Source organism: Streptomyces sp. NPDC101110 (genome assembly GCF_044759525.1).
Taxonomy (GTDB): domain Bacteria; phylum Actinomycetota; class Actinomycetes; order Streptomycetales; family Streptomycetaceae; genus Streptomyces.
The window spans coordinates 399535-456323 of record NZ_JBIVZM010000006.1 but is presented as its reverse complement, the minus strand read 5'-3'; the positions used below and the strand labels follow the sequence as shown (position 1 = coordinate 456323).

The following is a 56789-nucleotide window of genomic DNA, read 5'->3' as shown; positions in this document are numbered from 1 at the left end:
TCATGGGTGTGCTGACGGATCAGCATGGGCACGAGCATCCGCTCGCCGGCGGGCGCGAGCCATACGGTGATCAGCTCGAAGGGGCCTTCGACGCCGGGTGGGGCAGTGAGTTTGGGCAGGTGACCGGCCTGGCGGAGGGCGTCCCGGAGGGCGGAAGCGGCGCGCTCGATGTCGGTGGTCGCGAAGTCGGTGCTGGGGAAACGCTTGGCGAGGGCTGCTTTGCTGGGATTGGGGTTGGCCGGCGGGATGGGGCGCAGGCCCTGGACGTTGCGGCGCAGGCTCGGGAGGACCTTCTTGAAGAGGGTCTTGGGGTCGCGCTGGTGTGTGCGGGAGAAGTAGGCCGCGCCTTCCATCTCCACGATGCAGGCGATGGGGTGGGCAAGGCGGGGGAATGCACGGGTGATTCGCGTGGTGCGTTCGGCCTCGCTGGCTTCGTAGGCAGCCCGGCGGGCTGCCGGGTCCGACTCGGTGGAGCGTGGCAGGCCGGCGGTCAGGTCTTGCGGGTCGTGGCGGTGCAGGGTGAGGTTGATCGGTCCGGTGAAGCTGGCGCACGCCATTGTTGAGGTGGCGGGAGTCAGTCCGAGTTTGTCGGCGGCGGCTGTCTGTAGACCTTGCCAGGTGCGGTCGGAGGAGGCCCAGACTTCGAGTTCGTACGTGGGGGAGTCGGGCAGCTGCATCGGCAGGCGTGTCTTCGACCGGGTCCGTGCCTTGGGGCTGGGCGTCAGGGGGACCAGCCCCTTGTCCTCCAGCTGTCGGGCGACCTGAGCGAGGGCCTCCATGTGGTCGCGGGGCTGGTAGCCGTGGCCGACGGGGTGGTCGTGGGTAGCACGAGCCGGCGGGGCGCCGTCCTGGTTTGGATGGCGGTAGGTCATTCCGGTGCTGTGGACGAGGTGCGCGGCGAAGGGCTGACCCGCCGCGGTTCCAGGGGCGGCGCGCAGTTCGTCGAGGCTGGGTGGCTCGTGGTGGGTGAGGCGGGCGAGGATGCTGGTGACGCCCGGCTGCCAGGCCCAGGAGCTGTCCTGTCCGCGTCGGCGGATGGTGACGGAGCTCTGCAGGAGCATGGGACGTTCGCGGCGGTGGATGAATCCCTCTTTAGCGGAGAGCAGGACGCTGGCGGTGGGGTCGCCGTTTCCGCGGCGGGGGATGTAGTCGAGCGCGTTCGTCGCGAAGCGGGTCATACCCAGGTCGATGTGGAGGTGGACTTCGGGGACGCCCGGGACGGTTTCCAGGTGGAAGGTGAGGACGTCCACGCTGGCTCCCGCCGCGCCCTCTTCATCGATGAGGGGCTCCGGTTGGCCGAGATGCAGGGTGCGGCGGCCCTCGGCTTGGGTAGGGCCGAGCCGGAGGTCACGGCGGTGGCCCAGGAGCTGCAGGTCGGTGGTGGTGAGATGTTCGGCGGCGAGGCTGGGCAGGAGGTCGAAGACGTGCGCTGGAGGGTTGGCGGTGCCGTTGGCGTGGAGGCCGTGCTGGGCAAGGTCGAGGTCTTCGGGGATCCATTCGAACTGGCCAGCGCCTTCGAGACGGCCGTACCAGTCGGTGTCCGGCACCTGGGGCGCCACGTGCGTGGAGGCCCATGCCGACAGCGCGATCAGCAGTAGGTCCGGGTCGATCTCGGTACGCGCGCGCAGCCACGCCGGATGACGCGGGTTCCATTGCACGGAGGTGATCTCCGGGTCGATGAGGGTGATCAAGTCCCTCAGCGACTTGGTGGGCAGGTTGTCGGGCCCGTTGCGCCTTCGGCGGCTGGGGCGGGCCTCCCAGGCGGCCTGCAGAAGGCTGAGCATCCCGGGTGGGCAGGTCGCGCGGTAGCCGGTGACGGGCCAGCTGGCGCCGGTAGCGAAGGTGAGCGCGGTGGCTTGGGTGGCGCGGTAGGCGGGCATCAGCGGTGACCCCAGTCGATGTTGTCGAGGAGATGGGAGGCCAGGCCCCAGCAGGCGTGGGCGAGTTCATGGTCGAGGCGCTGTGCCGCGGTGGCGGTTGGGCCTGGATCGGTGAGCCAGCCGTGCAGGAGTTGCTGGGCGGCGACGATCACGCTCGTGCGGGGGGTGTCGGCAGCGGTTTCGTCGAGCGTGGCGGTGCGGGGCGCGAAGGCGGCGTCGCAGAGGTACACCAGCACCGGTTCGTTGCCGCGGATGCCGCGGCCGATTGTCTGGTGGAGCGGGACGAGGAAGTTGCCGACGAACGCCGCGTGTTCGACCGGGTCGGTCAGGCGGGAGAAGAGCACCGACTCTCCGACCCGCTGCTGCCAGCGGCGGCGTTCGCCGTGGCGGAGTTTACGAGCGAGGTCGACGGGATCGACCAAGGGGTCGGCCAGCTCGATCGGGTCGCGGAGGCGGCGCATTGCCTCGCGGCTGAGCAGGGACAGCGGGAAGGTGGCATCGTCGGCGGGTGGGTGGATGCGGGCCAGGTAGAACACCGCGCCGAGGGCTGCGACGCGGCGTGTGTTGAGGATGTTGTGGCCGCGTTGGACCGCGCCTTCGGCAGCAACCAGGATGTCGGCGCCGGATGTGGCAAAGGTGGGCAGGCGGCGTCTCGGGATGCTGTGCCGGGTGGGCGGGTCGTCGTCGCGGATGACGTGCAGGGCCGTGTAGGGGGTCTTGTGGTTGATGTAGTCGGCGACCGTCTGGGCATCGCGGGTGCTCTGCACGGTGAACAGGACCTGCTGACGGTCGTCGGCCAGCCGCAGACCGGCCTGCTGGAGCAGGGACTCGCGCGCCCCGGGGGCGGGGTTGCAGATCCAGTCGGCGGCCGTGCACAGCGCGTGGGCATGTCGAGTGGGGTCGCCGCCGGTGCCCGACGTGAAGACGGGGCGGCCGTCGGGGTAGCGCGGCGGCCGGAAGGACATCTTGCTTTCCTTCAGTGCCGCCCTGGCCTTTGCCGGCTCCCGTAGTACCAGGTTCGGGGCGATGTCCAGGTGGAAACGGGGCGAGGCGGGCATCCAGCTGGTGGCGGAGGCCAGGACGACATGCGGTCCCTCGATGCCCTCGGCTGTCAGGAGATCATGGAGGTGGTAGAGCAGCCAGCGGCCGACCCCGCGCAGCCACAGGATGCTGAACGATCCGCTGTCACCACCGGGGTTGGGCTGCCACTGAAGCGCCATCAGATTCCCGGCAGCCTGTTCGGGCACGAACGGCATCAGGTCACGTGGCGGCTGCCGGCTCCAGAAGTCCTCCCCGTCGCCGATCGGGGAGGAGCTGATGGCGTGCAGCCGTTGGGCAACTTCGAAGAAGGAGGTCGTGATTCGCGCGGCCCACACCCCGGCCTGCAGCAGTTGTGCGTACTCCGCCAGCGTGCCTCGGACCTTCGCCTCGTCGATGGCGGGCTGGTGCGTCGTGATCCATGCATCTGCGGCCTCCTGGGCCGACACATGAGTGTCGTGGGCTGCTGTCATCGCCTCGATCAGCTCGGCCCAGTTCGCCGCAGGAGCCTGGAACGGGGCGGAGAGCAGCGAGGCGAAGTGCTCTTCGAAGTAGTGGTCGGCGGCTTCTTCCTGTTCTGCCTTGTTCGTGAAGTCGGTCCGTTCACCGAGGCCGTGAAGGCTGCGGGCCAAGCGTCGCAGGAGGCTGTAGCCGGTGAACGGTCCCTCGACGATGACGTCGCGCAGTGCGTCCGCACCAGAGGCGATGACCAGTCGGTACAGCTCGGTCAGTGCCTGATCGTGCCGACGGAAATGTTTGTCGCCAGCCGTCACCTCCGGGTCGAGCAGATCGAGGAACCAGGAGTGCTCCAGCCGCTGCCCGATGCGGTCGCCTACCCGGTGACTCCAGCCCCTGCCGGGCTGGGAAAGGATTTCGTGCAGCAGGAACCGGTCGTCGAATTGCTGCTGCACGGTGTCGGCTTCGTCGACAAGCAGGACGGACAGGTGGTGCTGCGCCGCTTCGGCGACGCGGACCTCGATATGGGACTGAGGCATCCTCGTCGAGGCCAGGCCCGCCGAGGTCGTTACCCATACCTGTGCTTCGGCAACCTTGCGTGCCGCCGCATGCGAAGGGCACTGGGACAGAAGCGGGCAGTCTCGACGCCCGCTCGCGCCGGCGATGGTGAGCCGGCCTGTACAGGGCCGCTCCTCGCGGGGTAGCGGGGCTCGGTCGGTCCTGCTGGTCAGCCGCAGCTCCTCCAGGTAGCACTGGTCGTCAGCGAACGCCGCGGCAGGGTCCAGACCCTTGGGGAAGGTCGTCTCGCCGTCGTGGAGGAGCGAGCGCCAGTAACGGTCCTTGTGGATGCCTTCCCGGGTGCGTCCGAAGATGGGCACGGCATCGATGCCCAGGGCCTGCAGGAAGCTGACTTTGGCGAACACGTCGCTGCCGGAGGCGAGGACGAACCCGACCTTGCCGCCGCGGCGGGCGACGATGAAGGCGATCAGGTCCAGCAGGGTGGACTTGCCGCTGTTCATCAGGCCGACCACGTGCCACAGGCGGTCAATGGTCATCCGCCACTGCTGATCGAGGAGATGACCCTCGGCGTGGTCGGCCAGCAGGGCTTCCATCTGCTCGAACCGTTTGACGAAGTTCCGGTTTTCGATCTCCGGATGGGCTTCCAGGAGTTTGTCGATCTGTTCGGCAGCCCACTGGAAGTCATCCCGCGTAAGCGGAATGGGCTCCTGCACTCGGGAGGTTGCTGCGGACAGCACCGCGGGTGCAGGCACCGGGATGAGAGTCTCGGGGACGCGGATCTGTTCCCGCCTGCCGTCGGCCCGCTCGAAGGAACACACCGAACCCGGCGGCACCGGCCGGTACGGGGACGCTGTCTGGTAGGGGGCGATTTTCTGCAGCGTCTGACGGTAGAGGTCATGACGGGCCGCGGCGTACGGGGTGGACCGGCGGGTGAACACGGTCGACAACTCCGGCTTGTGGCCGCGCATGTCGCAGGGTTCGAAGCCTCGCACCTGTACCGGCAGTTTCACGTACTGATCGAGCTTCTCCCGCATGGTCCCGGTCTTGGCAAGCGGGCCCATCACCTCCCGCAGGGTCCGCAGCTGCGGACCCAGGTCCTCTTCCAGACGCATGTATCCAGACAGGACCGGCCACAGCGCGCCAACGCCCTGGCCGGGCAGATGGTCGTCCAGGAACGACAAGCCCACCTCCAACGCGCAGATCTCCCAGGGCCTGAGGGGGCCGAGCAGGGGGCGCACGCTGTCGTCCGCCAGTTCTTTCACCAGTTGCTTGCTCCAGGCGCGGGTGTCCCTCATCGCGTTCCTCCTGCCTGGCGCGCACGGACGGTGGCCTGTCGCAGGAACGTCTCCTCGTCGAGGACTTCGACGCCGGAAACGCGGCCCTGCAGTTCGCGCTCAAGGTCGGTGCGGTAGCCGGGAGTTCTGAGGCGGTGCATGGGGATGACGATGATGCGTCGCCGCGCCAGCACGCGTGGATCGCAGCGAAAGCCCCGGGCGAGTAGGGCCGGGCTTGAGCAGTCCTTGGCATCGACGACCCAGCGCTCCGCCTCTGCACCCGGTTCCTGGGCCTTGAACGTCAACGCCATATCCCACGCGTCCAGGCATGGCCAGTCCTCGACGTGCAGGGTGCCGTCGGCGAGTTCGCCCAGGGCGTCCAGCAGCCGTCCCTCCAGCAGTCCCGGGTCGTGGAAGAACTGGCGGGTTGCCCGGTGCTGGACCCAATACGCGCCCAGACACGTCACCTCGTACCGCTCTGGCAACCCTGTACAGCCGGGAGCCCCACAGCCAACGGCCCCGTCGTCAACCGGATTCCGGCAGTCGGCACAACGCCGCAGGCGAACTTTCCCCGGCGCCTGGACCGGGTGGTGGACGTAGGCGACGCGGACGAACTACGCGAGGAACGAGTCATGGTCGGAGTCAGCTGCCGGGAGTTCCCGCGCCAGCGCCTGGACCTCGCGGTCGGGGAGCACCGGATGGTCGATCAGCAGGCGCCGCAACCGGCAGTAGACCCGCTGGACAGCGTCGTCGTCCTTACCGTTCATCCGGGCACACAGCATCAGGGCGGCAAAAACCTGATTCTGAACGAGCTCCGCCTCGACGTCAGCGTGCTGGATCAGGTCTGCCGCCTGCTCGGCGAACTCAGACAGGGCATCACCCTCCAGCAGCACCACTTCGAGATCGCCCTCGGTGAGCGACAGCGGTACAGGCCACGATCCCAGCGGGCGACGGCACCAGTCGAACAGCTCCAGGTCGTTGCTGGGGCCTTCCAAACCCAGTGACTGCGCCTTCCACCACAACCGGCCGCGTGCATCACGCCAGGCACGCGGCAATGGCCCCGACCCGTCCGTGCCGCGGGCTTGAACGCCGGCCCGCTGCCGTTCGAGGCGGATTTTCACCAACGCGGCACACAGCAGCTCCACCAGCAGGTAGTCGTCCTGAGCGGTCCGTGAGTCTCTCTCTCCGCCGAGGCGGGCGTCCCGCGATGCAGGGACCGCAGCAGCGGGGCGGTGGTCATCTGGAAAGTCGCCGTCAACCGAGGGTGCCTGCGTACCCCCGGAGGCCGACGCAGCCGCTTCCTGAGCAACATTCATAGCCGACCGGTATACCCGACCGCACTGACAACGCCTCTCAGAATTCGAATGTCTATGCGATTGACTTGCTCATGATTTCGATCATCGTCGGCTGGCGCTGCCGGACAGCACTGTGGACGGCGGTGCTACGGCCTGCGGGATTCTTCGATGGGGATCTCTGAAAACCGCTCTGTCTTCGGCTCCGGGAAGGCGCGCGGCCCGCGCTGTCAGTGGTGGGTGGTGGGATATGCCGTAGCACCGTTGCCGATGTCTCCGGAGTCGCCCGCATGAGCTTAGATATGACGGCCCCTGCCTCTCGCGAGCCGAAAAATGGCATCGGAGCGAGCCCGGTACCTCGCTTGGGTTGCACCGATCGGACACGAGCAGTGAGCCATCGAGCTGCATCCTGGGAGGTCTGGTGCGGGCTACTCTCGAGCGATGGGGTCCGGCGGGCGAACCTCGCAGTGGCGACAGGGGGTGTGCAGGGCGCCGTCGGCTACCCGCGCGCATATGCCCGAGGGCACCGCAAGGTGCGTCCCGATGGATATCGTCTGTGAGTCTCCCGCGCAGGGAGCGCGACGCTTCGCGTGTGCTCACCCGGCAGGCCAAGCCTGGTGTGTACATGCAGAGCCCGCCCTAAATAGGGTGACCAGCAGGATTTCACGGCCTTCGGGTCGCCACCTTTTGACGAGCAAGGACACCCCCGACTGATGGCAGTGACCCAGCAGGAGATCGAGAACCGGTTGTGGGACGCCGCCGACGAGCTGCGCGTGGCGATGCCCGAGGCGCAGTACTCCTCGGTCGTCTTCCCTCTGATGTTCTGGAAGTATCTGTCGGATACCTGGGAGCACACCCACCAGACCTTCCTCAAGGAGAACGAGGACCTCGACCTCTCAGCCGAGGAAGCCGACGAGGTCGAGTACAGCAACTACCAGACGTTCAAGATCCCCTTCATCTTCCCTGGTACGGTCGCCGAGAGCCGCGCCTCTTGGTCATCCATCCTCGCCACCGTCGCCCAGCACGGCCTCGGCCAGCGGGTTCGCGCTTCCCTCCAGGCCATCGAGTCGGCCAACCCTGACAAGTTCTCCCGTATTTTCGGGTCCATGACCTGGACCTCCGAAGCGGTGCTTCCAGGGGAGGTGCTGGCGTCGGTCATGCGGACGATGAACCGCGTCCCCAAGATGCACGAGGGCAACATGTCCCACGACGTGCTCGGTGGAGCGTACGAATACCTGCTCAAGCGGTTCTCGGACGGGTCCGGTACCCGCGCTGGCCAGTTCTTCACGCCGCGCGAGGTCGTCGAGCTGATCATCGAACTGCTGGGCCCCAAGAACCACGAGTCGGTGTACGACCCGACCTGCGGGTCGGGTGGCATGCTCATTGCTGCCGCGAGTCTCCTGAAGTCCCACGGCGGGCGGGGGTACACACTCAGCCTGAACGGGCAAGAGGCGGTAACGGATACCGCAGGTGTGGCCCGCATGAACCTCTTCATGCACAACCTGACCGAGTTCAAGGTCGAGGTCGGCGACACTCTGAGGGACCCGCGCTTCAAGAAGCCGGACGGGTCCGTCAAACAATTCGACGTGATTGTCGCCAATCCGCCCTACAGCCTGAAGTGGCGGCCCTGGACCAACGACCCCCGAGCCATCGGCGGGGTCGCCCCACAGTCGTCGGCCGACTGGGCATTCGTGCAGCACATGATCGCCAGCATGGATCCAAAGAAGGGGCGGGCCGGCGTCGTCCTGCCGCACGGCGTCCTCTTCCGGGGCGGCCAGGAGGCAGCCATCCGCCAACGCGTCCTGGACACCGACCTCCTGGAAGCCGTGATCGGGCTACCCGCGAACCTCTTTTACAGCACGACGATTCCGACCTGCATTCTCGTATTTCGTGCCCCCGGCACTAAGACCCCGGAGCGGCAGGGCGGCGTGCTGTTCATCGACGCCTCCACACGGTTCACCAAAGCCAAGAACCGCAACGTCCTCACTGACGCAAACATCACCGACATCGTGACCGCCTACCACTCGGGCTCCGACAGCGACGGAGCGGCTGGCTTCTCGGCGCGGTTTGTCCCCTCCGCAGAGATCGTGGCGAATGGGTACGACCTCAATATCGGCCGCTACATCAAGCAGACCGCTGCAGAGCAAGAGGACCTCGGTACCCTGATCGACGCCTATAACATCGCCCGCGCCGAGCGCCAAAAGACCGAGCAGCGCATGCTCGCGGTCCTCTCTGCCGCCGGGATCGAGGGCTTCGATGAGTGACTGGCAGCAGATCGGCCTCGGAGACCTGGAGACTCCCGTGAGCCGCAAGGCAGCCGTTCCTCCGCAGGTATCGAGGGATTCAATGCGTGACGGCTATCCGCTCCGTCCGCTCGGGGAAGTGATGCGCCTCGATATCCAGCGCACACCGATGAATCCTGCAACTACCTACCGCCTAGCCGGGGTTCTGAATGCAGGAAAAGGGGTTGTCGCTAAAGGCGAACTCGATGGCGGAGATACAGGGTACGCAGCAATGAACGTGCTGCGCGCTGACCAGGTCGTGATGCGAAAACTGACCGCATGGGAAGGGCCAATCACCGTAGTACCTGCAGAGTTCGACGGATTCATCGTCAGCAACGAGTTCCCGACGTTCACACTTAGCCCAGAACTGATGCCCGACTGGATGAGGCACGTCTGTGGCTCACCGCGGCTGTGGGCAGAGATGAAGAACCGGGTGAGCGGGACAGTTCAACGACGCAAGCGTCTCAACCCAGAACAACTCTTGCAGATTCAACTGCCGATCCCGCCCCGTGAGGTGCAAGCTCGGATCGTAGAGATGCTCGACGCGGTCGACGACCAGATCGCAGCACTCGATCGTGAAGCAAGTGCTGCCAACACAGCCGCTGGCGCAATTGCCGAGTCGATGCTGGCCGATCATGCTCCCGTCCGGATCGGGAACTACCTTGATCGCATCGAGGGCGGTCGTAGCCCGCAGGCGGTTGACACACCGCCTAAAGAAGACGAGAAAGGTGTCCTCAAGGTCAGTGCGGTCGCAGCTTTCCACTTCATCGCGGACGAGGCCAAGACGCTCGCCTCGGAAACAGAGATGCCAAAGTCAGCGGAAGTGCGGGCAGGAGATGTGCTAGTCACACGTGCGAATGGCGCCATCAACCGCGTCGGCGCGGTCTGCCGTGTTCCCTCTGACGTTAGAGGCGGTCTATATCTGAGCGACAAGACGCTTCGCATGGTCACCGCTAGTGGCCTTGACCCGGATTTCCTGGTTGTCGCTATGTCTCTTTCAGCGGTGCGGAGGCAGATCGTTATGGCCGCCTCTGGTTCGGCTTCTATGAAGAACATCAGCCAGACGAAAATTACTGCGCTCGAAGTGCCAGTGCCAGAACTGGCTGAGCAGCGCAAGGTTGCTTCGACGGTCCTTTCGGTGCGTTCACTCGGAAGGGCGTCTCACGCAGAGGCGGACAGGCTCCGCAAAGTCCGCGCCGCTCTGCTGGCGGGCCTGCTGGACGGGACCATCAGCATCGGCGCTGCTGACCTGGAGGTCGCCTAATGGCAAAAGGCATAAGGGAGCGCGAGTTCCAGAACTCCATGATTCAGTGGTCCCTTCCGATGGGATGGGGCTTCAAAGCTGGCAGGTCGCTGCCGCGCGAGACGACACAGACGGTGCTCGTCGGCGAGCTGCGTGATGCCATCGTTCGGCTCAACCCTGAGGTGATCGACGGGTTCGATGTGGACGCCGTGGTCGAGGAGATCATCGCCACGGTCAACGCCGTCGAAGGCGGGCTGGTGCGAGCCAACGAGCAGGTGCTGGAACTGCTGCGCGGGCACAGGGAGTTCCGGGGCTCCGATGGCGTGTGGCACGCCTTAAAGGTCATCGATTTCGAGCACCCGACCACCAACACCCTGGTCGTGTCTGACGAGGTGACCATTACCATCCCCGGCAAGACCCCCCGCCGGTTCGATCTCGTGTACTGGGCCAATGGCCTGCCCCTCGTTGTCGTAGAGGTGAAGTCACCGACCGCTAAGTCAGGGTGGGCCGACGCCGCACGTGAGATCAACGACGTGTACGCCACCGAATATCCGTGGTTCTTCACCCCCAATGTCTTCGCTGTTGCCTCCGATGGGCTGAAGCTGCGGTTCGGTGCCGCTGGTGCGCCCCTGAACCTGTGGCAGCCGTTCCGGTCCACTGACGACGACGAGAACCTGTCCGGGCAGGCCGATGTGCAGCGCTCTGTAGAGCTGCTGCTCAACCCGGCCACGGTCCTGGACATGCTCGCCAACTTCACCCTGTTCGATACCTCTGGAGGCGGGGCGGACAAGAAGTACCTGCCCCGCTACCCGCAGATGGAGGCCGCCCATCTGATCCACAGGCGGGTCCTGGCCGACGGCAAGAAAGGTCTGGTCTGGCACCACCAAGGCAGCGGGAAGACGCTGCTGATGGTGTTCGCAGCTTCGCTGCTGCTGGCTGACACCCGAACCGAGTCGCCCACGATCATCTTGCTCTCGGACCGAACCCAGCTCGTGCGGCAAACCTCTGGGGTATTCACCTCCGCGATGGGAGACGCCTACTTCCACCAGCCCTCCACCAGCAAGGAGTTGCGTTCCCTGCTGGCTGACGAAGTGCGCGGCGTCATCTCCACGACTGTCCACAAATTCGCCGACGCCGGCAAGAACCTGTCGACCCGCCGCAACATCATCGTGCTGGTCGATGAGGCACACCGCACCCAGTCATCCGAGGAAGAGTCCCTGGCCGGGCAGATGCGTGCAGCGTTGCCGCACGCGAAGTTCTTCGGCATGACCGGCACACCCATCAGGAACCTCGCCACCAACACCTTCGCCCTCTTCGGCGAGGAGACCGACCCGAACAGGGTGCTGCACCGGTATTCGGTGTCCCGGTCTCTCCAGGACGAGGCAACCGTTCCAGTCATGCTGGACCCGCACCCGGTCACCTTCGAGATGAACGACCAGGCGCTCCAGGCGGAGTTCGACCAGTTCGCCGACGAATTCGACCTCGACAACCCCGACCGTGAAACCTTGTCCCGCAAGTTCGGGCGCCTCACCTCGGTGTTCGCCAACCCCGAACGCATCCACACGGTCTGCCAGGACATCGTGGACCACTACCTGGCCGGCACCTATCGCAACGGCCTCAAGGCGCAGGTCGTGGCCTACAACCGTGAGCTGGCCGTGGCATACACGGACAAGATCAACGAGCTGCTGGCCGGCTACGAAGCGGCGCAGGTACTCGCCGAGGTCGGCAAGCACGATCGGATCACCGCAGAGGTGAATATCCACGTCTCGGACGCCAAGACCGAGGAAGCGGCCATGCGGCCGTACCGGCTCTCCGAGGTCGACGAGGAGGACCAGAAGCGGCGATTCCTCACTCCCGACGACCCACTGTGCTTCCTGGTCGTGACGGCCAAGCTGATGACCGGGTTCGACGCCCCCAACGAGGGCGTCCTCTACCTGGACAAGCCGCTGAAGGCTCACAACCTGTTCCAGACAATCACCCGCCCGAACCGCACATGGGTCTCCCCGGCCGGATTCGTGAAGACCACCGGCGTGGTCGTGGACTACATCAGCCTGGCCGAAGAGGTTCAGCGTGCCGTTGTCGACCCCACCTCGGAGGGGTCCGCCGGCAAGGGCGGCGGGTTCGTCACCGACCTGACCGACCTGGTCGCCGAGTTCCGCACCACCTTCGCCCGCATCGAAGACCTCCTCGCAGACGTGGACGGCCTCGACCTCACAGCCCACGGATACGAGTCCGTACGCGTCATCAACGGCTTCCTGGACGCCAACCCTGACGCCGCCGAGGTCTTCAGCAAGAACTACCGGCTTCTGGCCCGCCTATACCCACTCATCAACACGGACAAGCGGGTCGTCAAGTACCAGGACGGGTTCGGGCTCTTCGGGTCTGCGTACACGACCCTGTTCAAGAAGTCTTCCGACGAGGAAAGGAAGGAGCGACTGGGCGAGCTGGGGCCGATGGTCCTGGAGATAATCAACGCCCACGTCCACTCCTTCTCGGTGGCCGCCTCCCAGGAAGAAGCCCTCGTCCTGGATGCCCAGGGCATCACGATCCTCAAGGAGCTGCTGGCCCTCGTCCGTCCCAAGCCCGACAAGGACGACAGCGAGGACAAGAGGCCGCCGTCTGCGGCGGAGATCCTGGACCACATCAAGGCGGCCCTCGAGAAGGGCGTCGAACCTGGGTCCGCGAAGTACACCGCCCTGGCAGAGCGGATCAGGCAGCTACGGGACCGCATCATCCAGAACGCCCAGGACGCCCTGGAGTTCCTGGCCGAAGCACTCCGGGTCGCCCGTGCCATCGTGAACGCCGAGAAGCACCCCGACGAAGCCGTCGTGCTGGACGACGACCACGTGGGTGTCCTGTCGCGGATCATCCACGACCACGCGCCGCCCGGCCTCACCGTCACGGAGCAAAATCTGGCCGAGGAGATCGACCAGGTGGTCAAGCGCACCCTCGCCCAGTCATGGGACAACGCTGAGGCCCGCAACCGCGGCGTCCGCCGCGCCACGGCCGCTGTATTCCGCCGGTACATGTTGAAGCCGGTGGGCGAACCGTACGGCTCCACGGTCGCCTACGTTGAAGCCCACTACCTCGTTGACTGACGAGTGCGTGGAGGCCCGGCAACCTGTGACGGTTGCCGGGCCTCGTCGCGCTGCTCGGGCCCCGATCTGTCCCCTGAGCGACGCCAATTTTCGTCGTCGTTCCGGCTGGCGGGGATGCTACAACGGGGCCAGGGCTGCGATGTCGCGCACGGTGATGTGGAGGGCGTGAAGCGGCTGAGTCCGTGTGGGGCGCACGACCTCCAGACTTTGTGCGCCCTCACGAAGCCGGAAGACGAGCTGGTCGAAGTGGTACCAGCCGAGGTTGATCCACAGGGCGTCGGCGCCGTACTGGTCGCGGCGGTGGTCGAGTGGCTGTCCCTGCACCCATACGGACGGCGGGGACATGCCGGAGTCCTCCGTATAGCGCACGGCGGCAGCGGCTGCGCGATGCAGTGGGCTGTCCGTCTTCCATCGGCGCCCCAGGGCGGCTACGGCGGCCGGGTCGGTGGGGTCGGCGGACGTGAGGGCGATGCGGCTGATCTCGATCGCGCCGGTGTCGAGCAGTTCCACTGAGGCTTGTCCCGTAACTGATCTTCGGGTGGGTTGAAGGAGGTCAATCGTTGTCCTGCTTGCTCGTCTATCCGGTGAGAGCGAGGTTGTGGAGGCGGGCGATGCCGCTCATGGCGTCCTGGACACCGTCGCCCTTGAGGCGGCAGTCGCGCAGGATCTTCCAGGTCTTCATGCGGGCGAAGACATGCTCAACCCGAGCGCGGACCTGCTTGTGGGACTTGTTGTGCGTCTGCTTCCAGTCGGGGAGTTCTTCGCCTTTGCGGCGCCGATGGGGCATCACGAGGCCGGTGCCCGGGTAGCCGCCGTCGGCGATCGTCATGGTGTTGCCGACGGCGGCCTTGGCCCCGGATTCCACCCATGCCTTGCAGTCGTTGCGGTTGCCGGGCACCGGTCGGCCGACCACGACGACCAGGCGGCTGTCGGCGTCGATGACGACCTGGTGGTTGGTGGAGTACCGGTAGTTTTTCGACTGCTCGGCGACCGTGTGGTCACGGGTGGGAACCAGGGTGCCGTCCACGATCAGCACGGTCTCCTTGCGGAATCGCTTGCGCTGCCGCAGGGCCAGTAACGGCCCGAGCTGATCGACGATCCGGTCGGCAGCCGACTTGGATACTCCAAACAGCGGAGCGAGTTGCCGCAGCGTCAGGTTCGTTCGCCAGTAAGCGGTGACCAGCAGGACTCGGTCCCTGCAGCGGCAGGCTCCACGGCCGACCCTTGCGAACCGGGTCCGCACCTTCGCGCCGCAGCGCGGTGACCAGCTTGCCGAACTGCCGCGGGCTCAGCCCGGTGAACGGGGCTATCCAGGACGGCTCGGACGCCGTGATCACACCAGACACAGCAAGATCGTCTCAACTGCCGGCCGTTCGCGGTGGCCTCTCGCGGCTGGCTCCGTTCGATTGCTTGAGCAGCGGTGGCCCGTGAGCCAGGAGTGTGGGCAGAGGAAACGGCTTTGCGCCCTGTGTGATCGGCATGGATGCTGGCTCGCCGGAGGTAGTGAAGATGATCAACGTTGTGTTGAAGCTGTCAGCCCGTGATTTGGTGCATGCGGACCTGGCGTCGTGCGGGTGGGCAGGGTCTGACCACCACCTGGCCAGCGTCGCCAAGCAGTTGGAGCGTGTCCGGACCGGCGAGGTCGACTACCTTGCGGTCTGCCCTGCAACGGACATCCCTGTGGCGAAAGGCGGCGTCGACTACCAGGTCAAGAAGGGGGTCGGCACTTTGTGGCAGCTGGCAGTCCACCCCGCATTGCAGTCGTGCGGGATCGGCACGTTCCTTGTTGAAGCCGCAGAACTGCGGATCAGGAACCGCGGTCTGCGGCAGGCCGAGCTCGGTGTGGAGGAAAGCAATCCCAGGGCACGTGCGCTATACGAAAGGCTGGGTTATGTCGCGTACGACCGTCAGCCAGATTCGTGGGACGAGCAAGCCCCTGATGGATCGTTGCGCCGCTACGAGACGATGTGCACGTTGATGCGGAAGGAACTCACGTAGGCTCAGTCACCTTCGCGGAGTCTCTCAGTGGACGCGGCATCCCAGGTCATGTACGGGCGCCGTCCTCTCCATCAGATCCGGGCGCTGTCCCCCAGGGAGCGCAACCAGACTCTGCGGGACGGCTTGCCCGACGGCGAGAGCGTGCGGACGTGGCGACGTAGCCCGAGCGGTCACGAGATAGCCCACCACCGGCCCCTGGCGATCTTTACGGGACAAGCTTTAGCCGGACGCGTATGAGGGAGGGGGATCCACCGGTCGAGTCCGTCGAACTGCTCGATCACGGCGTCGCGGGGCGCTCGGCCGGCGTCCAGGTCCGCCTTCATCGCCTGCAGCCGTTCTTCTGCGGTGGCGCGGGGGTCGCCGCGTTTCCACAGCAGCCTCGGTTCGGAGCCTTCGGGGAGGCGGTCGTTTTGGTTGAACTGGAATTGGAAGCCGCGCTTGCTGCCTTTGAGCGCGCGCTTCATGCCCGCCATGGGATCCCGCCCGTACATGAGGGCGCCGACGACGTGTTCGGTGAATTCGGTGTCGGTCCGGTGGACCACCGCCACGTCGAGGTCGCCTGGCTGCAGCGCGCCTCGGGCGTAGGAACCGAATGCATAGACCTCGTCTACGAGATCGAGGGGGCGACTGCCTGCGTCCAGATTGTCGAGCATCTCGTGGAGCATCTCCGTTGCCCGTTCACGTTTCACTTGGACTCCCTTGCCGCCCACGACCACTGCTTGGACCTTAGGGCCCACAAGCTAAGGAGAGAGTGCTCTGCAGAGAGTGAATCCACGAGCGTCCCGCGCTGGGTTGGCGAGGGCGGCGGCCTCATCGGCATTCAGCGAGAGTAAGCCCCCGTGAAGCGGATAGACGCGGTACGGTGCGGGTGTGGCCCTGCGGCATCCCCCGTCCGCAGGGCCACACTGCTGTTCGCGTGCGTGAGTGTGCTGGTCAGCGACTTCGGCTCGCCTGAGGTCTGGCGACGGTCGTCGCGATGGCCGGTTCGGTGGCGGTGGGACGCGGAGGCTGCCGCTGGACGCTGGGGCTGAACTGCCGCGTGCCGGTGCCGTGCGCGAGTTCCCCGGCCAGGTCGGCGATCATGGGGGCGGGCGCGTAGGGGGAGGCGTGGATCGTCCAGGTGGGCTGGTCGATGGTGGGGCCGGCCCAGATGGTCCAGGTGGCGAGAGGGCTGTTCGGTTGCTGGGCGGCGAAGGCGTCGAACTGGACCCCGGCATCCTGGGAGGCGTTCGTCCAGCGGAGCCAGCGTCCGTCCACGGTGTGTTTCCATCCGGCGTCAGCGAGGGGTTTCGTGGCGGCGGTGACGGTCTTCTCGTCCACGGGGCTCCCCAGGGCGGCGGTGTCCCATCCGCCACCGTCGGCGAGGTGGTTCAGCAGTGCCTGGAGCATGGGAGCGGGAGCAGTGCCCGTGGCCGTCAGGTGCCACATGCGGTCGGACACCGGCGTCTCGTAGGCAGCCACGGTCCAGGCGGTCTCGCGGGGGTGGGCTTCGTGGACCCGCTCGATGCGCAGAGTCTGCGATTCGTGGATCGCGTGGGTGGTCTCGTCTGACCAGGTCCGCCACTTCTCCCATTCGCCGTGTGCGTCGAGGAAGGTGTCGAGGAGGGCATCGTGGTCGCCGGCATCGGCCAGGTAGGCCGCAACGGTCTCCGGCTCCGGGCGGGCCGGTTCGGGCTTGGCTGCGGTGTGGGCGAGCGGGGTGCGGGCTTCGGCGGCGGCGCGTTCGGTGTCGGTCAGGGGTGCTGGGCCGGGGCGCATTTCTGCAGCGTGAACCTTCTCGAAGGCGAGCAGGGCTCCAGCGGGTGAGTCGAAGGTGTCGGCGACTTGCCGCAGGTGGTCCTCGCCGTGGAGGTAGACGGACTTGCCGTTGCGGCCGAGGTAGGTGCCGACCGCGACAGTGGTGTGGCCGTCGTGGGCGTGCGCGTGGATGAGGAGCTGGCCGTGGCGGATGTCGTCATGGATCTTCTGCGCCTCGTTGGAGACCTCTCGGATTTCGCTGCGGGTGCACCAGGGCATCGGGTAGTTCGCCCAGGTCCATTCCTCGTCCATGGCCTCTTGGAGCCGAGAGGTGATCTCGACGGTGATGCCCTCGGCGGTCAGGTGCTTGGCTGCGTCCTGGGCCCAGTAGGGCTCCTCGTGGTCGATGCGGACCAAGACCAGGACATTGTCGGCGACGACGGTCCAGTCGGCTGCCTCCAGGCCCAGGTGGGCAATGTGGGCCTGGGCGCCGGTCAGGACGGCGGTCACGGCGCTGGGATGGGTGGGGTGGGTGTCGAGGTGGACCTGGGCGTCGATGGAGAGTGTGGTTGTCACGCTGAGGTGGTCGTCTCTTCGGCCGGTGGCCGGGTCTTCGGGTCCGGCCACCAGCGTATGCGGGGTGCTATCGGGTTGCTCGCGCGGCGCGGGCGATGTGGGCGGCCGTGGTGCTCGGCGGTCCGGCGCGAGTGGTGGGCGCCGGCCGCGGTCGTGGTGTCGGGACCGTTCCGGTGGCGTGCTGCCAGCGGGTGTGGACGGCGCCGATGTCGGCGAGGGATCGGCGGGCGCCGGCGACGAGCTGGAACGGGGTGTTCGCCGGGTCACCGGCGTACGCCTCGATGCGCCGACCGGTGCGATCGGCGGTGGCCAGAAGGGAGCGCTGCAGGGCGCGCTCGCCCCAGTGCTCCACGGAACCGGCCGGTTCGGCCAGCAGGCGGAGCACCTCGCCCGGTTCGCTTCCGTCGTCCAGCAGGCCGCGCTGTTGGGCCTCCCACAGGACGGTGACGGGGTCGACGGGCTCGCGGCGGCGGGCCAGGGCGGTCAGGCACTGCCACACGCCGGCATGCAAGGGCAGGGTGAGGTCGTCGGGGAGCAGCCACCGGACGGACTCGATATCGGATGGGTGGGCCGTGGCGGTCGCGAGCAGCAGCCGCTCCTCCTCGACTGCCTCGATGTAGTCGGGCGGGATGGCTGGCGGCGGTGCGGGGGTGCGGGGCAGGACGCCGGTGCGCGGTGGGAATCGGCTCGCGATGTCGTCCACGACCGCGGCGAGCGCGTCGGCCTCGGCGAGCACCGTCTGGACGGGGTGTGGGAGGGAGACATCGTGGACGGTCTGGACGAGGCGTTCGGCTGCCGTCTGTAGGCGGCGGCGGGCGTGTTCGGCCTCGACCATCTGTGCGTAGGCCGGTGCGTGGCGGGGCCAGGGGCAGACCTGGATGAGGGTGTGCAGGTAGGAGGCGGTCAGTCCGCGTGCCTGCTCGCGCCCCGTGGCGAGCACCTGGTCGAGCCACTTGGTGTTCTTGGCGTGCTCGGCAGGGTCGGGCGGGGGCAGGGTGCTGATCGCGGCGTACAAGGCGGAGTGCGCGGCAGTGGAGAACGAGTCGGCGGCGATGCCGGTCACGTTGCTGAGGCGGTGCGGTTCGAGGAGGAGGGCGCCGAGGAGGGCCTGCTCGACGTGGAACACCGGCTGGGGCGGTGGGATGGCGTCGAGGTCGTGTTCGTCGGGTTCGGGGGCGTGGGGCATTAGGCGGCGAGGGTGAAGTCGTCGGGGTCGAGGGTGACGCCGAGGTGTGGGGCGAGGAGGTGGCCGGCGAGCAGGGGGGGAACGGCGTTGCCGATCTGGGAGAACTGCTGGCCCTTGTTGCCGGCCCAGGGATAGTCGGCGGGGAAGGTCTGCAGGATGCCTGCCTCGCGGGCGGTGATCCGGATCGGCTCGGGAACCGCTGGCGCATCGACATCCATGGCCGGCGAGGCGGGCTCGGCGACCCAGGTGCACTCGTTCGCGCGGTGCCCGAAGAACAGCGTGCCAGCCGGCTCGGACAGTGGACGGACGGTGGCGTTTGCCTGGTTGTTGCTGCGCAGGGACCAGGACCAGCGGTGGGCCTCAGCGGTGAACGTCGGCGCCGGAGCGTCGGCGGCCCGATTCTCGCGGGTGCCGTGCCGGGCCGTCCATCCGGCGCCTTCACGACGGGACTGCAGGACCACTCCGTCCGGCCGGGGCATCCAGGTGCCGCGCTCACGGGCGTCGGACAGCGTCTTGCGAGAGCCCGACGGGAACGGTTCGGGTCCACCGCCGGGTCCACCGCCCGCGCAGACGGTGGGGACGGGCCGGTCGGTTGCGCCCCATCCCAGAGCCTCGGCCATGCTGACCCAGCCGGCGCGGCCCGGACCGAACAGCGACTCCGGTTCGGCGAATTGGGAGTGCGTGGGGGTAGGAGGCTGCGCCGTACGGACGCGGGAGGCCAGGAGTATCGCCCGCTTCCTGGTCTGCGGGACGCCGAAGTCGGCCGCGTTGAGGATCCCGTACCAGACGGAGAACCCCCACCCGCGCAGGACGGCCGCGTACTGCTTCCACAAGGGCAGGACGTGCGGCACTTCCTCCATGGCGACCCAGTCGGGCTCGCCGACCGTGTTCAGGGCGTACAGATAGCGCATCGGCTCGGCTGCGAGCAGGGAGCGCTCGTCACGGCATGCGGCGAGGAGGCGTTCGCGGGAGTCGCGTCCGGCGGCCAGGTCCTCGACCGCCGCGTGCACCAGCGGCTGGTCGAGCAGGCCGAGGCGTTTGCCGGCCATGCTCCACGCCTGGCACGGAGGGGAAGCGATCATTCCGCGGGTGCGGCCGATGAAAGGCCACGTCGGATACATTGCCACGTCGGTGCGGATCGTCAACTGCCCAGCCGCAGCCCGGGTCTTGCACGCCCACTCGTCCCATTCCAGCCCGATGTCGCGCACGCCGAGGACGTGCAGTGCCCTGCTCCAGCCGCCCGGCCCCGCGAAGAGGTCGAGTATCACGTGGTCAGCCCCAAGTCGGACTGTGTCGGCGCGTGCTTCGCCACGGCGCGGGCGGTGATCGCCTGCGACGCGCGGGCGGACGCCGCGGACAGCTCCTCCGCGCCGGGCTCCCGGTACCACGGCCGAAGGTCGAGCATGGCGGCGCGCATGCCGGTGGCGAAGCAGAGCGCGGTTCCCTTGGGCAAGGCTCGGATCGCGTCGGCGGGCAAGATCCGCTCCTGCCGCATCGACACCGACGTGCTCTTTCCGGACTCTGAGTGCGAGGTGGACGTGGTCTCCACGTCGTGGTCACCGATCAGGCGGCTGAGCTTGTCCGCGAAGTCCGGGTCGTCAATACCGCTGCCGATCACCTTGACAGTCGAGGCGGACCACATGGCGTCCATGCCCGCGTCTCCCCAGACCTTTTGGCCCTGGCGGTAGGACTGCAGGATCGTGATCGGGATGATCCCGCGGCTGCCGAGGTGGGAGTACAGGTCCGGCAAGTCGCTGATCTTGCACACGTTGGCGGCCTCGTCGAGGATCGCCAGCATGGGCGGATCCAGGCGCCCGCCAGCACGTTCGGCCTGCGCGGTCGCGGCCCGCATCACCGAGTCCGCGCACGCGGCGATCAGCGCCGAGGCTCCGCCGCCGCCGTCCTTGCTGAGCAGGAACAGCGTGTCGGTGGATGTGACGAACTGCTCCGGCCGGAATTCCGGGACGTCCTTCTGCGGGGTCACCCACGCGGCGATTTCCGCGTTCAGGAGCGCGGAGGCGTACTGCCGGGCTGTCTCGTAGATGCCGTCCCTCGTTTCCGGGGGGCCTTCGACGGTGCCCTTGAGCTGAGCGGCGACGGCGGCGAAGTCGTGGTCGCGCAGGATGTCGAGCGGAGTGCGGTCGGCGGGGAAGGCGAGCCACTGCATGATGTCGGTGATCGGGCGCTCGTCGAGTGCTGCTGCCAGCAGCAGTTGGGACAGGATGTTGCTGCCGGCCTTCGACCAGAAGTCGCCCTGCTGGGACGCATCGACGCTCGCGGCGAGGAAGTGTCCGGCGAGCCGGTTCGCCCCGTCCAGGGTTTTTGCGCTGGCGAGGGGGTTCCACCACATCTCGCGGGCGGCGTGCGCGATCTGCTGTGGATCCATGGTCCACACCGCCCCCGCCCGGGCCCTTGCCTCGTAGGCGGTGGTGAAGGCGTCGCCGGCGGCCTTGTTCGACGTCAGCAGGACCGGGCCGGGTGCGCTGAGCATGGAGGGGATGGCGAGCGAGGTGGTCTTGCCGGAACGGGGCGCCATGATCGCGACGGCGACATCCTCGAACCCCATCCGTACCTCGTGGCGGCTGCCCTGCAGGTTGCCGAGAAGGATGCCGGTGTCCTTCGCGTCGATGTGCTTGCTGTCCTTCAGGCTGGGGCGCAGGGAGCGGGCTTTGTCGGTGATCGCCTTGGACATCAGCGGCTCGATGTCCCGGGCCTTGGCCATGTCGGTGATCTTCTTCCGGCCGCCGCTTCGGTTCTTGTGCCGGGCCCACAGGACGCCAGCCGCCGCCCCGAGAGCGAGGAGCAGGAGAACGGGGACGATGCGGGCACCGATCAGCAGGGACGTTTCTCCTGTGTCGGGCCAGACTTGCTCGGGGTGGAGCAGGGCGTTGGTCGGCTGGTAGGGGGCCCAGCTGGTGCCGGTGAGGTAGGCGGTGATGTTGCCGGACAGCCAGGCCAGGTGGGACAGGGGGACGACGACGGCGAGCACGCTGAGGAGGAGGCGCAGGACGAGGTCGTATCCGTCGGTGTTGCTGCTGGAGGAGGAAGGGGGCAAGGGCTATGTGCTTCCGGGCGGGGAGGGAGGATTAGCGGCTACGGCCGTGCCTGGGCGGAGCTGTCCGTGAGGGGATCGAGGCCGGCGGCGTGGTGGTGCGCCGGGCAGCGAGGGACACGGTGGAGGGGAACGGTGATCCAGGCGGGTTACCGCCGCTGGCGAGGTGGCGCGGGGGTGATGAAGTCGACCTCGACGGTCTCGGGAGTCGGGGCCCTAGTCACTTCCGTGCCGCGGTTCGTCGCACGGGTGCGAGGGCAGGCATGGGAACCAGGGATGAGGGGGCCTTGCGGGCTGCGGTGTTGATCTCCCGGAGCGCTTTGCCGTGGTTGGCCCAGTCGTCGAGGTAGCTCCAGGATTCGGCGTGATGTTCGGCGAGGGCGTTGTCGAATTCGGCGGTGCCGGGCTTGGCGGTGGCGGGCAGGGCGTCGCGGGTGAGCAGCCATTGCTCGTGCAGTTCTTCGAGACGGTCGAAGGCCGTGTGCAGGACGCCCAGCTGGTAGACCCAGCGGCTCTGCACCGTGTTCTCCGGCAGCTGGGCCAGCTGTGTCTCGGCGGTCGCCAGCAGGTGCCGGGCGCCGTAGCGGAGCGGCTCGAACGCCTCGGCGGTGTCGGCATCGCGCTGGCTCTTGCGCATGCCGTAGGCGTGGTCGTCGTAGGGCCAGCCGTCGAGGCCGGTGTGCTCGTCGGAGTAGGCGTCCCAGGCGTCGAGGATCTTCTGGCTGTCCCGCACGTAGTGGTCGAGGTGGCGCAGGAAGTCGCGGTGTGCGTGGTGGTCTCGGGAGATGAGGAGGGATCCTGTCAGGTCAGCGGCGAGCGGCCGGCTGCGCGGTACTGGCGTGCGCCGGGATCGTCGCCGGTTTCGTCTGCTGGCGGCGGGCTGAGCGTGCCTGGGCGCGCAGATGCTTGATGCGCGTGGCGTGGGCGTCGACCACCTGCTGCGGGCGCAGCGGGCTGGGCTCCTGTACGGCGCTGTAGTGGCCGGTGCGTTCGAACATGCCGCGCTGGAGCGGGCTGCGGTCGGTCAGCGCGGTGAGGAACGCGCTGACCAGGTGAGCGGGGGTGTGCTCGTCGAGGTAGGCGTGCCAGATGCGCGGGCCGGAAAACTCCCCGTGGCCGGGCTCGCGGGTCTCGATGTGCCAGGACGACCGGTCGTGGAATTCGCTCAACGGCCGCAGTTCGATGTGGCACATGGAGTCCGGCGAGCGCGCGCCCTCTGGCTCGTGGTGCCATCCTGCCGAGGTCACCTGCTGCCACGGGTCCGGCTGCTGTGGCGGCGGGGCGGCGAGGGCGTCGGTGAAGGCGGCGAGGACCTCGGCGGGCACGAGTTCGCCGAACTCGGCGTACCAGCCCGGCTCGGTGCCGACGGGCTCCGCCCGTAGCCGCCACCACGCCGAGGTGCGGGACTGCGGGTCGAACTGGAGCCGGTGGCGAAGGTCAGGGCTTGCCAGGATGATCTCGGCGCTCAGGGGGTCGGAGACGGCGTTCCATCCGGCGGCGGCTAGGCCGTGGGTGACGTGGCGGGCGTCTCCGGGGCCGGCGAGGTGGCGGGGGCTGGTGTCGTACGGGATCTGCACGGCGTGCTTGTCGGCGAAGGCGGCGAGCTGCCGTCCGCTCAGCGGCACCAGCAGCACCCCTGCTCGCTCGTCGGCGAACTGCCGTACAGGTCACGGAGATCGTCCAGCACGTAGTGGAGGGTGTGCTGGTCGGCCAGTTCCCACGCGGCCGTGCGCAGCTCGGTGATCAGCAGGTCGCCCTGCGCCGTGCGCGGCGCGTCAGGGCTCTCCTGAACGGCGCGGGCGAGGGCGCGCAGCGTGTCGGCGAACTGGACGGGCAGGCCCGTGTACTCGTCGAGGAGGGGCTCGACGAGGGCGAGGGCTTCTGCGGGGTCGGGGTTCTCGCGCAAGTAGTCGGTGAGGTCCGCGAGCGTTTCGGTCAGGGTGCGGATGGTGTCCGGGGTGAGTGCGGGCATCGGGCTCCTCGGGGCGGGGCTATTGCGGTCAGCGGCGGGTGCGTGCGCCGCCGGCCGGGGTGTAGGGACGGGCGCTGGTGCGCGGCCTGGTGCTACGGGCGCTGTTGCGGGCCCAGGTGGCGGCGCGGGCGGCCGTGATGCGGGCCTGCTGCCACGCACTGAGCTGGGAGGGCTTCAGGGACACCGACCAGGTACGGATCTGCGCGCTGTGCGGCACGCGTCCGCGCGGGCGCATCACGGGGTCCGGGCTGGCGAGTTCGGTGGAGAAGGCTTGCACCAGGTGCATCGGGGTGTTCGGCGTGAAGTTGGCCGTCCAGCCGTTGCCCTGCTTGTCCCGCGCTCCGGTCCACCACATCGCCGCCCCGTCGGGGCTTTGCCGGTACTGCATCCACGCGGTGCCGTCGGGGCTCGTCGCCATGTAGTCCTGGCCCTCGAAGCGCGTGTGCCAGTTCTGCTCCTGCAGAGGGGCCCAGACGTTGGGGGCGTGGGCGGAGCGGGGGTGGGTGAGGGCGTCGGTCAGGCCGGCGACGATCTCCGCCGGCGTCTGCCGGCCCAGGTGGGCAGACCACTCGCCGTTCGCTCCGTCTGCGTGGCCGTGGACGGTCCATCCGCCGGGGAGGACGTAGGGGTCGTAGGCGACGCGGACGGTGCGGTCCGGGCTCTCCATACGCAGGGGGCCGCCCGTCTTGGACTTGTCCCTCCAGCCGGAGGCGCGCAGGAACTCCGAGACGTGCCGGACGTCGCCGCCGCCGGCCAGGGCGCGCGGCTGGACGAGGTAGTGCTGCTCGGCCTGCTCGTCGGGTCCCCAGCCCTGCCACTGCTTCTTCTTCACCGGCGGCGCCGGACGACGAGCGGTGCGGGTGCCGGGGGCTTCGCCGCCGTAGTGGCGGGCTGGGAGCCGACGCGCTGAAGAGCGTCTTTGTGTTCGTCCAGGTCGAGGGTGATGTCGCCGAGTTCGTTCGAGGCACGGCCCAGGGCGAGCCACACCTCCGCGGGGAGCGCGCCTCGCTCTGCCTGGTCCTTGGCGAACACGCTGCCGGTGGCGACGAGCTGGGTGACGCCGCCGAGGACTCCGGTGTCCGGGTCGAGCACGCGGGCGATGACCTGAGCGGCCTGGGGCGGGGGCAGGTGAGATAGGTGGTCGGCGAGCTGTCCGAGCTGGCGGGTGATCTCGTCGGCCAGTCTCACCGGGTAGGGGGTGGGGTGGGACATACTCCTCCGGGTTGGTGGACGGTCAGTGGTGGTGGTGCTGCCCGACGCGCTGCGTCTCGGCGAGGGCGGCCTCCGGGCGCGCGCCGGCCAGCGGGGAGGCGCGGTCGGGGCCGGTCGGAATACAGGCGCGCAGATAGCGGCGGAAGAGGGCCGTGGCGAGTCGGGGCTTGAGCCGGTTGCTGATCGGTGGGGGTGTGCGGATTGCTACGGGTACCTCCGGGTCTCGGGTGGTGAGGCGGGCGGTCCCGGCGCGGTGCCCGGGACCGCCCAGGCGCCTTACGGGGTGCGGCGGGCCGGAGCTGCAGGCGAGGGGGAGCCGATCGGTGCCTGTTGCCGCACGGCAGGGCGGCCCGCTCGGGTGCGCAGGTCCTGCACGGCCTGCCGGTAGGCGGATTCGTCAAAGACTTCGGGCGTGCAGTTGACCTCGTACCCGGCCAGGAGCAGGACGGGGATGGCGCGGGTTGCCAGCCGCTTCTGCTCGCCGGCGTCGAGGTGTTCGGGCACGGTGTGCCAGATGTAGATGGGCGTGTCGGCGGGGTACTCGTGGCGTTCCAGGCCGAGGTGTTCCAGCAGGTCGTGGAGCTGGGCGGGGGCGCCCGTTGGGGTGTCGGCGTGGATGGTGGTCGTCAGGGCTTTGATGTAGATCTCGACGTCCGTGCCGTATTCGTCGGCCAGGTTGGCCATGTGGTTCTCTCCGGGTCAGCGGCGGCGGGATTTCGCGGGCTGGGCGTGGCCCGGCGGTGGTGAGGTAGTGGCCGGCCGCTGCGCAGGGCGTGCGACGTGGTTGCGGGCGTGGAGGATGGCGCGCGCGACCTCGCTCATGGAGGTGGCGGTGCTTCCGAGCCGTGCGATGGGATCGGCTTCCCCGGCGGGCGCGGCCCCTTGGAAGTCGCTGGCGGCGATCCAGGCGCGGATGACGACCTCTCTGGCGAGGGGCAGCAGCCCGTGGACGGGGGCAGCGACCTCGGTCAGGACCTCGGCCACCTCGCTGCTGGTTGTGGCGGCTGCGGCTCGCTCAGCGAGCCCCGCCAGGTAGCGCAGGGCGGCCTCACGTTCACCGTCCGGTGCGACCAGCATGTTCAGAGTGGGGTCGAGGTGGACGCTGTGCCCGGCGGCGAGCAGGGCGTGCGAGGCTGCGGTCGCCTTCAGGCGCTGCTGCTCGACGGGCAGGCCGTGCGGAAGCCGGTGATAGTCCCCGTGCGGTCCGGGAGCGGAGAGGAAGCCGCCGGTTCGCTGAAGGATGCCCGCGGCCTTGTCGGTGCCGCCGATGGCCACGACCGGGTCGGTTCGGGGGTCCTTGGTGATGGTGACGTACTCCAGTACCCAGAAGTCGGGCTCCGTCTGCTTCATCGAGCCCTGGTGGCTGGCGTATGGGTGCTGGTAGGGACCGGCGGCACGGAAGCGGGGGCGGCGGTGGGTGCGGTCCGGCCTGCGGGATGCTGCAGAGCGGTGCCGATGCCGAGCGCGTCGAGGCGCCCACCGATTTCCCGCAGGGCGCGGGCCTGGGCCTGGGTGTCGTCACCACCCAGGCGGTAGATACCACTCTGCGGGTCCTGGACGAAGCCGTGGGCGAGGAGGATCGCGCCGGCGCGGTCGTCGACCGGGGCGGCGGCGACGCTGCCGTCCGGTTGCCAGGTCAGGACGACCCGGTCCGGCTGGGAGAGCAGGATGCCGCCCAGGGCGTTGTGCCGGACCTGGGCGAGGGCGGCGTCGTAGCGGGCGAGCAGGTCGCCGGCGACCTGCTCGGCGCTCAGGAACGGGTCATCGGCCAGGGCGATGCCGTTGGGCTCGGGAACGCCGCGGAACGCCTCGTCGGGCAGGGCGCGGGGGGCGACGGCGGCGATGAGGAAGCCGTCGCGCTCGTCGTTCCGGTCCAGAAGGACGAGCTGCGCACCGTCCTGTCGGCTCAGGACGGCTGCCTGCTGCAGGGGGTGCTCGGCAAGAGAGGCGGCGACCAGATCCAGGTCCCAGATTCGGTCGGCGAGTTCGGCGAGGTCGTCCTTGGCGTCGGCCGGCAGGTGGGAGCTGGTCCAACTGTCGGGGAGTTCGCCGGCGAGAACGTCGGCGTAGGAGGCGAGGCGCTCGGAGGTGTGGTGGTCGTGCATGGTGTCCTTGGGCGAGGTGGGAGTCAGCGGCGCAGTCCGGCGGCCATCGGGGGCGGCGGGGCCGGTAGGGTGCGCGGCGGTGGCGGGCAGGCGCACACGGCAGAGCGCTCTTGCTCGGTTGACGGGACTTCCCCGGTGCAGATGCTGCGGCCGGGGTGCGGGGCATGCCGGTCGGCGAGCTGGTTGCGGGTCTCGGAGAGGTCGGTACGGATGACGCGAAGGTGCTCGTCGGCGAGGTAGCGAAGCCGCCGCGCGATGTAGGGGTCGGCCGCCTTGCCGAGCCCGTCGTGGAAGTCGGCGGTGGCGGTGAGGACTTCCTCCAGCGCGGCGAGGACGCCGTCGTGGGCGGCGGTCAGCTCAGTCAGCGCATCGGCCGCCTCGCCCGTAGTGGCGGCCTCGCGAAGGCGCTCGGCGACGTGGGCAACGGAGGATCCCAGCGGCAGGTAGCTGGCCGGACGCGAGTCGGTGTCGAAGTCCGCGTCGCAGTCGACGTGGTAGCCGGCCGCCCGCAGGCGGGCCACGGCGTCGGTGGCGAGACGGTACTCGTCGTCCTCCGCTAGGCCGGTCGGGGCGCGGTGGTACGTCTCATGGACGCGGACGACGGCGACGAAGCCCGCGCGCTGGAGGATGCTGTGTGCCTCGGAGTCGCCGCCGCGGGCAAGGAGTTCGTCGGAGTGCGGGTCGCGGCGGATGTCCAGGGAGCGGTCGGTGCGGGGCAAGGAGACGTTTCTCCTACGGCGATCGGTGGGCGTTGTGCCGGACGGCGTCCGGGGCCGGGACGGCGCGGGGATGGACCAGGCGGTCTGCGGTGGTGTCAAGGTCCTGCTGGATGGCGTAGAGGCGGCGGGCGATCAGCTCCAGGCGGTGTGCCGTATCGGTGCTGGCTGCTCCCGGCTGGCGGGCGATCCGGTGCGAGGTGTGCTCGACGAGTCCGCGTACCGCGGCCAGAGGGCCGGCCTGTTCGTTGGCGAGCTGCGTGAGGATGGTCGCGAGCTGGGCCGACGCCGTGAGCGCCGCGCGGACGGCAGGCCGCGAAGGGGGGTCGGATCGGACAGGGACCAAGTGGAGGTCCTGTTCGATGCGACGCGCCTCCTGTGCCAGGCGCCGCAGATTGTCCGCGGGAAGAGCGTGCCACGCACCGTCGAGGTGGATCAGGTTGGCGATCAGGTCGAGGCGGCCGGGCTGGGCCTGGACGGCGATCCACCGGCAGCCATGTTCCTTGCCGGGGATCTCGATGCCGGCGGCTCGTGCGAGCCGTTGAGCGACCTCGGCCCACTCCGGTCCTGTCAGTTCCCGGTCGTCCGGGTGAAGGCGGATGTCGAGGTGGAGGATCGCCCGCCGGTCGTCGTCGGGGCTGGCGGCGAACGGATGCTCCAGGTAGGGGTCTTCGAGGTGCTCGGCCCACTGGACGGACGTCCAGATCCTCTGCTCGTGGTCCAGAGTGAAGTAATCCAGGCCGGGCCAGTGGGCGACGATCGTGTGCTCCGTCAGGCCCTCGTTCGGTGAGACCGGCCGCCCCAGCGCCTCTTCGAGCGGGTCGTGGGGCCGGTGGGTCCGCTCGTGCAGGCGGGGGATCACCGGCCGCCTCGGATGTCGGCGATGTGCACGAGCTGGCCCAGGGCGGTGGTGGTGTACCAGCCGCAGTCGATCAGCTCGTCGCGGTCGGCGAACCGTGCGAGGAGGGAGTCCTCCATGGCCCGTAGATAGATCAGGCAGTCAGGGCAGCGGCGTGAGAGGTGCACGAGGTAGCGAGGGTGGGCGGTGACGTAGGACTGGGTGCCGCCGGTCGCATCCCGCAGCCGCCACCCGTCCTCGTCGGTCGGGGTGTGCCAGGAAGGGGCCACGACGCGCATCGCGTCGCCCCACAGTTCTCCGCCGGCCACCCCCTTCAGGACGACGACGGCGTCACCGGCCTGGAAATGGGCGTGGGTGATGTCCCGGTCGGGGGTGAGCGGGTCGGGCGTCGGTGCGAACGCCGAGGCGGACGGGGGCTGGGACATGAGTTCCTTCCACGCGATGGCTGGCGGGGTGGGAGCATCAATAGTCCGGAGGAACGCCGGTTTGGCTAACCGGCGTTTCCCGGCTATGTTGCCCCGCCGTCAGCGGAACGGGTTCTCCGTCCCGCGGTCCGCCTCACTGGCCGCGTCGAGAAGTTCGAGCAGGTCAGTGCCTTCGGCGTCCCGCTGGTCGATCCACCATCCGGCACGGGTGATGGAGCGGGCCTTCTCCTCCAGCTCCGCCCAGTCCGCCTCGTCCCAAGTGCCCTCGACGACGAGCGCGGTGTGCGCGGCCGTCATCAGCTGGTGGCGGGAGCGCTCGCCCCAGCCCAGGGCCTTCTCCGGGCCCTCCAACTGCGGCATGTAGAACTGCTTCGCCCACGCGACGGCTGCCTCCTGCTCCTCGGCCCGCTTGGTCGCGAGCCACTCCTCCTTGGACTCGGAGTCGGCGTCGCGCGCCGCCTTCCAGCAGTCGGTGCAGTCCTTCGACGCGAGCCAACGGGCAAAGCCCGCCCGCTTGTCGGCAGGACGATTGGACAGGTCATGATCCACGCTGTGGGAGCAGGCGTGCTCCACGGTCCAGTGCGTACGCACGGCCATAATTCGATCTCCTCAAAGGGGTTGGAAGGTGGGGGCGTGCCCTGATCAGGACGTCTTGTGCCGGCCTCGGAGTGGGCGGCGGTGTCGGCCGGGCGGCCGGTGCCCAGCGGGGCGGAGCTGTCGGCGCGCGGCGAGAAGGATGGCGAGGGCGAAGGCCGCGCCGACGGCGGGGAGCGCCGCGCTGGCGAGCGTCTGCTCGGTGAGGCGTCCGGCCAGGGCGGTACCGGCGGACTGCCCGACGCCGATCGAGAGGATCAGCCACGCATACGCCTCGCTGGTCCGGCCCGCAGGAGCGAGAGCATCGGTGGTCACGTAGGCGCAGGCGACCACGACGGTCAGGAACGCACCAGGCGCGGCGACCGCGGCGGTGGCCGCAAACGGCGCGGGCTGGGTTGCGAGCGGGAGCCATCCGGCGAGGAACGCGGCGCTGGCGATGATCAGTTGGTCGGTGGTTGCCCGACTCCAGGTGCGGCGCCCGTAGACGAGGCCGCCCAGGAAGCTGCCGGTGGAGAACGCGGCGGGGATGATGCCCGAGAGCATGTCCTGTTCGTGGTGCTCGGCTATGGCGATCGACCACACGTTCATGGCCCCGATCGCGAACCCGATGCCGGTGAGCGAGACGAGCAGGAGCAGCAGACCGGGGCTGGTCAGCCGTCCAACGGGACAGTGCAGGGTGCCGACTGACGGCGTCGATCGCCAGCGCCGCGATGGCGGAGCGAGGGCGACCACGGTGGTGCCGGCCAGGCCGAGGACGGCGGTGACGGTGAGCGCGACGCTGGGGTTGTACGCGGAGGCGAGGGCGGCGACGAGCAGGGGGCCAATGATGTACAGGAGGCCCTGTGTACCGGTGTCGAGGGCGAGCGCGGCGTGTCGAAGGCGGGCGTCGGGCAGCACGCTGGGCCACAGGGCCCGCAGCCCGGCCTCCAGGGGCGGGGTGGTCAGGCCGGCGGCGACGACGAGGGTCGTGGCGAGGCCCGGTCCGCCGTACGGTCCCGTCAGCGGAAGGGTCACCAGGAGAGCCGAGTTGAGCACGGCGGCCGGAAGATGCACCGCCGTCTGGCCGTGGCGGTCCATGAGGCGTCCCTTGACGGGTTGCACCACCGAGGAGGACAGCCCGTACAGGGCGCTGAGCAGTCCGCCGAAGGCGATGCTGCTGCCGCTCGTGGTGGCCCACAGGAGGATGGCGACGGGCGCCATGCTGTTGGGGAGTCGGCCGGTGAGGGTGCCGCCGAGGAGGCGGGCGACGTACGGGCTGCCCAGCACCGTGCCGTAGGTGATGCGCGGTGCCTGGGCCGGGGGTGCGGTCGGGGACAACGGGTGCTTTCTCGGGGTCTAGCGGTGGCGGGCGGTCGTGCTGGCGCGGGGTGGCGGCGTGGGCGGGGTGGTGTCCACGGCCGGGCGCGGGCGGGCACGTAGCACGGGGGTGCGGGGCGGGGGCAGGACGGCGACGGTCGCGCCGAGGTCTTCGGCCGCCTCTTCGACTTCACGGGTGAGGAACTCGATCTGCCGTCCCAACGCTGAGAGGCGGGCGGCGATCTGGCGGCCCTGCACGGTCTCCAGGGCGCTGGCGAACTGGCTGCTCGTCTCCAGAAGTTCCTGCAGGCGGACCATCGGGCCGGCGGCGTAGCCGCGCTGGACGGCTCCGAGGAGAGCATTCGAGGCGTCACCGGCACTGTGGCCTTCGACGACGTCGCGGATGAGTTCCTGCAGAGACATCTCCGGGGCCGGTGCCGGGCGGTTGAACCGGGAGACGTCCGCGCGCAGGATGCCGGGCGGGACCGGAGCGGGCAGGGACTTGCCCGCCTCATGCTCGTGGGCGTAGTGCCCGATCACCTGCCAGCCCGGTACGCCCGGGTCGCCGCGCAGCGCGACCACCGTCGAGTCGCTGTCCTCGACCAGGTAAGCGAGGGTGATCGGCTGTCCGTCGGCGGCATACCACGACTCGGTCAGCTCCAGCTCGCCGCGCCGCTGCGCGGCCTGGGCCCTCTCGGTCCACATCTGCTGCTCTTCGTCGGTCAGCGGAGCCTTGTGGTTCTGGCCGGCGCGCTGGTCGGCGAGGTTGCTGGCGATAGAGCTGTGGTCCGCCCAAGCGGTGAGGTGTGGCCACAAGGCCGCGTGCTGAGTGCGTTCGGCGGGGGAGCCGGGCGCGGCCGGCCGGTCGAGGGCTCGGCGGAGTTCGGCGGCGGAGGCAGCCAGGCCGTCCAGGACGGCCCGCCACCCGGTCAGGTGCCGGGAGGGTGGCAGCTCGTCGAGTACGAGTCGGGCGGCATCGAGGAGAGCCTCGGCGTGCGGGGCGAGGTGGGTGGCGTACGCCTCCACCGCCGCCTTGTCACGGTGGGCTCGTGCGGCTGCGGCGGCGCCCGCGTGGACGGTACGGCCGTAGCGGTCGCGTGTCATGTCGAGCGCGGCCTCGGTCTCGCTGTCGATGACCGCCATCCGCAAGCGGAAGTCGCGTGCCCGGTTTGCCAGTTCGGGAGCTGTCGGCAAGGGGTCGTCGGGGCCGGGCTGCTCGCGGGTGTCATCGTGACCGCCCGCCGGTCGCGGCCGTCAAATGGACGGTCGGAGCGTACGTGGGCTTCGGCGGGATCGGCCGGGCCGCTGGCGGGGAGGTGGTGGGCGGTGCGGAGCGCTGTGTCGTCCGGCCGGCGGCGGCCTGGGTGAGCCGGCTGCGGCGCTCCTGGAGTCCGTTGGGCCGGACGGGGCGTGGCGGGCCGGCCGAGAGGGACGGGTCGAGGCGGATGTCGGCCTGCACGGTGTAGCCGTGGCGGCGCAGGTCGTGGACGGCTTGGCGGGTGCGGCGGACTCCGTCGTGCTCGGGCTCGCTGAGCCGGTACAGGCCGGGTTCTCCGGGAACGGGCTCGAACTGCTCGCGCTCCAGGTACCAGTGGGCGAGGTGCGCGGGCAGGGCGGTGGTGAAGGAGGCCACGAAGCCGTGTTCCTCGTGGTCGCCGAAGGCGAAGTGGGTACCGGGTCGCAAGGGGGCGGGGCTCTCCTCGGGCGTTGGGCGGAAGGGTCAGAGGCCGCGGTGCGCGGGCCGGGCTGCGGTGAGGGGGCGGGCTGGCGCGGTGACGGGCAGGGCCGGGCGACGATGGGGTGCGCTGATGCGGGCCTGACGAAAGAACGTTTCGCCGTCGGCGAGCCACGTCTCGATGGCCGGCCACGCGCGTGCTCGGCGCTCCTGCTGCGGCACGGAACCGCCGTGGACGATCTCGTCGACCAGGGCTTCGGAATCGATCACGGCGGCAGCCAGACGGGAGAGGGCTGCGGCGTCGTCGGGCCACGGGCTGCTCGCGGGCCGGCACCGGTCGAGCAGCGTCGGGGCGTGCTCGACGACGGTCAGGAAACGGCGCCAGGCGTGGTCGAGGAACAACTCCGTCGCGGCGCCGAGGGCGGCGGCGCTCAGCGGGGTGGCGTCGCTATAGCGACCGGAGGCGTTCATGGCCTGCCAGGTGTCGTGCTCGGAGCGGATGTCCCCGAGCACGGCTGCGATGGCCTCCGTCTGGCGGGCGTAAACGGCCTGCTCGTAGGCGGGGAGGTACCGGTCGGTGAGGGCCTGGGCAGCCCACCCGGGGAACGGCGGCAGGACGATGCTGCGCGGGGCGTGGGGATCGCCGTAGCCCCCTTCGAGCCCCTCGGGCGAGAAGGCCCCCACCAGGTAGTGGAGTTGACGTCCGGGACGCTCGATGAACAGCAGCGTGGTGCCCTGCACCATGTCGGTGAGGAGCGCGGCGTAGGGGATTCGCTCGCTCTGGACGGCGCGGCCGAGTTCACCGCTGTCCCAGATCCAGGGGACCAGGTCTTCCTGCCAGGCGGGGTGCGAATAGATCTCGACCGAGGCGTGCCACTGGCCGGGCAGGAGGCGCGCGAGGTCGCGGGCGGCGTCGCCGATGAACCGGCGGCTGCTCGTGTTCACGCTGGTGCGGTGCCGCTTCGCGCACGTGACCAGTTCGACCACGGTGGTATGGGTGCCGTCCGCGGGCAGGTGCCAGACGCCGTCGTCGTCCCGCTGGAAGCCGCTCTCTGCGAGGGCGGTGTGCGCCCACGGGTACTGCTCGCCCGAGGCGATGGCGACGATGCCCGAATCCCGGCTGTGCGACAGGATGATCTGCGCCTCAGACACGGACCAGGTCCTCGCCATCGCGCAGGACGGCACGCAGGTTGCGGCCGTACGTCCAGGCGTGCTCCCGGGCCGCCGCCTCCAGCTGGTCGTATCCGACCTGGGCTGTCATCTGCCCGTTCCACTTGCGGTACCTGTACACGGGTACTGGCAGCAGGATGCCGGGGGCGAGAGCGGTGACGCCGAGGGCCGCGCAGTAGTCCTCGCCCTGGACGAGGCCGCCCATCGGAGCGGCGCGCACGAGGTCGGTGCGGGCGAGGATCGTGGTCGGCCCGATGGGGATGGTGTCCGCAGGCGACTTCCAGTATGTCCACACGTCACCGGCCTCGTGCCGGCCTGGCGGCGTGGGGCAGCGCCACAGGGTGGTCGAGCCGTCGGGGTGCTGGTCCTCGCTCCAGCCGGCGCACCAGCCGACTCTCGTCGACTCCAGGGTGTTCAGCCGTACGGCCATCGCATCGTCGGGGAACAGGTCATCGTCGTCGGCCCAGTTGGTGTACGGGGTGCGTACGTGAGCGAGGGCCAGGTTCCTGGCGCAGGCGGCGCCGACCGGACGGGGCAGCGCCAGCGTGCGAACGCGCGGATCCTGCGCGAGCGGGGCCGGCAGACGGTCGGGCGATGCACCGTCGAGCGCGATCACGGCCTCCCACGGCACGGACTGCCGGGTGAGGCTGGCGTGCATGGCGGTCAGGTAGTCCAGCCGCTCTTCGCGCAGGCGGCTTGCGATGACGACGGTGATCAGGGGCGTGGTGTACGGGGGCAGAGAAGGCTCCGGGAAGACGAGGGGGAACTAGCGTCGGGCGGCGGGGCGCGGGGCGCCGGCCTTCGCCGGGGCTGCGGCAGGAGCGCTCTGGGGCTGCCTGCCGCGCGATGCCCGCATGGCGGGCGGGGAGTCGAGGGAGGACCAGGCCGCCGGGTGGTCGTTGAAGGCGGTGCGCGGGTCGGTGGACCAGCTCACGATCGGGCCGATGTCCTCGTGCAGGAGGCTGATCACCTCGACGCCCTCCTTGTGCAGGACGTACCCCCACTGCACGTCCTGCTCATCGGCGGTCGTGTCGGTGACCGACATGCGTACCGGGGGCGAGCCGTCCGGGGTGATCAGGTGGTCGAGGGTTCGGCTGGGCCAGTGCTCGCCGCCCGTCAGCGCGGTCACGAGTGCGGGCGGGGCGTCGTCGAGGAGATCGGTGCCGAGTTCGTCCCAGCCGACGGCGACGTCGTCGATGAGGTGCCGGGACATGGCCTCGATGTTGCGTCCGAACTTGTACTGGTAGGCGGCCAGGAGCAAGGGGAGGTGGTGGCTGGGTACGCCGTCGAGCTGGACGTGGATGCCCGTGTATCCCGTACCGCGGGTGGGGCGGGCGATGAAGGAGCGTGTGGACAGGTGTTCTCCGGAGCGAGCGGGGTGCGGGGGAGGTTCGGCGGCCGTCACGGTGGCGCGTGGTGCGTCTACGCGCGGTCGGACCAGGACGGGACCGGAGGGCCGGAGGCGTCGGTACGCGCGCAGGTGTAGCCGATCAGGCGGGAGGGCTCGGCCTTCGCGGGGACGGTGGCGGCGTCGTTGCACACGAACGTGTAGCGGATGGAGGTGCGGGGCACGTCGTGGAGCCAGGCCCGGTCGTCCTTGCCGGGGTTGATCTGAAGGCCGGAGTGCGCGACGGCGTCGGTCTGGGTGTGCGTGTGGGAGAAGAGGATCAGCGCGCCGCCGTCGGTGGTCTTGAGGGCGTAGGCGTCCGTGTAGCGGTTGGCGGCGCCGGCGAAGACGGTGGTGCCCTGGGCCCCGAAGCGGGTGCCTGTCTTGTCGTGGACTGCGATCTGCCGCTTGCTCGCCTTGGTCGGTGCGAAGACCTTCGTCCCCGTGTTCGTGCCTCCGGTGGCGAAGTTGTCGAGGACCGCGGTGCGCAGCAGCTTGGCGTCGGCAGCGAGGTGCTTGTTGCCGTCGGTGGTGACGGCCGTTGCGTATCCGTCGTGGTCGAGGGCGATGTCCGGCAGGTCCGGGCTGTCGAGGTCGACGACGGAGACCATCTCCCAGCGCTTGTGCTGGGGGCGTTCGGCGAACACGGCCAACCGCGAGGGGGCCTTACCCTTCTGGTCCGAGAGCGCGGCGGCGAACCAGCGGTTCTGTCCGGCTCCCAGGCGCGGGATGTACAACTTGGCGTCCGCGGAGTCGTAGGACCACGGCTTGTACGGCTTGCGGTCTGCCGCGGGGAGCCCTTCGGTCTCGGTGTAGTCCGAGATGGACATCGCGTACAGCGGGCCGTCCTCGACCGTGTCGAGCAGGCGCCGGTCGCGGTCGGTGTTGGCCTCGTTGTTGATCTTCGAATAGCGGGTGATGACGTCGCGGGCCTGGGCGGCGCTGAGAGCGGGCACGGGCTTCGGGGCGGTGCTGGCGCGGGGCGTCTGCCGGGCATGGGCGGGGCCGTCTTCGCCGGCGCAGCCGGTGAGGGCCAGGGCGAGGCAGGCGGCGCCGACGAACATCGGCAGGGTACGGCGAGCGGTGCGGATAGGGGGCTCCAAGGGTCTGCTGGCGGATGGAAATGAGCGGGCACGACTGGTCGTGGGTGCTGTCTTCGGCGATGCCGGCGGAAGGCCGCGCTGGTCGTGGGCGCCGAGTGGCGGCGGTTCACACTGATGCCCTTGGCCGTGAGCTGCTGGACCACGCCGTGGACGCGAAGTGCGCGACCTCTGTCCCCGTAGGCGGTGGGAAGGGGAGGGCGGCGGCGGTGCGGCGTCAGCGCGTGTGCCGCGGCGGAGCCGACGGGAGGGCTCGCGGCGGAAGGGACGGTGCACGAGCCGGGGTGGAGGGCAGCCGCGGTGCGGGTGCGAGCGGGGTTAGGGCCCGCATCCAGTCCTCGGCCACATGCAGGACCTCTCCGAGGTTGCGGATCTCGGCAGCGGCGTCGGCGAGGTCGTAGGACAGGTCGAAGCCGTCGTCCTCCTCGGCTTCCTTGGCTTTCTCGCCGGCTGCTTCGAAGAACTCGCCGAGCTGTGCCAGCAGGCCGTCGGTGGGTTCAAGGATCTGATGCAAAAGGGCAGCGGCATCCGCGTGCGACTCGGCTGCGTTGAGCCGGTCGGTCAGATCGCGCAGCGCGTCGCCGTAGACGTAGGTGGGGCCGCGGTCTGGTGCGCCGGGGGTGTCCCGGGACGGGGGCATGGGCGTCGGTTGGGCCGGGTGCACGTGGGGGCTTTCGTGGGGCAGAACGGGGTGCGGTAGCAGTCCGAGCTGGGCGAGGCGGAGGTCGATCGCCTCAATCAGGGGTTGGGCGCTGCCGCCGTGGCGGGCTTCGGGCCGCCGACGAGCGCCGGGGTCGTCGGAGGGGGCAGAGTCGTAGAGGACCTCGAACAGCGTCTGGTCGTCGGGGTGCTCGCGGGTCGCGATCCAGCCCTCGGGGTCTCCGGGCGGGCGGTCGGAGGACGGTTCCTGCGGCGGACTGATGATCAGGTAGCTGTCGTCGGGGAGCGAGACGCGCACGATGTAGGCGCTGAGGCCGAACTCGATGTCGCATGGAAGTCCGCGCGCTCGCAGCGGCGTGGTGATGTGCGCATGGCGGCGCCACAGTTCCTGCCACCACGGCATGTTCACGTCGCGGTAGTCGGGAAGCGGCGCGATCGGAGCCGCGCGGGCGTCCGTAGCGTTCGCCTCGTCAGCGGCCACGGATTCTCCTGCGGGACGCCGGTCGGTGTGACGGAGGCGTTCGGCGAGCGAGGTCGGCTTCTGGCTTCGGAACCGGACTGGAGTCGAGTTCGTACTCGTCGTAGGCGGTGATCAGGTCGTGTTCCAGCTGGGCTTCACGTTCGGCGACCTGCGCCATGAGGTCGCCGTGCTCGGCCTGGCACTGCTGGTATTCGGCCCAGTCGGCGTCGCTGAAATGAGCGGGGCGGTTCAGAGCATTCCTTGGGATGTGGGTGGATCGGGCTTCAGGGCAGGCGCGGTCAGCGGTGGCGATCGCCCGGCCTGGGTGGCCGAGGTGCCGGCGGGACTTCCTGACGGGTGAGCGTCGCGAAGAAGCGTTGGAAGCCGAGGTGGTCGTCGAGTTCCTTGACCGCGTCACGAAGGGATTCCGAGGTGCGCCGCAGGAAGGCGCGGGCTGAGGCGTGGTCGATGACCATGCGATTCGCGAGATAGTGCCGGTCGGTCGGGTTGGCAGACCGGGGCAGGGCCAGGGCACACTCCGCAGACTCGGTGAAGTGCGGGGCTGCGTGGCTCGACATGGTCGCCGCCGTGCCGAGATGCTTCAGAACGGTGCCGCCGGCGCGGGTGGTGTGGTGTGGACTCCGGGCGAAGTCAGCAGTGAGCCGGAGGACATCGCGGGAGAGGTCCTGTGCGTCGGTGGCGTGCTGGAGCAGCGCGGTGTAGGAAGGCGTGGCCGGTACGTGTCCGTTCTCGTCCAGCAGCTCCCACTGCTGGGCAGCGTTGAGCAGTTCGTCCTTCATCGCATTGAGCGCGCCGATAAGCTGGAGCACCTCGTCGCTCGGTATCAAGTCGCTTTGGAAGTCGGACTTCACGGGCCTCTTGGTCCTCAGTGCATACGGGCGTCGGTGTCGAAGAGCGCCAGTTCGTGGCTGTGCAGGAGGTGGTGAACAATGAAGCTCCGACCTGCGACTTTCCACAGGCCACGCCCTCGGTTGAGGTGCGCGATGGCGTCCATCTCGATGGAGGTCAGGCCGAGCAGGGAGGCCGCGGCGTGGAGCTGGTCGGTCTCCTGGCGGTAGATGATCCGGGTGCTGCAGTCGGCGAGGAGTCCCTCGGCCAGGGCCCGGCCTTGTGATCCGGCGTCGCCGGCGGTGAGCAGGTCGGACAGCCGGTGGATCACCATGAGGTTGGCGATGCCGAGGCCGCGGCTGAGCTTCCACTGGGCCTGCATCCGCTGGAGCAGGCCGACGTGCCGCATCAGGCGCCATGCCTCGTCGTACACGATCCAACGCCGGCCGCCGCTGGGATCGGAGAGGGCGGATTCCATCCAGGCGCTTGCGCAGGTCATTGCCAGAACGAGGGCGGTGTCGTCCCCGGAGCCGCCGAGGCGGGACAGGTCGATGGTGAGCATCGGCGCGTTCGGGTCGAAGCTCACGGTGGAGGGGGCGTCGAACATGCCGGCCAGGTCGCCGTGGACCAGGCGCCGCATGGCGTGGGCCAGGTCTCGCGCTGCGTCGCCGAGTTGGCCCGACATCATCCCGGCGGCCTCGTCGAGGTCGTGGGGGTTGTTGAGGGCGGCGGCGACGTCGCCGAGGAGCGGGGTGCGGTGTGTGTCGGCGGCGCGGGTGACGATGGCGTCGAGGGCGACGTCCAGGGCGGTGTGCTCCATGGGCATCAGGTCCCGGCCCAGGATGGTGCGGGCGAGGGAGCCGAGCAGGAGCAGGCGCCGCTTGCGGATCTCGCCGACCCAGTCGGCCTCGGCCACGCTTTCCGGGCGCGGGGCCGCGTCCAGGGGGTTCAGGCGACCCGGCAGTCCGGGACCGAGGGCGACGGACCGGCCGCCGAGGGCTTCGGCCACCGGAGTCCACTCGCCCTTCGGGTCGCACGGTACGTAGACGCGGTATCCGAAGGCGACCGATCGCAGCGCGAAGGACTTGGCGAGGGCGCTCTTGCCCTGGCCGATCACGCCGGCGAGCAAAAGGTTGGGGTTGGTGAATCCCTCGACTTTGCCGTACAGAGCGAACGGGTCGAAGACGAATGATGCTTCGGCGTGGACGTCACGGCCGATGTAGATGCCCTCGGCACCGAGTCCGCCTTCGGCGAGGAAGGGATAGGCGCCGGCCGCGACCGCGGTGGTCATGCTGTGGGCGGGCAGCTTCAGCCGGTTCCCACGAGAGGAGGCGGGCCCGGGGCGTCCGCTCGGTGGGTAGAACGGGGTGGGCAGCTGGTGCTCGGCGGGCGTGCTTTCGCTCTGGTGGGCGCTGGCTTCGGCGCGGGCTTTGGCGGTGGCCTCGGCGAGCTGGCGGCGGGCGGCCTTGCGGCTGGCGCGGTCGGTGCCGTGGGGGGTGAACAGCGGGCTGGCGGACGCGCGGCGGGCGCGACGGGCGGGCCGGTGGCTCATCGGGGGCCCTCGATTCTGCGGGTGGTGCTCATCGCACGCAGGCCGTGGTGTGCGGGCGGAGGTCGGTGGGGGTGGTTTTGCGGCGGACTACGTGTCCGGCGGTGAGGTGGCGTTGGCAGATCGTCAGCACGGGCGGGCCCTCGGGGAGCCGCTCTGGATGGCAGGCGCTTGTCTCGGCGTCCGCCTGGGGGGTGCCGGGCAGCAGGTGGAAGGCGGCGTGGACTTCGCTGGTGGCCTGCCAGAGCCTGGTGTGGGCGGTGGCCAGGTGACGTCCGGCTGTTGGGTGCGGGGGCCGGGTGTGGACGGCGAGCCGGTCCAGAAGCTGGAGCAGAGCGGTGAGGTGGGCGTGCAGCGCGTCAAGGTGCAGACGATCTCCGGGCTTGGGCGTGTCCGCGTCCGACGGCGCCAAGGCCCGTGCGTGGTGGCGGATGCCGACGCTCGCGGCGCGGAGGTAGGGGTGCGCGTCGTCGGGGCGCGTAGGAGAGGTCAAAAGTGGTGGTCCTTCCTGCCGGTAGGCAGGGCAGTGAGGGGCGTCCCGTCGCGGGTGATCCGGAGTGCGGTGGGTCAGGGTTCGCCCGGGCGCGGCTGGTTCACAGGGCGGTGCGGGCGAGCGGGAGCGCGGTGAGGGCGAAGGCGTCTGGCTGCTGGTAGTTGAGCCGTCGGAGGTCGACGCCGGAGGTGACGGCGTGGGTCTCGATCTGTGCGCAGGCGGCGTCCAGGAGGGCGTCGGTCTCGGCGGTGACGGTGACCAGGCCGGTCAGTGCGACGTCCGCGTGCCCGGCGATGAGTTGGCGTTCGCGGGTTTTGACGTCGGCGTACTCGACGGAGTCCTCTTCGGAATCGACCTGTCCGCGGCGTGCGCGCTCGTTGGCGTCGGCGATGATCGCGGCCTTCTTGCGCTGGACGTCCCGCAGTGCGGACTCGAGTCCCTGCGGCACGTATATAAGGGAGAGGCTGCGGCGCACGCCGGCCGTGAACATCAGCCCGTGCAGGAACCCGGCCCCCATCTCGGTCCTTGGCCAGTTCTCCACCCAGTACGTCGTGTGCCGTGCGCTGTCGGTGGCGAGGCGGTCGTACTCCTCGAATTGGACGACAGGACCGGCGGCTGCGGTGTCGGCTTCAGCGTGGCCGGTCTCGGACCACTGCTGGAGCGCGGCGAGGGCCTTGGGGTCGTAGGCGGTGCGAATAACTGCGGCAATTTCCCGTGCGCTCAGCCAGCCGGTGACCTGGAGACCTGCGTTGCGGGCGGCCTGCGCGATGGACGCGGTGGTCTGCTCCATGACGGTGAACGCCCCGGGCAGCCCTCCGCCGGCTTGGTTGATCAGGCGCCGGGCGGCCTTGAGGTCGAGGGAGATGGCGAGGTAGGTCTCGTGCGGGGCGGCGGCAGGGCCGGCAGAGGAGACCAGCTCCGAGTAGATCTGTCCGGCGACGGGAGTCTGGGGCTGCCCGTTGTGGACCCAGTGGCGGGTGAGGGTGTCGCCCGAGTCGGGGACGGTGCGTTCCAGCACCTGCACGGTGGCGATGTGCCCGGTGCGGGCGATGCCCGCGAGCGCGCGTCCCCAACTGCTCACGTTGTGGTTCTGGGTGGCGGGGTCGAGGAGGGCGAAGGCGCGGCTGGTGACGCGGGCGATGGCGGTCAGGGTCTGCTGGTGCGGGTCGTGGACGGCTGCGGCACCGTTGGCGGAGTCGCCGGGGGTGACCACCTTGAGGGAAGCGGCGGTGCCGGGCAGATGGAGGACGCCGTCCTGCCGGGGCCGGCTGACGGGCCGAGCTAGCCAGAGGGTCTGGCCGGTGCGGCGACGGTGCGCATACCGGGTGACGATCGGCGCCCAGTCGATCAGGGAGCGGCCGTGCCGACGGATCGCGACGAGTGCCCCCGATGCCGCCCACAGCGGTGCCAGGGCGACGGCGCCGAGCAGCCCGGTGGAGATCACCGTCATCAGCAGCAGGGCCAGCATGCAGGAGACGAGTACGAGTTGGGGCAGGGACAGGCCGAGGAGGATGCCACGGCGGCTCCGGTGCGGGAACTTCACCGTGACCGGGGCGACGGAAAGATCAGTCAAGGGGCGGGTCCTGGAGGCGCGGGTGGAACCCGGGGGCGGGAGGGCGCGTGCACATCCCACCCCCGGGGATCGGTCAGGGAATCAGAGGCCGGTCGGAGGCGGCGGGGGTCCGCTCGCCCCGCTGGACGGGGCATTCTGCGCGCCGGAGGACAGGGGTGCGCCCTGCGGCGGCGGGGTTGTGGTCGGCGGAGTGGACTGCCATCCGCCACTTTGCCCAGACGCGGCGCTCGCGCCGGAACCGCCAGGCCCCGGGCTGCCGCCCACCTGGCCGCTGGTGTCGTCGGACACGCTCGTCGGCGCGGGCTGGACGGCCTTCTCCAAGCCGGACTTGACCGCGTCGCCGCCGGGCGAGGAACCCGTTCCGCCGCTCTGCGATCCCTCCTTGCCCTCTCCGCCTCCGCCGGTCGGGTTGGCGGCGATGTCGCCAGGGAAACTGCCTCCGGCAGCCTCACTGCCCAGCGCTGCGGCGCCTGCTCCGGCGGCAGCGCCACCGGTTCCGGCGGTGGCCGCAGCGGCGGCGGTCTTACGGGCGGCCTTCTCGGCGTGAGCCTTGGCCATCTGGGCCCCAGCGCCACCGGCCCGGTGGATGGACTCGCCGTCGGTGCCTTCGGCTGCCCAGTGCACGAACTTGAAGACGGCGTACGGGCACAGCAACACCAGAATCATGATCACGATGCCGGACATCACGTCGGCCAAAGCGGCGATACCATCGCTGGTCTCGGTCTTGCCCATGGCGGCGATACCGAGCACGAAGATCACGGTCATCAGCAGCTTGGAGACGACGAGGGTGGCGGTGGCCTCGATCCAGCCCCTGCGCCAACGGCGCGCGACCTCCCAGCCACCGCCAGCGGAGGCGAAGACGGCCAGGGTGACCATGACGAGGATGCCGACCTTGCGGACCATCATCACGCACCAGTAGAGGAACGCGCCGATGGCGGCGCCGAGACCGGCGACTGCCGCCACGAGCCAGCCCAGTGCGGACAGGCCCGGGATCTGGCCGACCTTCACGATGCGGCGCACAGCCGACTCGATGTTCAGGTTCGCTGTCTTGAACAGGCCAGCGGACAGGGCATCGACCACTTCGACGGCGATCGTGGTCAGGGAGATGGCGCAGAAGGCGAACAGGACGCCCGACATGGTGCCGGTGAACGCTTGTGTCAGAGCTTGTCCGTCGCGCCTGACGGCGGCTCGGACCAGCTGCGCGCAGAACGTCGCGACCAGCAGAACCAGGCCCAGCGGCAGCAACATCTCGTAGTTGTCCCGGAACCACCCGGCGTTCAGGTCGACCTTGGTCGTGGTGTTGACTGCCACGGCCGCCAGGTCGGCTGCGGCGGCTGCCAGTTCACCGGCGGACTTCGCCATCCAGTCGCCCATGGCCTTGGCGGGGTCCGAGGCGAAGTCGACCGCGTCACCGACGGCGCACAGCTTGTCTGCCAGGGGAAAATCACAGAAACCCACGGGAAGTTACTCCTCCATTCTTGTGTGAGGCGCGGGTCACTGCGTGACGCTCGGTGCGATGGCGGCCAGGGCGCAGTCGTGGTTCGGGCGGCACTGGACGGCGAGGGTCACGGCCCGTTCCTCGGCCCCTCCGCCGCCCTTCTTCCAGTTGAGCGTCTGCTTGCCGTTGATGGTGACGACGTAGATGTACGCCTCGGTGATCGCGGACGGGTCGTCGGCCAGGGCCGCCTTGAAGGCGGACGGGTAGTGGCCCTCGGTGACGCTGGCGGTCGCGCGCTGGTCCTGGTCGGCCATCCGCGACCACAGCACTGGATCGGGAACCTGGCCGGAGACCGAGGCCCAGTCGGCGTACTTGGGCTCCGTGGTCATCCAGGCGCGCATGCCGGCGAGCTGCTGGTCGCGGCTGGTGTCGCGGGTGTCGTAGGACCACAGCATCCGGGCCGCCGCCTTGGCGTAGGCGACCGGTTCGGCGATCTGCGGGGGCTTGGGAACTGACCCGGATCCGGAGGACGGCTTCGGGGCGGCCTCGGTGGAGGACGGGCTGTCAGCCGGGGCAGGCCGGGCAGCGTCCGCGGCCGGGTGGCTGTTCCCACCGCCGATCAGCAGGGCGACGATCCCGGCGATGGCGAGCAGGACTGCGACTACGCAGGTGACGATCGCGATGCGCCGGTTGGCCGACCAGCCCGAGCCGTACGAGGACAGCGAAAAGGAGGGGGATCGTTTCCGCATCAATGGACCTGCGACCCCAGCCCGGAGAAGAAGGCCACGATTCCGTTCGCGGCACCCAACCCGAGGGCAGCGCCGGCGGCCACGACCGCCCCCTTCTTACCGTTGGCCTCGGCCTGGTGACCACCGGTGTGGTGACCCCAGGCCCATACGCCGAGCGAGACGGCGAGGGCACCGACGACGGCGATGATCCCGAACATGTTGATGCTGTTGACGACGTTCTTCAGCACACTCAGCCCGGGCAGTCCGCCGCCTTTGGGTGAGATTCCTGGGTCGTAGGCAAGCTGGATGACGCGGTCTGCGAGAGGGACGGACATAGGTGTGGCAGGGCTCCTTGCATACGCGGGCCAGGCGAAGGCCGGCGGGAAAGGGGGAAAACGGAGGGGGAGGTGCGCTCGGAGCGCAGAAGTGGCCGCGGCGGTGCCCCGCCCGGACCGACCTCGGGCAGAGGCGGGGAGAGGCCACTCCTCGGGCCGGGGCGCGGCTTCGAGACCGCTCTTTCGGCTCGGGGCCAGGGAGGGCTGTCGGGGCGTGCTACTTCGGGATCGACGGCTTCGGCGCCGGGTTTGACTCGTACGGGTTGGCGCAGTTGTAGATCATGTATCCGCGGATCTTCTTGCCGTCGGACTTCCGTGTCACCGCGCCGCGGGTGTACCAGGTCTTCTCTGCGCGCTTGTACGCGAACTGGTTATAGGCGACCTTGTCGTGCCGATAGGCGATGCCCACGACGGTGGAGTTCTTCGAAGGATCCTTGCGGACCTTGACCGCCTTGCACGAGACCGTCGTGTGGCCGGTGTCGTACGCCTGGGCTGTGGAGGCGCTGGCTAGGCCGCCGGCCGCAACTGCGAGGCCGATCGAGCTGGCCGCGAGGGCGCGCCGGACGCGTGAGTGGATTGTCACGTGGATACTCCGGGGCGTTGGGGGATAGGGAGTGGGCCGTCGGCTCGTCCTGCTGGGCGGCCGTCGGGCGAAGCGATCGAGAGAGATGGGAAGCTGGCCACCGAGCCCAGCTAATCGGGCAGATCACCGGGGAGGTCCTCGTGACGGCGGCTCACGGGCCTGCGGGCTGACGGGATCAGATGACGCGGCGGGCGGCGAGGATCGTCCAGTCCTTGATCGGGGTGATCCGGACCGGCTTGGTGGTGCGCGGCGCCTCGATCACGAGGCCCTCGCCCATGTACATGCCGACATGCTCGGGCCGTGCGGCGGTGCCGCGGCTGAAAATCAGGTCCCCGGGCTCAAGTTGGGAGAGCGAAACCGCCTTGCCCTCGTTGACCTGCGTGTACGTGGTGCGGGTGAGCGTGACGCCGGCATGCGCGTACGCCTGCTGCATCAGGCTGGAGCAGTCGCAGCGGCCCATGGGGTCAGGACCATGCGAGTTCGTGCAGGATCCGCCCCACTGATAGAGCGTTCCGAGCTGCTGCATCGCCCAGGTCATGGCCTTGCGCGCCTTCGGATCGGCGTCCTTGGGGATCGAGTAACCCTTCGGGACGCTCCCCTCGGGGATGCGGCCGAACCCGGAACCGTCCTCGCCCGGCGCGCAGCCGGTCGTACTGGTCGACGGCTTCTTGTCCCGGTCTGTGCCCTTGCCCTCCGCGTCACCGCCGCCGGGGAAGGTCTTGGCGATGGCGGCCTGCAGCGCGGTGGCGAGCTCTTTCCACTGCGCGTACGCGTCTGGCAGGCCGGACTTCTGCACGGCTTGGGCGGCCTGTGTGACGGTCATCTGCTGCCACCCGCTCACTTTGAGCAAGTGCTTGTAGAACTGCTCGCTCGCGTAGGTGGGGTCGCGAATCTGCTCGGCGCTGCCCCAGCCCTGGGAAGGGCGCTGCTGGAAGAGGCCGAGGGAGTCGCGGTCGCCGTAGGCGAGGTTGCGCAGTCGGCTCTCCTGCATCGCCGTGGCGAGCGCGATGATCTGTCCCTTCTTGGGGACGTCGAGGGAGAGGCCGGCGGCCACGATCGTCTGGGCGTTGGGGACCTGCTCGGCGGGCAGGTCCAGGCCCTCGACGTGCACGTCCTTGCCGGAGGCGCCGTCGAGGATCTTGGTGACCTGTTCGGCGACCTTGTCGCTGTCGATGTCGCTCAGGCAGCTGCTGAAGGAGCCGCTGCTCTGCACGGCGTCGGCCGAGGAGGCCAGCATCATGCCGGTGCCGGCGATCAGGATCGGGGAGAGGAAGACGACGCCGATGCCGGCGGCGAGCCCCTTCAATCCGAGCGGACCGCTCGCCGGTCAGCGGTTTCGGGCATGGGTGGGTAGCGAGACGTCATGAGCGTGTCCTTGGAGGTGCGGTGTCCGGCGTACCGCGTGCGCGAGGCGTCTCGGAAGGGCGCGGCAGCCGGGGTGGGCGATCGGGACGGGCCGGTGCGGGGCGAGTTGCCGCTCGCTCCGTGTGGCCGGGCCGTGAGCTAGGTGTGCCGGGGCAAGGGGTACCTCCGTGAGGTGTGGCAGGGGAGTGGCCAGCGGCGGTGTGCGCCGGGCGGTTCAAAAACAGTAGGCGCGGAACGGCGGTTGACCAAAAAGTCGGTGTGAGGTGCCGGAAACCGATACCTCGGCAGGGCACTTCTTGGTCGTCGGCGGTTTCGCCTCTACAGTTTTTGGACTCCCCCTCGCCCTCCTCGGTCTGCGGCCCTGGGCTTCTGCATGCCCACTTCCGGCCCGCGAGGACTCCTGCGCGAGGGGGCTATTTCCCTCCGCGTTTCCGCAACCCGAATCGGGGTTCCTCTTTGCCTTTTTCCCTTCACCAGGGCGACGCTCTGGCCGTTCTCTCCGGCCTTCCGGACGGCTGCGTCGACTCCGTCATCACCGACCCGCCGTACAACAGCGGAGGGCGGACCGCGAAGGAGCGCACCACGCGCTCCGCGAAGCAGAAGTACACCTCGGCCGACGCCAAGAACGACCTCGCCGACTTCACCGGCGAGAACATGGACCAGAGGTCCTACTCGTTCTGGCTGACGCAGATCATGACCGAGGCCCACCGCCTCACCAAGACCGGCGGGACGGCCCTGTTGTTCACCGACTGGCGCCAGCTCCCGACGACGACGGACGCGATCCAGGCGGCCGGATGGCTGTGGCGCGGTGTCCTGGCCTGGCACAAGCCGCAGGCCAGGCCCCAGAAGGGCCGGTTCACCCAGAACTGCGAGTTCATCGTCTGGGCCAGCAAGGGGCCGATCGACGGCTCCCGCAACCCCGTCTATCTGCCTGGCATGTACTCGGCTTCGCAGCCCTCTGGCGCGAAGCGCCAGCACATCACGCAGAAGCCGGTCGAGGTGATGCGCGAGCTGGTCAAGATTAGCCCCGAGGGCGGCACGGTCCTCGACTTCTGCGCCGGCTCCGGTTCTACGGGCGTGGCCGCACTGTTGGAAGGCCGGGACTTCATCGGCGTGGAGAAGACCGAGCACTACGCGTCGATCGCGGCCGACCGGCTCACCGAGACGATCCGCGCAACCCTCACGCAGGACGACGTGGTTCTCACCGCCTGAGCCGCGTCCTTGCCCGTCGCCAAGGCGACCGTCTCCCACCGCTGCCGTTGGCGAAATACCGCCGGAGGAACGTGCAATCGGTTGGCGACGCCGCGCGAGGGCGCCCCCGCACTTCCCTCATTCCGCGTCTCGTAGGAGGCCGAACTTCTCAATGCCCGAATCCGCAAAACCTGCCAATGATGGCGAGTTGGAGTCGATTCGTATTCCGGATCCACAGCTGGAGGGAATCGAGGCGAGCGTGCGGCGGCTCATGGAACAGTCGGCGCAACAGGCTCAGCAGCTCGACCACCTGGCGTCCGCCCCGTCGCCGAGTGGATCACCGTTCGCCGCGTTCGGCATGCCGGGACTCGGCGGCCCGCCGGCCGCCGCTCCACCGGAGCCCCGCCCGATCCTGGAACTGGACGGAGAGGAACGCGAGGACGAACTCGACGCCCTGTCCGACTGGGTCGACGACTTCTTCCTCCCGGTCTACGGGGCGGAGGTCACCACCGCGGCGCCCTGGTGCCTGCAGTGGCAGGAGCACGACGACGTCGTGGCCTGGCTCCATGCCTTGTGGCTCGCCTACCAGCAGCACAAGGACCCCGAAGCCGGGCTCTCCGGCCTGTTCGTGTGGCACCGAGACTTCCTCACCCACGCCGTCGCGGCGATCCGCGCACCCGGCGGCCCGCTGTCGGCATGCATGACCTCTCCCGACCGGCCCGCACACCGTCTCCTGCCCGGCCCGCCGCCGTCAGTACGGACGGATACGGCGGCCACGGCGGAAGCCGCTGACCAGGACGAGCCAGCGTCATGACCGCGGGACAGGGACAGCCCGCCTTCGGACTGAGCTTCGATCCGCGCGCGCTGACCGATCTTCTCCAGGCCCCCAGCGACATACGCGACCTCACCCTTGCCTACCTGCAGGAAGTCGTGAACGCGCAGCGTTTCGGGCTGCGCCTCGACGGTGACCTGGAGGGCTGTCGAAAGCTGTTCGTGGACTCCCGCAAGGACTGGCGCGTCGTCTACGCCGTCCGGCCGGCGCCCGCGGAGTCCGCCTACCACAAGGAGATCCACGTCGTCGCGATCCGGCCGCGCGCGGGCAACGACGTCTACGACGAGGTCGGCCGCCGTCTGGGCATGACTCGCCGGCCGCTGAGCGCCCGCACCCACGCGGCACGCTCCCGTTCCCCGCAACTGGCCGCCCGCGCGCCCGTGCCCCCGCCCGGTCCGCCGCCCACTGCGCCACCGGGTCTGCCCCGTCCCGCACCGAACCCCGCGCACCATCCCACCCGCTGAACGCACGGAGCGTCGCCTATGCCCCTTGCACCCGCGCCGACACCCTCCCGGCGTGCGGTCTCCCCGCTCAACCAGCGCCTCGAAGCCGCCACCGGGCACGACATCGACACCCTGTGGGCATACCGCGACCGCGGCGTCCTCGACGAGCAGCACGCCCAACTGGCGGACCGGCACCGGAAGCTGGCCAAGACCCAGAGTGGCGTCATCTTCCATCTGCGCCTCCTCAACCGCCTGTCCAGCGGCGAGTTCGACGTCGACGGCGCTCTGTTCACGCGTATCCACCGCACCGTGGAGCAGTTGGAAGAGGCTGCCGACGTGCGGGACGCCGCTGCCCGGGATGTGCTCGCCGCCCTGGAGCCCATCGAAGCCGCAGCAGCGTCCGTCGCGTCCGACGCGCAGCAGCTCTCGACGGACGACCAGGCGGCGCTGCTCGCCATCGCCGGAGGCGCCAAGCTCTACGAACACCTACTGACCGGCCTGATGTCCGTCACAGCCGCCTCCGGCACCCGCATCCCCCACACCAAGCTACGGCGGCTGGAGGACGCCGGCCTGGTCGCCCGGGACACCGGCCACCCCGTACACGCCGGCCAGCCGGTCGCGCTCACCGACGGGGGAAGAGCCGCGCTGTTCGCCGCCCGCCGGGCCCCCACGACGCAGACGCCGAAGGTCCCAGCTCACCCCGGCACATCGCCGTCCACTCCGGCGCAGCGGCGCTGAACTCCACCGAAAGGCCCCTTGTTGTCTCCCACCGAACCGGCGCCGGTCCGGAAGTCCATCCCTCAAGTCGACTTCGATCTGGACGACCTCGACGCCGACGAGGAGAGGTACCTCGACTTCTACCGTAAGGTCGGCGTCCACGAGGACATGCTCGTCCCCCTCGCCGAGCATCACGACGGTCCGCTCAGCTACTACATCCTGTTCGACCGCACCGCGACCTGGGGACAGCCCGGCATGCCCCAGGTGCTCGCCGTGCATCTGCAACGGGACCACGAGAAGCGGACGTTCAGCTTCGAAAAGGCCCCGCTGCCGCTGCCCGCGATGGCGCAGTCCTGGCTCATCCACCGCGGCTGCCCGCACGATGCCATCGGCCTCGACCCCGAGCTGGGCCCGCCGCCGGCTGACGAGGCCACGCGAGCACTGGAGCGACGCCTCGCCGGCGACGGTGACCACTACGCCATGGGCTACTCCTACACCAGCGACGACCCGGACGACATGGTCGTCGTCGTGGCACTGCGTGCCCTGAACGAACGCGCCCCGTCGCCGTTCCGCGTTGTGGTCGAAGAGGTCGACACCGACACGTGGACACACACCCTGCGCGAGGGCGGCTTCGACACGATCGACGAGGCCCTGCAGTGGTGCGACGACCGGCTCACCGGTGAGGCCGGCCCTCTCCCGCCGGTCCGCCCGGCAGCCGCCGCCAGCCGCCCGTCCGGTGTGGCGAAGGCCCCTGCCCCGCGCCCGCCAGGCCGTTCGCGCTGAGCGCTCAGCCCGACGCGGGCGGCGCAACATAGCCGACGATCGCCGGTTAGCCAAACCGGCGATTCTCCGGACTCTTATACAGCCGCCGGGACAACCCCCGCGGCGCCCTTCCCCACATTCCCCACGCCTTCACGGAGGCTTCTTCCGCATGCGCTCCACCCGAATTGCCATATCCGCGGCGATGCTCGGCGCACTCGCGCTGCCGGTGCTGTCCGCCACCTCCGCCAGCGCCGCGACCGTACCCACCGCAGCAACCGCCGCCCCCGTCGTCAGCTGCCACAACCTGCCGCCGCTCCCGTACGCGGTGCAGGCCAAGGCCGTGACCATCCGGTCCAAGGCCAGCTCGAAGTCCACGGCGCTCGGCGTGCTCTACAAGAGCCACAAGTTCACCGTCTCCAAGAAGAGCGGCAACTGGCTCTACATCACAGACAAGACGACCGGCGTCAAGGGCTGGGTCTCCGGCACGTACGTCTACCGCGACGTCCGTATGTGCCTGGACTGACCAGGCTTCAGCGCCTCCCGGCAAGCGGCTGATCCGCCGAGTACGGGGCCCCTCACATTCCCTACGCATCAGCCTATCCAGAACAGGAGATCCCCCTTGTCCGACGGCATATCCGAGGAGTCTGCGGATGTCGTGGGCGTGCTCACCGAACGGATCGAAGCGCGCTTCGACATGGGCATGGACCAGTTGAAGGCCGCGGTCGCCGCCGCGCCGACCGCGAACCCTGACGCCACCGACGTCGTCAAGTGGCACGGCCTTCTCGTCGAGGCCCAGTCCGTGCTGGAGCGCGCGGAGGACGACCTCCTCGCCGCACTGCGGACCCAGCCCAGCGAGGTCGACGACCCGACGATGGGCCTCGCCCACCGGGTGAACGCGGCCGTCACTGCCCGCGACGGCCGGGCCATGGTGGTGCGATGGCTCCTCGACCCGAACGCCCCGGGGAAGAAGGACCTCGCCGCAGAGCGCCTCGCCCGCCTTCGGCCCCGCACCGGGCCTGCGGTGCAGACCAGCGCCCCCAACCGGCCCGCGGGTTCAACCGCACCGGCGACGGCCTGGCGGTCGGCAAGGGCCGCCCGATGAGCCGGGACAAGGCCAGCACCATGGACGCCGACCTGCAGAAGGTCTTCGGTAAGCCGGTCCTCGAGCTGTACGAGGCGGCTGCCGACCACGATGCCTCGCCCGCGCTCGCCCGGGCCCTGGAACTGCGGTCCTTCCTGGCACTCACCGAGGAGCAGGTCGCCCGCGTCCGCGACCGCGTCCACGCCGACATGGATCCGGGCCGCAACCATGGCGAACTGTCGGCGGACAAGCTCCGCTTCGACGCGCAGTGGCTGGACGCGGCACTGAAGGCCCGCGACGGCTACCGCGCCGCCCTCGGCGCGCTGCTGCGCACCAGGCCCCCGCCCGCCCAGCAGGCCCGGCCCGTACGAACGGCTCAGCTCAGGGCCACCGCAACCCTGCCCTCGTCTGCCGCCCCGGCACCCCAGCGTGCCGGGGCGGCCCGGGCCCGCCGACCGTGAAAGCCCCCGATTGCCCCACCCCACGTCCACCGACATAGCTGGACGGATCGAGGACCTGTACGGCGCACCGCTCGCCGACCTCGAAGCCCACGCCCAGGACCAGCCGCCCGGCATGCTCTCCGCCCTGCTCGGCATGCACGACGACCTCGCTCTCGCCGAGCGCAGCATCGACTTCCACCGCGACCACCTCGCCCGGCTCATCCACCCCGAACGGCAGATCGGCCCGCACGAGGTCTCCCACCTCCTCGACGGGACCCGCCGGCTCGCCGAAGCCGTCGCCGTCCGCGAGGTCCAGGCCAAATCGGTCGCCGCCGTCCTGCAGAGCCTGGCCCGCGTCCCGGCCCCGACGCCTGTCCCGCCAGCTCCCTCGCCACCTGCTCCGGCTCCGCCTCTTGCGGCGCCGAGTCCGGCGCACAGCCGCTGACTCGCAGGCGATCCCACTTTTCATGCACCCTGGAGTTCCTCCCTTGGCCATCACCGCTCTGCCCCCTGACACTGACGCCGACATCGCCCGGGTCACCGAGGCCCTGGCCATGATCACCCCGCGCTGGAACGTCCGGATCATGCTGGCTCTCTCCGGCCCGCCGCTGCGCTACAGCGAGCTGGCGGCCAAGGTGTCCTGGCTGCAGAACGGCCAGCTCCACCCCAAGCTCAAGTCGCTGTGCGACGCCGGACTCGTCGAACGCACCGAACACACCGCACGGCACGTGACCTACGGCCACACCGAACGCGGAGCCGCCCTGCTGTCGATCCTGCCGATGATCGTCACCTGGGCCGAGGAACACCTGGAGAAGGCGGACCGCCCGCTGGCCGCGATCGAGCACATCGAGGACAGCCTCACCCTGCTCACCCGGCGTCACGCCACCGCCATCCTGTGGGTGCTGAAGTCCCGTGAGGAAGTCAGCGGCCGGGCTCTGGCCCGAATCGTGATGCCCAGCAGCGACTGGACCAACATCTATCCGCCCCTGCGGCAGCTCGTCGCCGACGGCCTGGTTGACACCGACGGCATGGGCCAGCCCTACCGGCTGTCCGCGGCCGGCGATGGCCTGGGCCCCGTGCTCGGCACCCTGTCCGCGTGGGCCGCCGGGCAGCCCCTCGACCAGGCGGCCCAGCACCCGGTCTGGGGGCACCCGCAGGCGAAACCCGCGCCGAGGTCGTGGATCAGCAGCCAGTCTCGGCCGGCCCCCACGGCGCTCCCACCCGCTCGGACACCCCAGTCCCCTCCGGCCTGGCACAACGGGGATCTCTTCTCACACGCTGCGACCGCCCGCCCGAAGGCAGCCGTCCCGGCGGGAGGCCCGCGCCGATGAGCACCCCCTTTACCTCTGCCGAAGCGCAGCGCGCTGTCGAACTGCTCGCCTCGCGGCCCTTGGTCCGCCTGGTCACCGAGGTCGACGACAACGGCGCCATACCGCCGCGACGGCTGGCCGGCACCCTGCCCGACCTCTCCACGCACCAACTACGCAGCGCATCCGACACGGCCCGCGCCCACGGTCTCATCCGGATCGCGCCCGGCACCGGTCTGGAACTGACCGAGGCTGGGATGGAGTTGGCCGGCCTGTACGACGCGATGGCCCGCTGGGCCCGGCGTCACGCCGTCCCGGCCCCCGTCTGCGAGTTCAGCAGCCGCATTCGGCACGTCCTTGCCCTGTTGGCACCATCGCTCATCACCGAGCGCGCCGACCGGGCGGAGGCGGGTCTGGCCCGTCTCCGCACGCTCCTGATCCAGTGGCTGGCCGACAACCTCCAGGTGGCCAGGGTGTCCGAGCCTGAGCCGATCGCGTGAGCGAAGCGGTCACACCCCGGCACGCACGCCACACCGACGGGCTGATGCGCAGCATCTACCTACCGCGCACGACGGACGCGTTGGCGTTCGCGATGTCCACCTACGGCATCCCGCTGCTCGTCCTGGCCACGACGCGCTCCTCCGCGCTGACGGGCGCAGCCTTCGCCCTAGAGTGGATCCCGCGGCTGGCTGCGTTCGGGTGGGCCGGATCGGTTGTCGACCGGCGCGGTGCTGCGGTGGTCTTCCACCTGGCCTCCCTGGGCCGGGCACTGGCCCTCGCCGCCGGCGCGGTCCTGCTCCACCTCCACCCATCCGCCACTGTGGCGAGCGCGACCGTGATGGTGCTGGCGGCGACGACCGGCGTGCTCACCGAGTTCAGCTATATCGCGGCCGAGACCGCGGGCGCTGCCGCCGGCCGCCGAGCAGGACGGCGGGCCCACCGTGTCCAGGCCGTCCTGCTCGGCATCGACCAGACGGCGACCATGGCCGGTCCGGCGCTCGCCGGGGTGCTCCTGCTTGCCGGTCCGCCGTTGATGCTCGCGGTGATCACCATGCTCTCCTTGCTTGCCGCGCTGCTTGCCCGGCGCACTCCGCACTCGCCCGTGGCACCGGCCCGTGCGCCGAAGGGGAGGTCCGGGGACGGACTGCTCACCGGGTGGCGCACCATCCGCTCGCTTCCCGCGCTCGGCTGGCTCGTGACCGGGCTGACCCTGTCTAACCTGGCCACCGGCCTTCTTCAAGCGGCCGGTCCCGTGATCGTCGTCAAGCACTTCGGGCAGTCCACCACCGCAGTCGGCATCGTCTGGTCCGCCGCTGCCGCAGCGACCCTCCTCAGCGTCACGCTCTGCCGGTTCGCGCTCGACCGCCTCGGCCTGTGGCCGGTCGGCGCCGCCTGCGCCGCCCTCGCCTCGCTCGGCTGTCTCGCCGCTGCCCAGGCTCCCGACTACCGGTCCTACCTGGTCCTGGTCGCGGTCCTCATGGCGGGCGAAGGCGGCATGACGGTCGTCCTGCGCACCCTGCGCTCCCGCCTGATCCCTCCGGAGAAGTTCGGCAGCACCCTGTCGGCGACCATCCTCATCCTCCTGCTGCCCTTCCCCGTCGCCGGCGTGCTCACCGCGCTCACTCCGCCCGACGCGCTGGGCCACGCCATCACCGTCTGTGCCGCGCTGCAGGCCCTCGGTCTGTTCTGCGCCTTCGCCCGCCTGCGAACCGATCCCGCCCTGCGCACCTGACCCTGCTGCGCCCCCAGCCTGTGGAGAACTTCATGTCCATTGCAGCCCTTGGATCGCACCGCGCGACTGGTCGCTCCATCACCGAGCAGTTCCACGCCTTCGACGCCCACAACCCGCACGTCTACCGGGCCCTGGAGCGCATGGCCGCTCGCCGACTGGTCGCCGGCGCAACCCGGGTCAGCTTGAAGGACCTGTTCGAGGACCTGCGCCGCCAGCTCCCTCATGGGGTCGCCGGGCTGAACAACAACTACACCGCACTCTACGCCCGCCGCCTGATCAGCGAACACCCTCACTGGGCTGCGGCGTTCGAGCTGCGCCGCCGCCGTGCCGCCTGAGACACCCCTCTCTTCCCTCGTCCCGCGTCCACCGATTCGGAGAACCCCTTCTTGTCCGCTCGTCCTCTCGTGCTCGTCGTTTCTCCCGGCGACGAGACCTACCGCGGTTACTGCCTGGAGCAGGTGGCCGCCGCGTACGACGTCGTCCTGCTCACCGGCACCGAGCCGTCGTGGGAGAAGCCGTTCATCGTCGACCACACCGTGGTCGATCTGAGCGACCCCGCAGCGCTGCTCGCCGGCGGCCGGGCGCTGGCCGAGCACCATGACCTTGCCGGCGTGGTCACCTGGGACGAGTGGCACCTCGTCCCCACCGCCCGTCTCGCCCGCGCGCTCGGTCTGTCCTCGACGTCCGTCGAGGTGATGCGGGCCTGCCGCAACAAGGCAACCGCCCGCACCCTGTTCGCCCGCCATGGCGTTCCCTCGGCCGCCTCGATGAGGGCGCGGACTCTACTGGAGGCCGGCCTGGCGACGATGACCCTCGGCCTGCCGGCGGTCATCAAGCCCGCGGCCTTCGCGGGCAGCATCGGCGTGATCCGCATCGACCGGCCCGAAGAACTGCCCGCCGCGTTCGCGTTCGCCTCGGCCGGTGCGAGCCGCAGTCGCGAGGACACCGGCGTCCTGGTCGAGGAATACCTCGACGGGCCGGAATTCTCGGTCGAATGCGTCACCCACCGCGGTGCGACCACGGCGGTCGCCGTGACCCGCAAGCACCTGGGCCCCGCGCCGTACTTCTACGAGGCCGGGCACACCGTCGATGCCGCCGACCCGCTCCTGGCCCAGGTCGCCCCGGCCGCCGCTGCTGCGGTCAAGGCCCTGGGGATCACCGACGGTGTGCAGCACGTCGAGCTGCGCCTGGTGGACGGTCGGCCGCGGTTGATCGAGGTCAATGCCAGGATCGGCGGCGACATGATCGGCCACCTTGTCCGTCTGGCCACCGGCATCGACCTGCCCCGGGCCGCCGCCGACCTCGCCTGCGGCCGAGCGCCGGACCTCAGCCCGACCCGCAGCGGGGCCGCGGGCATCCGCATGCTCTACCCGGATACCTCCGGCACCCTGACCGCCCGGCACATCAACCAGCCCTTCGCCGCTCACACCCCCTGGCTGCGCCAGGTGCAGTGGATCCGCGAGATCGGCGAAGAGCTCGTCCTGCCGCCCGACGGCGACCTGTTCACCGCCCGGGCCGGGTTCTACATCGTCACCGGCCGCACCACCGCCGAGGTCACCGAACGCCTCGACACCGCCGCCGAAGAGATCACCGTCACCACGAGGGCAGACCGATGAACCCACAGCCCGATTCGCACCACGAGATCGACGGCGACGTCTACGTCTCCCCGCGCCACCTCGCCTCCACCACCGGAACCGGCGACCCCGCCCTCGCCCCGCTGCTCGACCTCGGCTGGGACCTGCGGTACGACGAGGACTCCAACGTGTACGTGAGCGCTCCCGACCGGCGCGTGCGCCTGGGCTACTTGCCCGAAGGCGAGGACGACGGGCTCTGGCGCATCAACGCCTACAAGGGCTCCTTCGGACCGCCGGCGTGGGGCGTCTGCTTTAACGACCGCGTTCCCACCGAGTTTGTCCAGGCATTCACCACCATCCTGGCCACGGCGTACGAGCAGGGGCCGGATGCTTACCTGGCCCGGCCGATCTCCGGCATCGACGAGCGCGATCCTTTCCTCGCGGTCGTGCCGCTTCTGAAGCAGGGCTGGGAGATCGACCGACCGCGCTGGGGCGTCTTCGCGGTCCAGGCCCCGGACGGGCTCGCCGGCATGGA

General features: G+C 69.6%; 58 protein-coding genes and 1 pseudogene (2 of these 59 only partly in view). 19 read left to right on the top strand and 40 right to left on the bottom strand.

The window, feature by feature from the left end:
* From ACIQU3_RS17335 to ACIQU3_RS17320, 4 genes are all read right to left on the bottom strand, one after another.
* Positions 1 to 1880, bottom strand: partial view of a pPIWI_RE module domain-containing protein gene (locus ACIQU3_RS17335; RefSeq protein WP_403925995.1) — the 5' portion only. The gene continues 760 nt to the left of window position 1, outside the view; only the first 1880 of its 2640 coding nucleotides appear in the window; the start codon lies at positions 1878 to 1880; the stop codon falls past the left edge of the window.
* A complete protein-coding gene (locus ACIQU3_RS17330; protein WP_403925992.1) occupies positions 1880 to 5188 on the bottom strand; it encodes a hypothetical protein in 3309 nt (1102 codons plus the stop codon). The genes ACIQU3_RS17335 and ACIQU3_RS17330 overlap by 1 nt, the downstream gene beginning before the upstream one ends.
* Positions 5185 to 5634, bottom strand: coding sequence for a hypothetical protein (locus tag ACIQU3_RS17325; RefSeq protein ID WP_403925990.1), 450 nt, complete (start codon positions 5632 to 5634; stop codon positions 5185 to 5187). The genes ACIQU3_RS17330 and ACIQU3_RS17325 overlap by 4 nt, the downstream gene beginning before the upstream one ends.
* Before the next feature lie 147 nt (positions 5635 to 5781).
* On the bottom strand, positions 5782 to 6312 hold the full coding sequence (locus ACIQU3_RS17320) for a hypothetical protein (protein ID WP_403925987.1): 531 nt from the start codon (positions 6310 to 6312) through the stop codon (positions 5782 to 5784).
* 860 nt (positions 6313 to 7172) lie between these two features.
* Here ACIQU3_RS17320 and ACIQU3_RS17315 point away from each other — a divergent pair.
* The 3 genes from ACIQU3_RS17315 to ACIQU3_RS17305 are packed head-to-tail and all read left to right on the top strand — an operon-like array spanning position 7173 to position 13082.
* Positions 7173 to 8723 (top strand): N-6 DNA methylase, encoded by a 1551-nt coding sequence (locus ACIQU3_RS17315; RefSeq protein ID WP_403925984.1) that lies wholly within the window; start codon positions 7173 to 7175, stop codon positions 8721 to 8723.
* Positions 8716 to 10005: a restriction endonuclease subunit S gene (locus ACIQU3_RS17310; protein WP_403925981.1), complete on the top strand. Its 1290-nt coding sequence runs from the start codon at positions 8716 to 8718 to the stop codon at positions 10003 to 10005. The genes ACIQU3_RS17315 and ACIQU3_RS17310 overlap by 8 nt, the downstream gene beginning before the upstream one ends.
* A complete protein-coding gene (locus tag ACIQU3_RS17305) occupies positions 10005 to 13082 on the top strand; it encodes a type I restriction endonuclease subunit R (protein ID WP_403925978.1) in 3078 nt (1025 codons plus the stop codon). The genes ACIQU3_RS17310 and ACIQU3_RS17305 overlap by 1 nt, the downstream gene beginning before the upstream one ends.
* A gap of 117 nt (positions 13083 to 13199) precedes the next feature.
* On the opposite strand, the gene ACIQU3_RS17300 is transcribed toward ACIQU3_RS17305, so the two are convergent.
* Both ACIQU3_RS17300 and ACIQU3_RS17295 read right to left on the bottom strand, forming a co-directional pair.
* Positions 13200 to 13592, bottom strand: a complete 393-nt coding sequence (locus ACIQU3_RS17300) for a hypothetical protein (protein ID WP_403925975.1) — start codon at positions 13590 to 13592, stop codon at positions 13200 to 13202.
* 67 nt (positions 13593 to 13659) lie between these two features.
* A pseudogene (locus tag ACIQU3_RS17295) lies at positions 13660 to 14428 on the bottom strand (transposase).
* 163 nt (positions 14429 to 14591) lie between these two features.
* Between ACIQU3_RS17295 and ACIQU3_RS17290 the strand changes: the two are divergent.
* A complete protein-coding gene (locus ACIQU3_RS17290) occupies positions 14592 to 15080 on the top strand; it encodes a GNAT family N-acetyltransferase (RefSeq protein WP_403925972.1) in 489 nt (162 codons plus the stop codon).
* A 170-nt stretch (positions 15081 to 15250) separates the two neighbouring features.
* On the opposite strand, the gene ACIQU3_RS17285 is transcribed toward ACIQU3_RS17290, so the two are convergent.
* From ACIQU3_RS17285 to ACIQU3_RS17120, 34 genes are all read right to left on the bottom strand, one after another.
* Positions 15251 to 15733: a nucleotidyltransferase domain-containing protein gene (locus tag ACIQU3_RS17285; RefSeq protein WP_403925969.1), complete on the bottom strand. Its 483-nt coding sequence runs from the start codon at positions 15731 to 15733 to the stop codon at positions 15251 to 15253.
* A gap of 280 nt (positions 15734 to 16013) precedes the next feature.
* Positions 16014 to 17393 (bottom strand): DUF317 domain-containing protein, encoded by a 1380-nt coding sequence (locus ACIQU3_RS17280; RefSeq protein WP_403925967.1) that lies wholly within the window; start codon positions 17391 to 17393, stop codon positions 16014 to 16016.
* 67 nt (positions 17394 to 17460) lie between these two features.
* Complete coding sequence (locus tag ACIQU3_RS17275) at positions 17461 to 18579, bottom strand: DnaB-like helicase N-terminal domain-containing protein (protein WP_403925964.1); 1119 nt, start codon at positions 18577 to 18579, stop codon at positions 17461 to 17463.
* Positions 18579 to 19847 carry a DNA cytosine methyltransferase gene (locus ACIQU3_RS17270; RefSeq protein WP_403925961.1) on the bottom strand — a complete coding sequence of 423 codons (1269 nt, stop codon included), beginning with the start codon at positions 19845 to 19847 and terminating at the stop codon, positions 18579 to 18581. Before ACIQU3_RS17270 ends, ACIQU3_RS17275 begins: the two co-directional genes overlap by 1 nt.
* On the bottom strand, positions 19844 to 21634 hold the full coding sequence (locus ACIQU3_RS17265; RefSeq protein WP_403925958.1) for a type IV secretory system conjugative DNA transfer family protein: 1791 nt from the start codon (positions 21632 to 21634) through the stop codon (positions 19844 to 19846). Before ACIQU3_RS17265 ends, ACIQU3_RS17270 begins: the two co-directional genes overlap by 4 nt.
* A gap of 217 nt (positions 21635 to 21851) precedes the next feature.
* Positions 21852 to 22364, bottom strand: coding sequence for a hypothetical protein (locus ACIQU3_RS17260; protein ID WP_403925955.1), 513 nt, complete (start codon positions 22362 to 22364; stop codon positions 21852 to 21854).
* 73 nt (positions 22365 to 22437) lie between these two features.
* Positions 22438 to 23256 carry a DUF317 domain-containing protein gene (locus ACIQU3_RS17255; protein WP_403925952.1) on the bottom strand — a complete coding sequence of 273 codons (819 nt, stop codon included), beginning with the start codon at positions 23254 to 23256 and terminating at the stop codon, positions 22438 to 22440.
* Positions 23247 to 23603, bottom strand: coding sequence for a hypothetical protein (locus ACIQU3_RS17250; protein ID WP_102913825.1), 357 nt, complete (start codon positions 23601 to 23603; stop codon positions 23247 to 23249). Before ACIQU3_RS17250 ends, ACIQU3_RS17255 begins: the two co-directional genes overlap by 10 nt.
* Positions 23604 to 23631: 28 nt before the next feature.
* A complete protein-coding gene (locus tag ACIQU3_RS17245) occupies positions 23632 to 24435 on the bottom strand; it encodes a DUF317 domain-containing protein (protein WP_403925948.1) in 804 nt (267 codons plus the stop codon).
* Positions 24432 to 24815 (bottom strand): hypothetical protein, encoded by a 384-nt coding sequence (locus ACIQU3_RS17240; protein WP_403925945.1) that lies wholly within the window; start codon positions 24813 to 24815, stop codon positions 24432 to 24434. Before ACIQU3_RS17240 ends, ACIQU3_RS17245 begins: the two co-directional genes overlap by 4 nt.
* A 276-nt stretch (positions 24816 to 25091) precedes the next feature.
* Positions 25092 to 25499, bottom strand: coding sequence for a hypothetical protein (locus ACIQU3_RS17235; RefSeq protein ID WP_383502334.1), 408 nt, complete (start codon positions 25497 to 25499; stop codon positions 25092 to 25094).
* A 15-nt stretch (positions 25500 to 25514) separates the two neighbouring features.
* Positions 25515 to 26165 (bottom strand): hypothetical protein, encoded by a 651-nt coding sequence (locus ACIQU3_RS17230; protein ID WP_403925941.1) that lies wholly within the window; start codon positions 26163 to 26165, stop codon positions 25515 to 25517.
* Positions 26162 to 26920 (bottom strand): hypothetical protein, encoded by a 759-nt coding sequence (locus tag ACIQU3_RS17225; RefSeq protein WP_403925938.1) that lies wholly within the window; start codon positions 26918 to 26920, stop codon positions 26162 to 26164. Before ACIQU3_RS17225 ends, ACIQU3_RS17230 begins: the two co-directional genes overlap by 4 nt.
* 23 nt (positions 26921 to 26943) lie before the next feature.
* On the bottom strand, positions 26944 to 27639 hold the full coding sequence (locus ACIQU3_RS17220; RefSeq protein WP_403925935.1) for a hypothetical protein: 696 nt from the start codon (positions 27637 to 27639) through the stop codon (positions 26944 to 26946).
* 13 nt (positions 27640 to 27652) lie between these two features.
* Complete coding sequence (locus tag ACIQU3_RS17215; protein ID WP_403925933.1) at positions 27653 to 28498, bottom strand: relaxase/mobilization nuclease; 846 nt, start codon at positions 28496 to 28498, stop codon at positions 27653 to 27655.
* Positions 28495 to 28920: a hypothetical protein gene (locus tag ACIQU3_RS17210; protein ID WP_033313703.1), complete on the bottom strand. Its 426-nt coding sequence runs from the start codon at positions 28918 to 28920 to the stop codon at positions 28495 to 28497. Before ACIQU3_RS17210 ends, ACIQU3_RS17215 begins: the two co-directional genes overlap by 4 nt.
* A 99-nt stretch (positions 28921 to 29019) precedes the next feature.
* Positions 29020 to 29517, bottom strand: coding sequence for a hypothetical protein (locus tag ACIQU3_RS17205; RefSeq protein ID WP_020271146.1), 498 nt, complete (start codon positions 29515 to 29517; stop codon positions 29020 to 29022).
* A 45-nt stretch (positions 29518 to 29562) separates the two neighbouring features.
* A complete protein-coding gene (locus tag ACIQU3_RS17200; protein WP_403925930.1) occupies positions 29563 to 30831 on the bottom strand; it encodes an MFS transporter in 1269 nt (422 codons plus the stop codon).
* An 18-nt stretch (positions 30832 to 30849) separates the two neighbouring features.
* Positions 30850 to 31953 (bottom strand): hypothetical protein, encoded by a 1104-nt coding sequence (locus ACIQU3_RS17195; RefSeq protein ID WP_403925928.1) that lies wholly within the window; start codon positions 31951 to 31953, stop codon positions 30850 to 30852.
* A gap of 82 nt (positions 31954 to 32035) precedes the next feature.
* The gene (locus ACIQU3_RS17190; RefSeq protein WP_355821312.1) at positions 32036 to 32494 is read right to left on the bottom strand and encodes a hypothetical protein; all 459 of its coding nucleotides are present in this window, start codon (positions 32492 to 32494) and stop codon (positions 32036 to 32038) included.
* 36 nt (positions 32495 to 32530) lie between these two features.
* On the bottom strand, positions 32531 to 33637 hold the full coding sequence (locus tag ACIQU3_RS17185) for a hypothetical protein (RefSeq protein WP_403925925.1): 1107 nt from the start codon (positions 33635 to 33637) through the stop codon (positions 32531 to 32533).
* On the bottom strand, positions 33630 to 34373 hold the full coding sequence (locus ACIQU3_RS17180) for a glycosyltransferase family 2 protein (protein ID WP_403926165.1): 744 nt from the start codon (positions 34371 to 34373) through the stop codon (positions 33630 to 33632). The genes ACIQU3_RS17185 and ACIQU3_RS17180 overlap by 8 nt, the downstream gene beginning before the upstream one ends.
* Before the next feature lie 48 nt (positions 34374 to 34421).
* The gene (locus ACIQU3_RS17175) at positions 34422 to 34994 is read right to left on the bottom strand and encodes a hypothetical protein (protein WP_403926162.1); all 573 of its coding nucleotides are present in this window, start codon (positions 34992 to 34994) and stop codon (positions 34422 to 34424) included.
* 83 nt (positions 34995 to 35077) lie between these two features.
* Positions 35078 to 36106: a hypothetical protein gene (locus tag ACIQU3_RS17170; protein WP_403925922.1), complete on the bottom strand. Its 1029-nt coding sequence runs from the start codon at positions 36104 to 36106 to the stop codon at positions 35078 to 35080.
* Positions 36107 to 36359: 253 nt separating this feature from the next.
* Positions 36360 to 37283: a hypothetical protein gene (locus ACIQU3_RS17165; protein WP_403925921.1), complete on the bottom strand. Its 924-nt coding sequence runs from the start codon at positions 37281 to 37283 to the stop codon at positions 36360 to 36362.
* A 278-nt stretch (positions 37284 to 37561) separates the two neighbouring features.
* Positions 37562 to 38134: a hypothetical protein gene (locus ACIQU3_RS17160; RefSeq protein ID WP_403925919.1), complete on the bottom strand. Its 573-nt coding sequence runs from the start codon at positions 38132 to 38134 to the stop codon at positions 37562 to 37564.
* Positions 38135 to 38148: 14 nt separating this feature from the next.
* Complete coding sequence (locus ACIQU3_RS17155; protein WP_403925917.1) at positions 38149 to 39663, bottom strand: VirB4 family type IV secretion system protein; 1515 nt, start codon at positions 39661 to 39663, stop codon at positions 38149 to 38151.
* 28 nt (positions 39664 to 39691) lie between these two features.
* A complete protein-coding gene (locus ACIQU3_RS17150; RefSeq protein ID WP_403925914.1) occupies positions 39692 to 40153 on the bottom strand; it encodes a DUF6238 family protein in 462 nt (153 codons plus the stop codon).
* Between the two features lie 100 nt (positions 40154 to 40253).
* Entirely contained in the window at positions 40254 to 41726 is a 1473-nt protein-coding gene (locus tag ACIQU3_RS17145; protein WP_403925911.1) for an SCO6880 family protein, read from the bottom strand.
* Positions 41727 to 41807: 81 nt separating this feature from the next.
* The gene (locus ACIQU3_RS17140; protein WP_403925908.1) at positions 41808 to 43184 is read right to left on the bottom strand and encodes an ATP-binding protein; all 1377 of its coding nucleotides are present in this window, start codon (positions 43182 to 43184) and stop codon (positions 41808 to 41810) included.
* Positions 43185 to 43220: 36 nt separating this feature from the next.
* On the bottom strand, positions 43221 to 43913 hold the full coding sequence (locus tag ACIQU3_RS17135) for a hypothetical protein (RefSeq protein WP_403925905.1): 693 nt from the start codon (positions 43911 to 43913) through the stop codon (positions 43221 to 43223).
* On the bottom strand, positions 43913 to 44227 hold the full coding sequence (locus tag ACIQU3_RS17130) for a DUF6112 family protein (protein WP_011031268.1): 315 nt from the start codon (positions 44225 to 44227) through the stop codon (positions 43913 to 43915). Before ACIQU3_RS17130 ends, ACIQU3_RS17135 begins: the two co-directional genes overlap by 1 nt.
* 217 nt (positions 44228 to 44444) lie before the next feature.
* Positions 44445 to 44810 carry a hypothetical protein gene (locus ACIQU3_RS17125; protein WP_037667911.1) on the bottom strand — a complete coding sequence of 122 codons (366 nt, stop codon included), beginning with the start codon at positions 44808 to 44810 and terminating at the stop codon, positions 44445 to 44447.
* A gap of 175 nt (positions 44811 to 44985) precedes the next feature.
* Positions 44986 to 46116 (bottom strand): C40 family peptidase, encoded by a 1131-nt coding sequence (locus ACIQU3_RS17120; RefSeq protein WP_403925901.1) that lies wholly within the window; start codon positions 46114 to 46116, stop codon positions 44986 to 44988.
* Between the two features lie 515 nt (positions 46117 to 46631).
* Here ACIQU3_RS17120 and ACIQU3_RS17115 point away from each other — a divergent pair.
* The 15 genes from ACIQU3_RS17115 to ACIQU3_RS17045 all read left to right on the top strand — a co-directional run.
* Entirely contained in the window at positions 46632 to 47387 is a 756-nt protein-coding gene (locus ACIQU3_RS17115; protein WP_112438327.1) for a site-specific DNA-methyltransferase, read from the top strand.
* A 250-nt stretch (positions 47388 to 47637) separates the two neighbouring features.
* On the top strand, positions 47638 to 48180 hold the full coding sequence (locus ACIQU3_RS17110) for a DUF4913 domain-containing protein (RefSeq protein WP_403926160.1): 543 nt from the start codon (positions 47638 to 47640) through the stop codon (positions 48178 to 48180).
* Positions 48177 to 48662, top strand: a complete 486-nt coding sequence (locus tag ACIQU3_RS17105; RefSeq protein ID WP_403925898.1) for a hypothetical protein — start codon at positions 48177 to 48179, stop codon at positions 48660 to 48662. Before ACIQU3_RS17110 ends, ACIQU3_RS17105 begins: the two co-directional genes overlap by 4 nt.
* 18 nt (positions 48663 to 48680) lie before the next feature.
* Complete coding sequence (locus ACIQU3_RS17100) at positions 48681 to 49379, top strand: hypothetical protein (RefSeq protein ID WP_403925895.1); 699 nt, start codon at positions 48681 to 48683, stop codon at positions 49377 to 49379.
* 18 nt (positions 49380 to 49397) lie between these two features.
* On the top strand, positions 49398 to 50141 hold the full coding sequence (locus ACIQU3_RS17095; protein ID WP_403925894.1) for a hypothetical protein: 744 nt from the start codon (positions 49398 to 49400) through the stop codon (positions 50139 to 50141).
* A 148-nt stretch (positions 50142 to 50289) separates the two neighbouring features.
* Positions 50290 to 50643 carry an SH3 domain-containing protein gene (locus ACIQU3_RS17090; RefSeq protein WP_403925892.1) on the top strand — a complete coding sequence of 118 codons (354 nt, stop codon included), beginning with the start codon at positions 50290 to 50292 and terminating at the stop codon, positions 50641 to 50643.
* Positions 50644 to 50739: 96 nt separating this feature from the next.
* Complete coding sequence (locus ACIQU3_RS17085; RefSeq protein ID WP_403925889.1) at positions 50740 to 51222, top strand: hypothetical protein; 483 nt, start codon at positions 50740 to 50742, stop codon at positions 51220 to 51222.
* Positions 51219 to 51662: a hypothetical protein gene (locus tag ACIQU3_RS17080; RefSeq protein ID WP_403925887.1), complete on the top strand. Its 444-nt coding sequence runs from the start codon at positions 51219 to 51221 to the stop codon at positions 51660 to 51662. Before ACIQU3_RS17085 ends, ACIQU3_RS17080 begins: the two co-directional genes overlap by 4 nt.
* Before the next feature lie 10 nt (positions 51663 to 51672).
* Positions 51673 to 52086 (top strand): hypothetical protein, encoded by a 414-nt coding sequence (locus ACIQU3_RS17075; protein ID WP_403925884.1) that lies wholly within the window; start codon positions 51673 to 51675, stop codon positions 52084 to 52086.
* Positions 52087 to 52129: 43 nt separating this feature from the next.
* On the top strand, positions 52130 to 52972 hold the full coding sequence (locus ACIQU3_RS17070; protein WP_403925881.1) for a winged helix-turn-helix transcriptional regulator: 843 nt from the start codon (positions 52130 to 52132) through the stop codon (positions 52970 to 52972).
* Entirely contained in the window at positions 52969 to 53448 is a 480-nt protein-coding gene (locus ACIQU3_RS17065) for a regulator (protein WP_403925879.1), read from the top strand. Before ACIQU3_RS17070 ends, ACIQU3_RS17065 begins: the two co-directional genes overlap by 4 nt.
* Positions 53445 to 54680, top strand: a complete 1236-nt coding sequence (locus ACIQU3_RS17060) for an MFS transporter (RefSeq protein WP_403925876.1) — start codon at positions 53445 to 53447, stop codon at positions 54678 to 54680. Before ACIQU3_RS17065 ends, ACIQU3_RS17060 begins: the two co-directional genes overlap by 4 nt.
* Positions 54681 to 54712: 32 nt before the next feature.
* Positions 54713 to 55015, top strand: coding sequence for a hypothetical protein (locus ACIQU3_RS17055; RefSeq protein WP_403925874.1), 303 nt, complete (start codon positions 54713 to 54715; stop codon positions 55013 to 55015).
* A 51-nt stretch (positions 55016 to 55066) separates the two neighbouring features.
* The gene (locus ACIQU3_RS17050) at positions 55067 to 56296 is read left to right on the top strand and encodes an ATP-grasp domain-containing protein (protein WP_403925871.1); all 1230 of its coding nucleotides are present in this window, start codon (positions 55067 to 55069) and stop codon (positions 56294 to 56296) included.
* A protein-coding gene (locus ACIQU3_RS17045; RefSeq protein ID WP_403925868.1) for a DUF317 domain-containing protein crosses the window boundary here: on the top strand, positions 56293 to 56789 show its 5' portion. 376 nt of this gene lie beyond the right edge of the window; the window shows 497 of its 873 coding nt (coding positions 1–497); the start codon lies at positions 56293 to 56295; its stop codon lies beyond the right edge, outside the window. The genes ACIQU3_RS17050 and ACIQU3_RS17045 overlap by 4 nt, the downstream gene beginning before the upstream one ends.

Excerpts from the sequence above, each read along its gene's own strand:
- ACIQU3_RS17330 (WP_403925992.1), bottom strand. The coding sequence starts at position 5,188 with ATGAGGGACACCCGCGCCTGGAGCAAGCAACTGGTGAAAGAACTGGCG.
- ACIQU3_RS17105 (WP_403925898.1), top strand. The coding sequence starts at position 48,177 with ATGACCGCGGGACAGGGACAGCCCGCCTTCGGACTGAGCTTCGATCCG.
- ACIQU3_RS17135 (WP_403925905.1), bottom strand. The coding sequence starts at position 43,913 with ATGCGGAAACGATCCCCCTCCTTTTCGCTGTCCTCGTACGGCTCGGGC.
- ACIQU3_RS17080 (WP_403925887.1), top strand. The coding sequence starts at position 51,219 with ATGAGCCGGGACAAGGCCAGCACCATGGACGCCGACCTGCAGAAGGTC.
- ACIQU3_RS17235 (WP_383502334.1), bottom strand. The coding sequence starts at position 25,499 with ATGGCCAACCTGGCCGACGAATACGGCACGGACGTCGAGATCTACATC.
- ACIQU3_RS17275 (WP_403925964.1), bottom strand. The coding sequence starts at position 18,579 with ATGCCCCACGCCCCCGAACCCGACGAACACGACCTCGACGCCATCCCA.
- ACIQU3_RS17100 (WP_403925895.1), top strand. The coding sequence starts at position 48,681 with ATGCCCCTTGCACCCGCGCCGACACCCTCCCGGCGTGCGGTCTCCCCG.
- ACIQU3_RS17155 (WP_403925917.1), bottom strand. The coding sequence starts at position 39,663 with ATGAGCCACCGGCCCGCCCGTCGCGCCCGCCGCGCGTCCGCCAGCCCG.
- ACIQU3_RS17210 (WP_033313703.1), bottom strand. The coding sequence starts at position 28,920 with ATGTCCCAGCCCCCGTCCGCCTCGGCGTTCGCACCGACGCCCGACCCG.
- ACIQU3_RS17225 (WP_403925938.1), bottom strand. The coding sequence starts at position 26,920 with ATGCACGACCACCACACCTCCGAGCGCCTCGCCTCCTACGCCGACGTT.
- ACIQU3_RS17195 (WP_403925928.1), bottom strand. The coding sequence starts at position 31,953 with ATGGCGGTCATCGACAGCGAGACCGAGGCCGCGCTCGACATGACACGC.
- ACIQU3_RS17230 (WP_403925941.1), bottom strand. The coding sequence starts at position 26,165 with ATGAAGCAGACGGAGCCCGACTTCTGGGTACTGGAGTACGTCACCATC.
- ACIQU3_RS17305 (WP_403925978.1), top strand. The coding sequence starts at position 10,005 with ATGGCAAAAGGCATAAGGGAGCGCGAGTTCCAGAACTCCATGATTCAG.
- ACIQU3_RS17290 (WP_403925972.1), top strand. The coding sequence starts at position 14,592 with ATGATCAACGTTGTGTTGAAGCTGTCAGCCCGTGATTTGGTGCATGCG.
- ACIQU3_RS17130 (WP_011031268.1), bottom strand. The coding sequence starts at position 44,227 with ATGTCCGTCCCTCTCGCAGACCGCGTCATCCAGCTTGCCTACGACCCA.
- ACIQU3_RS17315 (WP_403925984.1), top strand. The coding sequence starts at position 7,173 with ATGGCAGTGACCCAGCAGGAGATCGAGAACCGGTTGTGGGACGCCGCC.
- ACIQU3_RS17240 (WP_403925945.1), bottom strand. The coding sequence starts at position 24,815 with ATGTCCCACCCCACCCCCTACCCGGTGAGACTGGCCGACGAGATCACC.
- ACIQU3_RS17250 (WP_102913825.1), bottom strand. The coding sequence starts at position 23,603 with ATGCCCGCACTCACCCCGGACACCATCCGCACCCTGACCGAAACGCTC.
- ACIQU3_RS17090 (WP_403925892.1), top strand. The coding sequence starts at position 50,290 with ATGCGCTCCACCCGAATTGCCATATCCGCGGCGATGCTCGGCGCACTC.
- ACIQU3_RS17110 (WP_403926160.1), top strand. The coding sequence starts at position 47,638 with ATGGAACAGTCGGCGCAACAGGCTCAGCAGCTCGACCACCTGGCGTCC.
- ACIQU3_RS17285 (WP_403925969.1), bottom strand. The coding sequence starts at position 15,733 with ATGCTCGACAATCTGGACGCAGGCAGTCGCCCCCTCGATCTCGTAGAC.
- ACIQU3_RS17055 (WP_403925874.1), top strand. The coding sequence starts at position 54,713 with ATGTCCATTGCAGCCCTTGGATCGCACCGCGCGACTGGTCGCTCCATC.
- ACIQU3_RS17065 (WP_403925879.1), top strand. The coding sequence starts at position 52,969 with ATGAGCACCCCCTTTACCTCTGCCGAAGCGCAGCGCGCTGTCGAACTG.
- ACIQU3_RS17310 (WP_403925981.1), top strand. The coding sequence starts at position 8,716 with ATGAGTGACTGGCAGCAGATCGGCCTCGGAGACCTGGAGACTCCCGTG.
- ACIQU3_RS17170 (WP_403925922.1), bottom strand. The coding sequence starts at position 36,106 with ATGTTCGTCGGCGCCGCCTGCCTCGCCCTGGCCCTCACCGGCTGCGCC.
- ACIQU3_RS17205 (WP_020271146.1), bottom strand. The coding sequence starts at position 29,517 with ATGGCCGTGCGTACGCACTGGACCGTGGAGCACGCCTGCTCCCACAGC.